Source organism: Ralstonia psammae (genome assembly GCF_958405935.1).
Classification (GTDB): Bacteria; Pseudomonadota; Gammaproteobacteria; order Burkholderiales; family Burkholderiaceae; genus Ralstonia; species Ralstonia psammae.
The window spans coordinates 57,672-113,952 of the sequence record NZ_CATZBU010000007.1 but is presented as its reverse complement, the minus strand read 5'-3'; the positions used below and the strand labels follow the sequence as shown (position 1 = coordinate 113,952).

54 protein-coding genes and 3 tRNA genes (2 of these 57 only partly in view) are annotated in these 56,281 nt (G+C 63.9%); 32 read left to right on the top strand and 25 right to left on the bottom strand.

Annotated features, from left to right (window positions below):
- The 3 genes from puuE to R2N16_RS15795 all read left to right on the top strand — a co-directional run.
- On the top strand, window positions 1–615 hold the 3' portion of the coding sequence (gene puuE / locus R2N16_RS15805; RefSeq protein WP_316666685.1) for an allantoinase PuuE. It extends 348 nt beyond the left edge of the window; 615 of the gene's 963 nt are visible here — the last part of the coding sequence; its start codon lies beyond the left edge, outside the window; its stop codon occupies window positions 613–615.
- Window positions 612–1,136 (top strand): 2-oxo-4-hydroxy-4-carboxy-5-ureidoimidazoline decarboxylase, encoded by a 525-nt coding sequence (gene uraD / locus R2N16_RS15800; RefSeq protein ID WP_316666684.1) that lies wholly within the window; start codon window positions 612–614, stop codon window positions 1,134–1,136. The genes puuE and uraD overlap by 4 nt, the downstream gene beginning before the upstream one ends.
- 151 nt (window positions 1,137–1,287) lie before the next feature.
- A complete protein-coding gene (locus R2N16_RS15795) occupies window positions 1,288–2,358 on the top strand; it encodes a porin (RefSeq protein WP_316666683.1) in 1,071 nt (356 codons plus the stop codon).
- A gap of 96 nt (window positions 2,359–2,454) precedes the next feature.
- Here R2N16_RS15795 and R2N16_RS15790 read toward each other — a convergent pair whose 3' ends face one another.
- Window positions 2,455–4,776, bottom strand: a complete 2,322-nt coding sequence (locus R2N16_RS15790; protein ID WP_316666682.1) for an NADP-dependent malic enzyme — start codon at window positions 4,774–4,776, stop codon at window positions 2,455–2,457.
- Window positions 4,777–5,071: 295 nt separating this feature from the next.
- Window positions 5,072–5,740: a DUF4136 domain-containing protein gene (locus R2N16_RS15785; RefSeq protein WP_316666681.1), complete on the bottom strand. Its 669-nt coding sequence runs from the start codon at window positions 5,738–5,740 to the stop codon at window positions 5,072–5,074.
- A gap of 153 nt (window positions 5,741–5,893) precedes the next feature.
- Between R2N16_RS15785 and pepN the strand changes: the two genes are divergently transcribed.
- From pepN to R2N16_RS15765, 4 genes are all read left to right on the top strand, one after another.
- On the top strand, window positions 5,894–8,596 hold the full coding sequence (gene pepN, locus R2N16_RS15780; protein WP_316666680.1) for an aminopeptidase N: 2,703 nt from the start codon (window positions 5,894–5,896) through the stop codon (window positions 8,594–8,596).
- A gap of 46 nt (window positions 8,597–8,642) precedes the next feature.
- A complete protein-coding gene (locus R2N16_RS15775) occupies window positions 8,643–9,659 on the top strand; it encodes a class 1 fructose-bisphosphatase (RefSeq protein WP_316666679.1) in 1,017 nt (338 codons plus the stop codon).
- Window positions 9,660–9,735: 76 nt separating this feature from the next.
- Window positions 9,736–9,811: transfer RNA gene (locus tag R2N16_RS15770), tRNA-Thr, on the top strand.
- A 582-nt stretch (window positions 9,812–10,393) separates the two neighbouring features.
- Window positions 10,394–12,208: a WD40/YVTN/BNR-like repeat-containing protein gene (locus R2N16_RS15765; RefSeq protein WP_316666678.1), complete on the top strand. Its 1,815-nt coding sequence runs from the start codon at window positions 10,394–10,396 to the stop codon at window positions 12,206–12,208.
- A gap of 58 nt (window positions 12,209–12,266) precedes the next feature.
- Here the strand turns inward: R2N16_RS15765 and lysM are convergent, their stop codons facing one another.
- The gene (gene lysM, locus R2N16_RS15760) at window positions 12,267–12,752 is read right to left on the bottom strand and encodes a peptidoglycan-binding protein LysM (protein WP_009241111.1); all 486 of its coding nucleotides are present in this window, start codon (window positions 12,750–12,752) and stop codon (window positions 12,267–12,269) included.
- Window positions 12,753–13,057: 305 nt separating this feature from the next.
- Here lysM and R2N16_RS15755 point away from each other — a divergent pair, with 305 nt between their 5' ends.
- Window positions 13,058–14,101: an extracellular catalytic domain type 1 short-chain-length polyhydroxyalkanoate depolymerase gene (locus R2N16_RS15755; RefSeq protein ID WP_316666677.1), complete on the top strand. Its 1,044-nt coding sequence runs from the start codon at window positions 13,058–13,060 to the stop codon at window positions 14,099–14,101.
- A 7-nt stretch (window positions 14,102–14,108) separates the two neighbouring features.
- Here the strand turns inward: R2N16_RS15755 and R2N16_RS15750 are convergent, their stop codons facing one another.
- The 3 genes from R2N16_RS15750 to R2N16_RS15740 all read right to left on the bottom strand — a co-directional run bounded on the left by R2N16_RS15750 (window position 14,109) and on the right by R2N16_RS15740 (window position 15,941).
- A complete protein-coding gene (locus R2N16_RS15750) occupies window positions 14,109–14,414 on the bottom strand; it encodes a hypothetical protein (protein WP_316666676.1) in 306 nt (101 codons plus the stop codon).
- 104 nt (window positions 14,415–14,518) lie between these two features.
- A complete protein-coding gene (locus tag R2N16_RS15745; RefSeq protein ID WP_316666675.1) occupies window positions 14,519–14,932 on the bottom strand; it encodes a hypothetical protein in 414 nt (137 codons plus the stop codon).
- A 73-nt stretch (window positions 14,933–15,005) separates the two neighbouring features.
- A complete protein-coding gene (locus R2N16_RS15740) occupies window positions 15,006–15,941 on the bottom strand; it encodes a transcriptional regulator GcvA (RefSeq protein WP_316666674.1) in 936 nt (311 codons plus the stop codon).
- A gap of 156 nt (window positions 15,942–16,097) precedes the next feature.
- On the opposite strand from R2N16_RS15740, the gene R2N16_RS15735 reads away from it, so the two are divergent.
- The gene (locus R2N16_RS15735) at window positions 16,098–16,931 is read left to right on the top strand and encodes an EamA family transporter (RefSeq protein ID WP_316666673.1); all 834 of its coding nucleotides are present in this window, start codon (window positions 16,098–16,100) and stop codon (window positions 16,929–16,931) included.
- A 9-nt stretch (window positions 16,932–16,940) separates the two neighbouring features.
- Here R2N16_RS15735 and greB read toward each other — a convergent pair whose 3' ends face one another.
- Complete coding sequence (greB, locus tag R2N16_RS15730; protein WP_316666672.1) at window positions 16,941–17,504, bottom strand: transcription elongation factor GreB; 564 nt, start codon at window positions 17,502–17,504, stop codon at window positions 16,941–16,943.
- 115 nt (window positions 17,505–17,619) lie between these two features.
- Here greB and R2N16_RS15725 point away from each other — a divergent pair.
- Window positions 17,620–17,696 (top strand) — tRNA-Arg (locus tag R2N16_RS15725).
- Window positions 17,697–17,857: 161 nt separating this feature from the next.
- On the opposite strand, the gene R2N16_RS15720 is transcribed toward R2N16_RS15725, so the two are convergent.
- The gene (locus tag R2N16_RS15720) at window positions 17,858–20,278 is read right to left on the bottom strand and encodes a RelA/SpoT family protein (RefSeq protein ID WP_316666671.1); all 2,421 of its coding nucleotides are present in this window, start codon (window positions 20,276–20,278) and stop codon (window positions 17,858–17,860) included.
- On the opposite strand from R2N16_RS15720, the gene R2N16_RS15715 reads away from it, so the two are divergent.
- Window positions 20,277–20,492, top strand: a complete 216-nt coding sequence (locus R2N16_RS15715; protein ID WP_316666670.1) for a hypothetical protein — start codon at window positions 20,277–20,279, stop codon at window positions 20,490–20,492. The genes R2N16_RS15720 and R2N16_RS15715 overlap by 2 nt on opposite strands.
- 47 nt (window positions 20,493–20,539) lie before the next feature.
- On the opposite strand, the gene rpoZ is transcribed toward R2N16_RS15715, so the two are convergent.
- The 3 genes from rpoZ to R2N16_RS15700 form a co-directional block, all read right to left on the bottom strand.
- Window positions 20,540–20,743 carry a DNA-directed RNA polymerase subunit omega gene (rpoZ, locus tag R2N16_RS15710; RefSeq protein WP_316666669.1) on the bottom strand — a complete coding sequence of 68 codons (204 nt, stop codon included), beginning with the start codon at window positions 20,741–20,743 and terminating at the stop codon, window positions 20,540–20,542.
- 136 nt (window positions 20,744–20,879) lie between these two features.
- On the bottom strand, window positions 20,880–21,545 hold the full coding sequence (gene gmk, locus R2N16_RS15705; RefSeq protein ID WP_316666668.1) for a guanylate kinase: 666 nt from the start codon (window positions 21,543–21,545) through the stop codon (window positions 20,880–20,882).
- A gap of 22 nt (window positions 21,546–21,567) precedes the next feature.
- Window positions 21,568–22,503 carry a YicC/YloC family endoribonuclease gene (locus R2N16_RS15700; RefSeq protein WP_316666667.1) on the bottom strand — a complete coding sequence of 312 codons (936 nt, stop codon included), beginning with the start codon at window positions 22,501–22,503 and terminating at the stop codon, window positions 21,568–21,570.
- Between the two features lie 150 nt (window positions 22,504–22,653).
- Between R2N16_RS15700 and R2N16_RS15695 the strand changes: the two genes are divergently transcribed.
- From R2N16_RS15695 to R2N16_RS15670, 6 genes are all read left to right on the top strand, one after another.
- Entirely contained in the window at window positions 22,654–23,679 is a 1,026-nt protein-coding gene (locus R2N16_RS15695; protein WP_316666666.1) for a serine/threonine protein kinase, read from the top strand.
- Window positions 23,680–23,785: 106 nt separating this feature from the next.
- Window positions 23,786–24,700, top strand: coding sequence for a PP2C family protein-serine/threonine phosphatase (locus tag R2N16_RS15690; RefSeq protein WP_027680973.1), 915 nt, complete (start codon window positions 23,786–23,788; stop codon window positions 24,698–24,700).
- A 94-nt stretch (window positions 24,701–24,794) separates the two neighbouring features.
- On the top strand, window positions 24,795–25,511 hold the full coding sequence (gene rph / locus R2N16_RS15685) for a ribonuclease PH (protein ID WP_316666665.1): 717 nt from the start codon (window positions 24,795–24,797) through the stop codon (window positions 25,509–25,511).
- 11 nt (window positions 25,512–25,522) lie between these two features.
- Window positions 25,523–26,128 (top strand): RdgB/HAM1 family non-canonical purine NTP pyrophosphatase, encoded by a 606-nt coding sequence (gene rdgB / locus R2N16_RS15680; RefSeq protein ID WP_316666664.1) that lies wholly within the window; start codon window positions 25,523–25,525, stop codon window positions 26,126–26,128.
- Window positions 26,129–26,135: 7 nt separating this feature from the next.
- Window positions 26,136–27,404, top strand: a complete 1,269-nt coding sequence (gene hemW, locus R2N16_RS15675) for a radical SAM family heme chaperone HemW (RefSeq protein ID WP_316666663.1) — start codon at window positions 26,136–26,138, stop codon at window positions 27,402–27,404.
- An 85-nt stretch (window positions 27,405–27,489) separates the two neighbouring features.
- A tRNA-Ser gene (locus tag R2N16_RS15670) sits at window positions 27,490–27,579 on the top strand.
- Window positions 27,580–27,698: 119 nt separating this feature from the next.
- Here R2N16_RS15670 and R2N16_RS15665 read toward each other — a convergent pair.
- Window positions 27,699–28,148, bottom strand: coding sequence for a hypothetical protein (locus tag R2N16_RS15665; protein ID WP_316666662.1), 450 nt, complete (start codon window positions 28,146–28,148; stop codon window positions 27,699–27,701).
- 702 nt (window positions 28,149–28,850) lie between these two features.
- On the opposite strand from R2N16_RS15665, the gene R2N16_RS15660 reads away from it, so the two are divergent.
- The 4 genes from R2N16_RS15660 to R2N16_RS15645 all read left to right on the top strand — a co-directional run bounded on the left by R2N16_RS15660 (window position 28,851) and on the right by R2N16_RS15645 (window position 31,804).
- Window positions 28,851–29,435, top strand: a complete 585-nt coding sequence (locus R2N16_RS15660) for a PAS domain S-box protein (RefSeq protein WP_316666661.1) — start codon at window positions 28,851–28,853, stop codon at window positions 29,433–29,435.
- A 362-nt stretch (window positions 29,436–29,797) separates the two neighbouring features.
- Window positions 29,798–30,205, top strand: coding sequence for a hypothetical protein (locus R2N16_RS15655; RefSeq protein WP_316666660.1), 408 nt, complete (start codon window positions 29,798–29,800; stop codon window positions 30,203–30,205).
- Between the two features lie 35 nt (window positions 30,206–30,240).
- The gene (locus R2N16_RS15650) at window positions 30,241–30,873 is read left to right on the top strand and encodes a DUF2968 domain-containing protein (protein WP_316666659.1); all 633 of its coding nucleotides are present in this window, start codon (window positions 30,241–30,243) and stop codon (window positions 30,871–30,873) included.
- Between the two features lie 184 nt (window positions 30,874–31,057).
- Window positions 31,058–31,804 (top strand): ribonuclease E, encoded by a 747-nt coding sequence (locus tag R2N16_RS15645; RefSeq protein ID WP_316666658.1) that lies wholly within the window; start codon window positions 31,058–31,060, stop codon window positions 31,802–31,804.
- 29 nt (window positions 31,805–31,833) lie between these two features.
- Here the strand turns inward: R2N16_RS15645 and pcp are convergent, their stop codons facing one another.
- The 8 genes from pcp to R2N16_RS15605 all read right to left on the bottom strand — a co-directional run bounded on the left by pcp (window position 31,834) and on the right by R2N16_RS15605 (window position 39,541).
- Window positions 31,834–32,481, bottom strand: a complete 648-nt coding sequence (pcp, locus tag R2N16_RS15640; RefSeq protein ID WP_316666657.1) for a pyroglutamyl-peptidase I — start codon at window positions 32,479–32,481, stop codon at window positions 31,834–31,836.
- 78 nt (window positions 32,482–32,559) lie between these two features.
- Complete coding sequence (locus tag R2N16_RS15635) at window positions 32,560–33,585, bottom strand: TRAP transporter substrate-binding protein (protein WP_316666656.1); 1,026 nt, start codon at window positions 33,583–33,585, stop codon at window positions 32,560–32,562.
- Window positions 33,586–33,723: 138 nt separating this feature from the next.
- Complete coding sequence (locus tag R2N16_RS15630; protein WP_316666655.1) at window positions 33,724–34,680, bottom strand: DUF979 domain-containing protein; 957 nt, start codon at window positions 34,678–34,680, stop codon at window positions 33,724–33,726.
- Between the two features lie 3 nt (window positions 34,681–34,683).
- Window positions 34,684–35,409 (bottom strand): DUF969 domain-containing protein, encoded by a 726-nt coding sequence (locus tag R2N16_RS15625; RefSeq protein ID WP_260771741.1) that lies wholly within the window; start codon window positions 35,407–35,409, stop codon window positions 34,684–34,686.
- 181 nt (window positions 35,410–35,590) lie between these two features.
- Window positions 35,591–36,334 (bottom strand): 5-oxoprolinase subunit PxpA, encoded by a 744-nt coding sequence (pxpA, locus tag R2N16_RS15620; protein ID WP_316666654.1) that lies wholly within the window; start codon window positions 36,332–36,334, stop codon window positions 35,591–35,593.
- A gap of 19 nt (window positions 36,335–36,353) precedes the next feature.
- Complete coding sequence (locus R2N16_RS15615; protein ID WP_316666653.1) at window positions 36,354–37,403, bottom strand: 5-oxoprolinase subunit C family protein; 1,050 nt, start codon at window positions 37,401–37,403, stop codon at window positions 36,354–36,356.
- Window positions 37,400–38,047, bottom strand: coding sequence for a 5-oxoprolinase subunit PxpB (gene pxpB, locus R2N16_RS15610; protein WP_316666652.1), 648 nt, complete (start codon window positions 38,045–38,047; stop codon window positions 37,400–37,402). Before pxpB ends, R2N16_RS15615 begins: the two co-directional genes overlap by 4 nt.
- A gap of 279 nt (window positions 38,048–38,326) precedes the next feature.
- Window positions 38,327–39,541 (bottom strand): multidrug effflux MFS transporter, encoded by a 1,215-nt coding sequence (locus R2N16_RS15605; protein WP_316666651.1) that lies wholly within the window; start codon window positions 39,539–39,541, stop codon window positions 38,327–38,329.
- A 487-nt stretch (window positions 39,542–40,028) separates the two neighbouring features.
- On the opposite strand from R2N16_RS15605, the gene R2N16_RS15600 reads away from it, so the two are divergent.
- From R2N16_RS15600 to R2N16_RS15580, 5 genes are all read left to right on the top strand, one after another.
- On the top strand, window positions 40,029–41,543 hold the full coding sequence (locus tag R2N16_RS15600; protein ID WP_316666777.1) for an ABC transporter ATP-binding protein: 1,515 nt from the start codon (window positions 40,029–40,031) through the stop codon (window positions 41,541–41,543).
- On the top strand, window positions 41,536–42,645 hold the full coding sequence (locus R2N16_RS15595; protein WP_316666650.1) for an ABC transporter permease: 1,110 nt from the start codon (window positions 41,536–41,538) through the stop codon (window positions 42,643–42,645). The genes R2N16_RS15600 and R2N16_RS15595 overlap by 8 nt, the downstream gene beginning before the upstream one ends.
- Before the next feature lies 1 nt (window position 42,646).
- The gene (locus R2N16_RS15590; protein ID WP_316666649.1) at window positions 42,647–43,567 is read left to right on the top strand and encodes an ABC transporter permease; all 921 of its coding nucleotides are present in this window, start codon (window positions 42,647–42,649) and stop codon (window positions 43,565–43,567) included.
- A gap of 73 nt (window positions 43,568–43,640) precedes the next feature.
- Window positions 43,641–44,798, top strand: a complete 1,158-nt coding sequence (locus R2N16_RS15585) for a BMP family ABC transporter substrate-binding protein (protein ID WP_316666648.1) — start codon at window positions 43,641–43,643, stop codon at window positions 44,796–44,798.
- 164 nt (window positions 44,799–44,962) lie between these two features.
- A complete protein-coding gene (locus R2N16_RS15580) occupies window positions 44,963–45,259 on the top strand; it encodes a YkvA family protein (RefSeq protein WP_316666647.1) in 297 nt (98 codons plus the stop codon).
- A gap of 9 nt (window positions 45,260–45,268) precedes the next feature.
- Here R2N16_RS15580 and R2N16_RS15575 read toward each other — a convergent pair whose 3' ends face one another.
- Genes R2N16_RS15575 through R2N16_RS15560 form a run of 4 tightly spaced genes read right to left on the bottom strand, consistent with a single transcriptional unit; the run spans window position 45,269 to window position 48,442 of the window.
- On the bottom strand, window positions 45,269–46,249 hold the full coding sequence (locus R2N16_RS15575; protein ID WP_316666646.1) for a quinone oxidoreductase family protein: 981 nt from the start codon (window positions 46,247–46,249) through the stop codon (window positions 45,269–45,271).
- Window positions 46,246–46,677 carry a methylglyoxal synthase gene (locus R2N16_RS15570; protein WP_092969383.1) on the bottom strand — a complete coding sequence of 144 codons (432 nt, stop codon included), beginning with the start codon at window positions 46,675–46,677 and terminating at the stop codon, window positions 46,246–46,248. The genes R2N16_RS15575 and R2N16_RS15570 overlap by 4 nt, the downstream gene beginning before the upstream one ends.
- A gap of 10 nt (window positions 46,678–46,687) precedes the next feature.
- Window positions 46,688–47,479 (bottom strand): SDR family oxidoreductase, encoded by a 792-nt coding sequence (locus R2N16_RS15565; RefSeq protein ID WP_316666645.1) that lies wholly within the window; start codon window positions 47,477–47,479, stop codon window positions 46,688–46,690.
- Window positions 47,480–47,521: 42 nt separating this feature from the next.
- A complete protein-coding gene (locus R2N16_RS15560) occupies window positions 47,522–48,442 on the bottom strand; it encodes a DMT family transporter (RefSeq protein WP_316666644.1) in 921 nt (306 codons plus the stop codon).
- A gap of 183 nt (window positions 48,443–48,625) precedes the next feature.
- Here R2N16_RS15560 and R2N16_RS15555 point away from each other — a divergent pair, with 183 nt between their 5' ends.
- Window positions 48,626–50,104: an NCS1 family nucleobase:cation symporter-1 gene (locus R2N16_RS15555; protein WP_316666643.1), complete on the top strand. Its 1,479-nt coding sequence runs from the start codon at window positions 48,626–48,628 to the stop codon at window positions 50,102–50,104.
- A 65-nt stretch (window positions 50,105–50,169) separates the two neighbouring features.
- Complete coding sequence (gene upp / locus R2N16_RS15550; RefSeq protein WP_316666642.1) at window positions 50,170–50,820, top strand: uracil phosphoribosyltransferase; 651 nt, start codon at window positions 50,170–50,172, stop codon at window positions 50,818–50,820.
- Window positions 50,821–50,890: 70 nt separating this feature from the next.
- On the opposite strand, the gene R2N16_RS15545 is transcribed toward upp, so the two are convergent.
- On the bottom strand, window positions 50,891–52,441 hold the full coding sequence (locus R2N16_RS15545; protein ID WP_316666641.1) for a helicase HerA-like C-terminal domain-containing protein: 1,551 nt from the start codon (window positions 52,439–52,441) through the stop codon (window positions 50,891–50,893).
- 172 nt (window positions 52,442–52,613) lie between these two features.
- Here R2N16_RS15545 and R2N16_RS15540 point away from each other — a divergent pair, with 172 nt between their 5' ends.
- From R2N16_RS15540 to R2N16_RS15525, 4 genes are all read left to right on the top strand, one after another.
- Entirely contained in the window at window positions 52,614–53,339 is a 726-nt protein-coding gene (locus R2N16_RS15540; protein ID WP_316666640.1) for a YebC/PmpR family DNA-binding transcriptional regulator, read from the top strand.
- Window positions 53,340–53,434: 95 nt separating this feature from the next.
- Entirely contained in the window at window positions 53,435–54,703 is a 1,269-nt protein-coding gene (gene purD / locus R2N16_RS15535; protein WP_316666639.1) for a phosphoribosylamine--glycine ligase, read from the top strand.
- Window positions 54,704–54,857: 154 nt separating this feature from the next.
- Entirely contained in the window at window positions 54,858–55,766 is a 909-nt protein-coding gene (hemF, locus tag R2N16_RS15530) for an oxygen-dependent coproporphyrinogen oxidase (protein WP_316666638.1), read from the top strand.
- Window positions 55,763–56,281, top strand: the 5' portion of a protein-coding gene (locus tag R2N16_RS15525; protein ID WP_316666637.1) for a nicotinate-nucleotide adenylyltransferase. 192 nt of this gene lie beyond the right edge of the window; 519 of the gene's 711 nt are visible here — the first part of the coding sequence; its start codon is at window positions 55,763–55,765; its stop codon lies beyond the right edge, outside the window. Before hemF ends, R2N16_RS15525 begins: the two co-directional genes overlap by 4 nt.

The following is a 56,281-nucleotide window of genomic DNA, read 5'->3' as shown; positions in this document are numbered from 1 at the left end:
GTTGACCTGGGCCATGAAATCGCCTGCCACGGCTGGCGCTGGATTCACTATCAGAACATCGATGAAGCCACCGAGCGCGAGCACATGCGCATCGGCGTCGAGATCATCCGCGAGCTGACCGGCAACGCGCCGCTGGGTTGGTACACCGGCCGCGACAGCCCCAACACGCGCCGCCTGGTGGTCGAGCACGGCGGTTTCGCCTACGACGCCGACTACTACGGCGACGACCTCCCCTTCTGGACCGAAGTCGAAACCTCCTCCGGCGAGCGCAAGCCGCACCTGGTGGTGCCGTACACGCTCGACACCAACGACATGCGTTTCGCCAGCCCGCAAGGTTTCAACACGTCCGACCACTTCTACCAGTACCTGAAGGACGCCTTCGACGTGCTGTACGCCGAAGGCGACCCCAACGGCCTCGCGCAGCCGAAGATGCTCTCGATCGGCATGCACTGCCGCCTGCTGGGCCGCCCGGGGCGCTTGCGCGCGCTGCAGCGCTTCCTTGACTACGTGCAATCGCACGACAAAGTGTGGATCTGCCGCCGTATCGACATCGCGCAGCACTGGATCCAGAACCATCCGTATGCAAAGCAACCCGTTTTGAGCACCGCAGCATGAGCCAGACCACCTACACCCTCTCGCAACTCAACGGCATGGACGCACCGCAGTTCGTGCAAGTCCTGGGCGGCATCTACGAGCACTCGCCGTGGGTTGCCGAACAGGCCGCCACGCAGCGCCCGTTCGCCTCGGCCGAGGCGCTCGCGGCTGCCATGCGCAACGCCGTGGATACCGCGGGCATTGAGCCTCAGCTCAAGCTCGTGCGCGCCCACCCGGAGCTGGCCGGCAAGGCCGCCGTGCGCGGTGAACTGACCGCCGAGTCGACGCGCGAACAAAGCGGCGCGGGCCTGAACCAGTGCACGCCGGAAGAGTTTGCACGCCTGCAGGCACTCAACGCCCAGTACAACGAAAAGTTCGGCTTCCCGTTCATCCTGGCAGTGCGTGGCTATGACCGCCACGGAATCATCGAGAACTTCAGCAAGCGCGTTGAGAACGACCGCGATACCGAGCTGCGCACGTCGCTCGAGCAGATTCATCGCATTGCGGGTTTCCGCCTGACCGATTTGGTTTCAGCAAACTGATTTTTCAGGTTCATCAGCAAAAACAACGCTGTGGGCACGGTGTCATGGGGCATGGGACACCGATCGGCATGGAGCCTGACCAGCCGGCCTGTGACTGCATCAAAGAATGCGGCGCAACCCGCAGTGATCTTCAACAACAAAGGAGGTAGCAATGCAGTCGAAATTCAAGCGTGGCGTGACTGCGCTGGCAGTGGCATCGGCACTGGGGGCAGTGTGTGCCGGTGCGCAAGCGCAATCGTCCGTCACGTTGTACGGCCAGGTGGATGCCTGGGCGGGCGCCACCAAGAGCCAGGGCGCATCGGATCGTGCCTGGGGCGTCAACTCGGGCGGTATGTCGACGTCGTACTGGGGCATGAAGGGCAGCGAAGACCTGGGCAACGGCCTGAAGGCGATCTTCACGCTGGAAGCGTTCTTCCGCCCGGACACCGGCAAGTACGGCCGCTTTGACGGTGACACGTTCTTCGCCCGCAATTCCTTCGTGGGCCTGCAATCGAACGCGTGGGGTTCGATCAAGCTCGGCCGCCTGACGCCGCCGTACTTTGTGTCGACGATCCTGTTCAACCCGTTCATCGATTCGTACACGTTCTCGCCGATGGTGTTCCACACGTACCTCGGCAACGGCCTGAGCGGCCCCGGCGGCATCTCGGGTCTGGTTGGCGATTCGGGCTGGAACAACGCGATCATGTACTCGACGCCTGACTTCAACGGTCTGACCGGCAACTTCATCTACGGTGCGGGCGAGCAAGCTGGCCACAATGGCCAGAACAAGTGGGGCGGCAACTTCCTGTACTTCCATGGCAACTTCGCGGCCACGGCAGCCTTCCAGCAAGTGCGCTTCGACGCTGCCCCGGGTGACCTGAACGCACTGGTGGCAGGCTTCTCACGCCAGACGGCCGCACAGCTGGGTGCCACGTACGACTTTGGCGTGGCCAAGGTGTACGGTCAGTACCAGTACATCAAGAACGCCATCAACTCGGGCGATGCGAAGAGCAATGGCGGCCAGCTGGGCGTGTCGGTGCCGGTGGGCCCGGGCAGCATCCTAGCGTCGTATGCCTACACGAAGACCTCGGGCGCTGCAGACGTGAAGCGCAACACCTGGGCGGTCGGCTACGACTACTCGCTGTCCAAGCGCACCGATGTGTACGCTGCGTACATGCGCGACAAGGTGACGAACCTCAGCTCGGCAGACACCTTCGGCGTGGGCATCCGCGCAAAGTTCTAAGCAGTCGGCAGCAAAGAAAAACGGCGCCTGGACTTTCCCCAGGCGCCGTTTTTTTGGGCCACCGACCTTCAGCGGCCCAACGGTCGAATCAACCGATCAACGCGTAGCCGACACATCTGCCACTGCCAGCGCCGTCATATTGACGATGCGGCGCGAGGTGGCCGACGGGTTCAGGATGTGCACCGGCTTGGCCGCGCCCAGCAGGATCGGGCCCACCGTCACGCCCTGTCCACCCGTGATCTTGAGCAGGTTGAACGCGATGTTGGCCGCGTCCAGCGTCGGCATTACCAGCAGGTTGGCGCTACCGGCAAACGCGCTCTTGGGCAGGAAGTGGTGGCGGATGTCTTCCGACAGCGCCGCGTCACCCTGGATCTCGCCTTCCACCTGCAGATCGGGCGCTTCCGCCTTCAACAGATCGTAGGCCGCGCGCATCTTGCGGGCCGACGTGCTTTTCGACGAGCCGAACATCGAGTGCGACAGCATCGCCACCTTCGGCTCCTGACCGAAGCGGCGCACTTCTTCGGCCGCCAGCTTGGTGATGTCGGCCAACTCCTCGGCGGTCGGGTTCTCGTTGACGAACGTATCGGTGATGAACAGCGTGTGCTTCTCCAGCATCAGCCCGTTCATGGCCGCGAACACCTTGGCGTTCGGCGCCAGGCCGATCACGTCGCGCACGTGCTCCAGGTGGGCGTCGAAACGGCCAACCGTACCGCACAGCATCGCATCGGCATCGCCCAGGCGCACCAGCATCGCGCCGATCAGGGTGTTCGAGCGGCGCAACTGAGACTTGGCCATATCCGGCGTCACACCGTTGCGGCCCATCAGCTCGTGGTATGCCGTGTGGTACTGGTGGAAGCGCGGGTCATCTTCCGGATTGATCAGCTCGAAATGCACGCCCGGCTTCAGGCGCAGGCCGGCCTTCTGGATGCGCATCTCGATCACGTGCGGGCGGCCGATCAGGATCGGCTTGGCCAAACCTTCGTCCACCACCGTCTGCACAGCACGCAGCACGCGCTCTTCTTCACCTTCGGCGTAGACAACGCGCTTGGGGTTGGCCTTGGCAGCCGAGAACACCGGGCGCATGGTCAGGCCCGTGTGATAGACGAAGTCGCTCAACTGGGCGCGGTAGGCATCCAGATCCTTGATCGGGCGCGTGGCCACGCCGGACTCTTCCGCGGCCTTGGCAACGGCCGGCGCGATCTTCTCGATCAGGCGCGAATCGAACGGCTTGGGGATGATGTAGTCCGGACCGAAGTTCAGGTCCTGGCCGGCGTAGGCCTGGGCCACGGCATCGTTCGTTTCGGCTTCGGCCAGTTCGGCAATGGCCTTCACGCATGCCAGCTTCATCGCTTCCGTGATCTTGGTGGCGCCGCAATCGAGCGCGCCGCGGAAGATGTACGGGAAGCACAGCACGTTGTTGACCTGGTTCGGGTAGTCCGAACGGCCCGTGGCGATGATGCAGTCCGGGCGCGCGGCCTTGGCGATTTCCGGGCGGATTTCCGGCTCGGGGTTGGCCAGCGCCAGGATGATCGGCTTCGGGGCCATGGTCTTGACCATGTCGGCGGTCAGCACGCCGGCGGCCGAGCAACCCAGGAACACGTCTGCATCGCGCACGATATCGGCCAGCGTACGGGCCGACGTGTCTTGCGCATAGCGCGCCTTGTTCGGCTCCATCTTGGCGTCGCGACCGACGTAGATCACGCCCTTGGAGTCGACCACGTAGACGTTCTCGCGCTTGACGCCCAGGCCCACCATCACGTCCAGGCACGCAATGGCCGCGGCGCCCGCGCCCGACACCGCCACCTTCACGCTGCCGATGTCCTTGCCGACCACCTTCAGGCCATTGAGCAGCGCCGCCGACGAGATGATCGCCGTGCCGTGCTGGTCGTCGTGGAAGACGGGAATGTTCAGGCGGTCACGCAGTTTCTGCTCGATATAGAAGCACTCGGGCGCCTTGATGTCTTCGAGGTTGATCCCGCCCAGCGTCGGCTCCAGCGAGGCAATGATGTCAACCAGCTTGTCCGGATCGCGCTCAGCCAGTTCGATATCGAACACATCGATGCCGGCAAACTTCTTGAACAGGCAGCCCTTGCCCTCCATCACCGGCTTGCTGGCCAGCGGCCCGATGTCGCCCAGGCCCAGCACGGCGGTGCCGTTGGTGATCACGCCGACGAGGTTGCCGCGCGAGGTGTACTCCGCCGCCAGCGACGGGTCTTGCTCGATCGCGGTACACGGATACGCCACGCCCGGCGAATACGCCAGCGACAGGTCGCGCTGGTTGATCAGCGCCTTGGTCGGGCGCACCTCGATCTTGCCGCGCGTCGGAGCGCGGTGGTATTCAAACGCCGCGCGGCGCAGTTCGGCCTCGGCGCCTTGGTCTTGGGAATCCGGCGAGGCGTCGTGAAGCTTGTCGTTCATAGCAATGAATCCTGATGGGGAGTTCCGCGGATGAGGCGCACGTGCGCTCAGGCAGAAACTCCCTGAGACGAAGTGGCGAAAAACAATGGGAACACAGAGAAACCGGGGGTGAGGCCACACGCGTTGCGGAGCACCGTCAGGAGGGTAGCGACGGGGCGGAGGCGGCGCCGGCCAGGGGTGGCGGTCGGCGCAAGACGGGATGAAGTGACAACGCTCAAGCGGAGTACGGCTGGCGGCCTACAGATTAGGTCACGCATTCTAACGTAGACCGACGGTCAAAACCCACCCGGGCGCACTACTTGGGTGCGGGCCCAGATGCGGGTTTCGCGGCCGGTTTCACCGATGGATCAACAGGCAGTTCTACAACGATGGGCTGCGCATTCGGCGCCGGGAAATTGGCAAATGCGCTGCGTACCAGATACGGCATCACGGCCGTCAGCGAGCCATCTCCACCCTGCGTTTGCGCCGTCACCTGATAAACGCGCTTACCCGTGGCTGCCTCGTCAATTTCCACGTGATAGGCATAGAACGGCACCTGTACATTGGTATCCACGTATTGCGGACCCCACGGCCCCCAGGGCCCCCAAGGACCTCGCCACGGGCCCCACGGCCCCGGCCCCCAGTACGGGTCCGGATACACGGGCTGGCGCACCTGCACAAGGCGCGTGGCGGTCGAGTAGTCCAGACGGACCAGATAGCGCGCGCTTGCACGGGGCACGCTGGTAAAGCCGTGGGCGGCCAGCTGGTCTGATGTCCAGGCCTCGTAGGTCTGGCGTTCCAGGTCATTTTGCTGCACTGCGGTGTGCTCGAAGGCATAGGTGCGCGGCGGGTTGTCGGTCCAGCCGGGTTGCCGGAACGCCGTCACCTGGCTGGTGACCGTGCTCGCGCAGCCCGCCAGCAGGCTGGCCGCCAGCAGCGCGCCGGCCATCGGCCAGACGCCCGATGTCTTGATCCATTTCCACATAGAAATCCCCCTCCTCTCAATCAGACAGATGGCCGCGTGCTCCGGAAACAGGCTGCGCGCGGTCTATTACTCAGAGTGACGCCCCGCGCGGAAGATTCCCGCCAAGCGCCTGAGTACAATGGCCTTTTGCGTACCTCTACGAGGATGTTACCGATGTTGCGCACCGATACCGCCGTCACGATTTACCGCAAGGATTACACTGCGCCCGCTTTCCGCATTGACGAAGTGGCCCTGGAGATCGATCTCGTGCCCGAGCGCACCCGCGTCGTCAACCGCATGCGCATGACGCGCACAGATGCCGGTAAGCCCCTCGTGCTGGTGGGCGAAGGGCTGGAGCTGGCCGGCGCAACCGTCGACGGCAGGGCGCTGTCTGGCCTGCAAGCTACCGGCGACACGCTCACCATCGATGCCGTACCGGCCGATGTGGGCGCCAGCTTTACGCTGGAACTCACCACCTACTGCAATCCCGCAGCCAACTCGTCGCTGATGGGCTTGTATGTGTCCAACGGCAACTTCTTCACGCAGTGCGAGGCCGAGGGCTTTCGCAAGATCACCTACTTCCTCGACCGGCCGGACGTGATGACGGTCTACACCGTCACGCTGCGCGCATCGAAGGCGGACTACCCTGTGCTGCTGTCCAACGGCAACCTCTTGTCGGAACGCGACCTGCCGGACGGCCGCCACGAAGCCGTGTGGCACGACCCGTTCAAGAAGCCGTCGTACCTGTTCGCGCTGGTGGCAGGCAAGCTCGAGTGCATTGAAGAGCGCATCCAGTCGGCCTCGGGCAAAGAGAAGCTGCTGCAGGTGTGGGTGGAGGCGCAAGATCTGGGCAAGACCCGCCACGCGATGGATTCGCTCATCCACTCGATCCACTGGGACGAACGCCGCTTCGGCCTGGAGCTGGATCTCGACCGCTTCATGATCGTCGCCGTGGGCGACTTCAACATGGGTGCGATGGAGAACAAGGGGCTGAACATCTTCAACACGAAGTACGTGCTGGCCAATGCGGAGACTGCCACGGACGTGGACTTCGCCAACATCGAATCGGTGGTCGGCCACGAGTATTTCCACAACTGGACGGGCAACCGCGTCACCTGCCGCGACTGGTTCCAATTGAGCCTGAAGGAAGGCCTGACGGTGTTCCGCGATCAGGAGTTCTCCGCGGACATGGCAGCACTTGCCGGCAACGAAGCCGCTGCGGCCAGCGCCCGCGCCGTCAAGCGCATCGAAGACGTGCGCGTGCTGCGCCAGGCGCAGTTTCCAGAAGACGCCGGTCCGATGGCCCACCCGGTGCGGCCCGACAGCTACGAAGAAATCAACAACTTCTACACCGTCACGGTGTACGAGAAAGGCGCGGAAGTCGTGCGCATGTACCAGACCCTGCTAGGCCGCGACGGCTTCCGCAAGGGCATGGACCTCTACTTCCAGCGCCACGATGGCCATGCCGTCACCTGCGACGATTTCCGCGCTGCCATGGCCGATGCCAATGGCCGCGACCTCACGCAATTCGGCCGCTGGTACAGCCAGGCCGGCACGCCGGTCGTGGCCGTAGAGGGCCACCACGATGCCGCCACGCGCACCTATACGCTCACGCTGCGCCAACGCTGCGAGCCGGTCGGCATCGAGACCACCAGCGGCATCCAGAAGCAGCCATTCCACATTCCGTTTGCGATCGGCCTGATCGATAAGCAGGGCCGCGACTTGCCGCTGCGTTTGCGTGGCGAAGCCGCATCGCCCTCGCCCGTGACCACGCGCGTGCTGGACTTCACTGAAGCCAAGCAGACCTTCGTCTTCGAAGATGTGGCCGAAGCGCCGTTGCCATCGCTGCTGCGCAATTTCTCGGCGCCGGTGATCGTCGAATACGGCTATACGACCGAGCAGCTCACGTTCCAGCTCGCGCACGATTCCGACCCGTTCAACCGCTGGGAAGCCGGCCAGCGCTTGGCCACCGACACGCTCTTGCGCATGGTGACGGACATCCAGCACGGCCGCGCACCTGAGGTGAACCCGGCGCTGGTCGAAGCCCTACGTGCCGTAGTCGCAGACACCTCGCTTGATCCGGCCTTCCGCGAACAGATGCTGATCCTGCCGGCCGAAGGCTATCTGGCCGAGCGCATGGACGTGGCCGATCCGGCTGCCATCCACACCGCACGCCGCACACTGCGCCGCACGCTGGCGGAAAAGCTCAACGCGGAGCTGCTGCGTGCCTATCAGGACAACCAGACCGAAGGCGCCTACTCGCCCGATGCGGTGTCTGCAGGCAAGCGCGCACTCAAGAACATCGCCCTCGGCTATCTGGTGGAAACCGAAGCCCCCGAGGCGCTGGCCCTGGCCGAACAGCAATATGGCCGCGCCACCAACATGACCGACCGCATGGGCGGCCTCTCGGCGATGGTCACCAGCTACGCCCCTGGCCGCGAAGCGGCGCTGGCCGATTTCTACACCCGCTTTGCCGACGACGCGCTCGTCATCGACAAGTGGTTCTCGCTGCAGGCCATGCAGCCGGGCGCCGCCGGTAAGCCGACGCTGGCCACCGTGCGCGCGCTGATGGCGCATCCGGCTTTCACGCTGCGCAACCCAAACCGCGCACGTTCGCTCATCTTCAGTTTCTGCTCGGGCAACCCCGCGCAATTCCACGCCGCCGATGGCTCCGGCTATGCCTTCTGGGCCGAGCAGGTGCTCGCGCTCGACGCCATCAACCCGCAGGTCTCTGCCCGCCTGGCACGCGCGCTGGACCGCTGGCGCAAGTACGTGCCCACGCTGCGCGACGCCATGCAGGACGCGCTCAAGCGCGTGGCGGCACATCCGAGCCTCTCGCGCGATGTGCGCGAGATCGTCGGCAAGGCGCTGGCCTGAATGTCACCGCTTGTATCGTAAAATCGCGCCCGTCTCAGGAGAACACATGAAGCGCATCAACCTCACCCGCTACCTGATCGAAGAACAGCGCGAACACAACACCATCCCGGCCGAGCTGCGTCTGCTGCTCGAAGTCGTGGCGCGCGCCTGCAAGGCGATCTCGCACAGCATCAACAAGGGGGCCCTTGCCGGCGTGCTCGGCTCGGCCGGCACCGGCAACGTGCAAGGCGAAACCCAGCAGAAGCTGGACGTGATCGCCAACGAAGTCCTGCTCGAAGCCAACGAATACGGCGGCAACCTGGCGGCCATGGCCTCGGAAGAGATGGAATCGTTCTATGAGATTCCGCACCGCTATCCGAAGGGCGAATACCTGCTGCTGTTCGATCCGCTCGACGGCTCGTCCAACATCGACGTCAACGTGTCGATCGGCACGATCTTCTCGGTGCTGCACATGCCCAAGCCCGGGCAGGCCGTAACCGAGGCCGACTTCATGCAGTCTGGCGCCAAGCAGGTGGCTGCCGGCTACGCCGTGTACGGCCCGCAGACCACGCTGGTGCTGACCGTCGGCAATGGCGTGCACATGTTCACGCTCGACCGCGAAGTCGGCAGCTTCATCCTGTCCAGCCGCGACGTGAAGATTCCCGCCGACACGAAGGAATTCGCCATCAACATGTCGAACATGCGCCACTGGGCCCCGCCCGTGCGCCGCTACATCGACGAGTGCCTGGCCGGCACCGAAGGCCCGCGCGGCAAGGATTTCAACATGCGCTGGATCGCCTCGATGGTGGCGGACGTGCATCGCATCCTCACGCGAGGCGGCATCTTCATGTATCCGTGGGACAAGCGCGAGCCGGGCAAGGCCGGCAAACTGCGCCTGATGTATGAAGCCAACCCGATGGCCTTCCTGGTGGAACAGGCCGGCGGCGCGGCCACCAATGGCGAAGAGCGCATTCTGGATATCCAGCCCGAGAAACTGCACCAGCGTGTGGCAGTCGTCCTGGGGTCAAAGAACGAGGTGGATCGCGTCACGCAATATCACCTCGAAGCCAAAAAAACGGCGTAATCACGCCATGTAAGGCTGTTGTTCCGGCGGTTCTTGCAGAGCGCCAAAAAGTTCTGTTAGAATCGCTGTTTCCGACGCCGCTGTAGCTCAGTCGGTAGAGCAGCGCATTCGTAATGCGAAGGTCACCAGTTCGATTCCGGTCAGCGGCACCAGAATTCAAAAAGCCCAGTCTTCATCGACTGGGCTTTTTGCTTTGGGCGCCCCCCCAAAGCCAGCGGGCACTTACTTGGTTCGCAGCGAAGCAATATCTAGGTCGCGCCTCAGCAGACCCGCCACATTACCGGCAACACCTTAAGACACGAATTTCATCGTGAAACGGAAGCCTCCGAGTACAAAACGGCGCATCAGAAAATACGACATCAATCCACGCCGTTACACAAACGTCACGCTCCACTTGATCGGTGGTGAATATCCGCCATAATTACTCGACCGTAAAAGCGGTTTCTTATTGGGTGAGAAGTTCCGGCAGAATAAGTAGAAAAATTTCACCTGTCAGTGAGACATCGATAATGCTCAAGCACAGACTCGCATGCCTGCCGTTGGCCGCGCTTCTCTCCTCGTGCGGCGGGGGGGACTCCAATCAACCGATTTCCTCCACAGCCCCCCCCGCAATCAGCCCGGTCTCCACCGCGAGTGTCGCGTGGCGCGGAGATGGTCGACCGTGCTTTGATTCCGCTCCAGCCGCAAACCCATGGTGCCAAGTCAGCCCACCGCCTGCGCCATGGCAATTCCGGATGAATACCAACCTGATCGGCTGGGGCATTAGTCCAGAAGGGGTCGTTCGCACGACTGATGGCGGCGCCACGTGGAAACTTGTCGGCGGCTACACACTGACGGCACTGGCAACACCCAATGCAAACACCTTCTGGGGCGTTGGTGCAAATGGGCTCATCGTCAAAACAATTGATGCTGGTCAGACTTGGACCTCGATTAATTTCAATGGCAATCCCGCGCTCAATGACATCGTTGCCCGTGATGCACAGACGGCACTGGCCACCGGCAACAATGGCCTGTTGATTGCAACGACCGATGGCGCAACTTGGAGCGCCCGAACCACCGGCACATCGTTACCACTGGTTTCAATCTCCACCTCCGATTTCAAAACCATTCTCGCCCTTGGCTCCGCTCACGGGACACCACAGAACTTCTCCGTGCTTACGTCAACGGACAGTGGCCTAACTTGGAGCACTCGTACAAAAGCGCAATTTAGTCCCGCGCTTGATGGCGAATTCGGCGCATACCGATTGGCCAGCTATGCGCCGTCCAGCGCCTGGCTTTTAGGGTCGTGGGCTGTTCTGCGAACCAACAACGGCTTCCAATCATACGCATCCAGCGGCATTGCGAATGCCACGAACGGCAATGGCGGCCCGTTCGATTCAGCCGATGCCTCGAGGGCTTGGGTCGCATCAGGTTCGTTCATCCAGTCCACTTCAAACGGGGGGGGCACATGGCAACAGCGCAGCGGTCCCGCAAACCTGAATCCCGCCGCGACCCCGGCTTGGATCAACGCACTCCCGTCAGGCCAACTTTTTGTGTCAGCTTGGTCAGGCGCCGCACCGGGAGCCGAAGCACCGGATATCTGGCTCTCGTCGCAAAATGACGGACAGTCATGGAATACGCTCGCCAAACTGGTCAACGGCAATTATTCCGGCGTTTCCACTGGAACGGGCGACTCAGTGCTTCTCTGCTGCAGTGTTGGCAGTGACAGTGCATCCGTATCCGGCGTTGTTTCATCGACGGACTCAGGGCGAACCTGGCAACAACGACCGGCCCAGTTCTGGGTGGGTACTGCAACCTTCCAGGGGGCATCAATCTGGGCCGGCGATCTGACAGGTGCAATCTACAAACTCAACAGCACCTCAAACGCCTGGGAGCAGCGCAAAGGCGCAATCAACATCCCGCTTAGTACGAGCGCCAATGCCAGCCAACACTTATGGTTTGCCGGAACACAGGGAACCGTCATTCACAGCCCGAACGCTGGTGCGTCATGGGAGCAGCAAAGCACCGGTAGCTCGCTGGATATCGTAGGCATTTACGCAGCCGATGCGTCCCACGTATGGGCATACTCCAGCAGTTATGCAGTTGGCGGCAATGTCTTCTATTCGGCGGATTCTGGACGCACTTGGACGACCTCCAATATCTCGGCTGCCTCCGGGCAAATCACATCTCTGGTCACCCTGGGGCCGACATCGGCTCTGGTGTCCGGTATACAACTGCAGGGACCAAATCAGGTTGAGGGGCTGTTCCTAACGAACGACGGCGGCAGGACTTGGACGTTCCGATCGGCCGCGTCGCTTTTGAACGTGCCCCCCCTGACGGTCCGCGACGTCATCGTTCTCCAGGGCCCGCGCGGAACATTGCTGCTTCGCACCACCGTAGTAGGCGGAGTGGCGCAAGGCCCACAAACGTTTACCTCGAACGATCAGGGGCAGACTTGGAACCTGGCAAGCTCGGTACCCCAAGACCTGCGGCGGGCCACGTTGTCTGCTGACGGCAATGTACTCTGGACTATTGGCGATAGGGGTCGTTCCTACCGCGTCGCGCCGTAAAGAAAAAAAGGCCAAGCAAGATTGCTTAGCCTTTTTTCTTTCTACTTACCGACAGCGATCACGCCGCCGGAATGCGCAGCTTCTGCCCCGGATAAATCTTGTCCGGATTCGACAGCATCGGCTTGTTGGCTTCGAAGATGGCCGGATACTTGTTGGCATCGCCGTAGAACTTCTTGGCGATGGCCGAGAGCGTATCGCCGCGCTCCACGGTGTGCCATTGGGATTCTTCCGACTCGGTGTTGACCGACATCTGGTCATCCACCGACTTGATTCCCTCGACGTTGCCGCAGCACAGGATGATCTTCTCGCGCGTGGCTTGGTCGGGTGCCACGCCAAACACCTTGGCAGCATCGCCTTCCACCTGCACTGACAGCGCCGTGGCACTCAGGCCCTGCTGCGCGATGTAGTCCTGGATCGCCTGGCCCTTGGCATCGTCGGCTGCCTTGGCGGCATCGGCATCTGCGGATGCATCGGCCGGTGCGGCTGCAGCGCTACCGTGAAACAGCTTCTCGCCAGCTTCTTTGATGAAGTCAAAAAAACCCATAACGACCTCCATAAGTACACAACGGGGAACGGGAAAGCAGAAAGGCGCGCCCGCGCCGGGCTCGCCCCGTCGCGGCAGTGTAGCCGCTCACCAACGCTGTCTCCATGACAGTCGCGCCCAAATGCAAACTTTGCGCCCCGCGTAGGCGCCCATGAGGCGTTTCACCCACTTTCAATGCTGCGCTGCAACAAAATCACTGGCACACTGTCTCACCAACATCTAAACCACTTGCGACCCCTCGGAAAGCGCGGGCACCATCGTCCTCATCCGAGTTCCCCCTTGCCGCCGCCATGCACCGCTCTTGGATGAAATCCATCACCCGGCTGGTTGATGCCCTGACCACGCCAGGCTTCAGCCGCCAGTCATGGCCGCCCAAACCGCCTAAACCGGTCAAGCCGCTTACGCCAAGCGCACGCCGCGACACCCCTCGCCGCATGCGCCCGACGCCCACCCAGGGCACCTTCGTCCGCGAACAATTCATCTACGAACCCGAGTCGCCCGCCGTGGTGGCACGCCGGCCGGAATACTGGCTCTACACACCGCCCCCACGCGGCAGCAAGCCTCCCGCATTGATGGTGATGCTGCATGGCTGCAAGCAATCGGCAGAAGTGCTGGCGCATGGCACGCGCATGAACGCACTGGCAGACCGCGAGGGCTTTATCGTGCTGTACCCGGAGCAGCCGCGCCGCGCACATCCCCAATGCTGCTGGCATTGGTATGACCCGGAGCACGTCGGCGCGCGCGAGGCCGACGGCATTGCGCAACTGATCGAACAAACCGTGGCACAAACGGGCGCAGACCCTTCGCGCGTGTATCTGGCAGGATTGTCAGCCGGCGCCGGATTGGCCGGCCTGATGGCATTGCGTCATCCGAATCTGTTCGCCGCGTTGGCGCTGCATTCGGGCCCGGCCTTAGGCGTGGCACGCTCGCCGGCGTCGGCATTGAACCTGATGCGCCGCGGGGCACGCGTCGACGCCGTCGATGCGCTTTCAAGCGTGGTGAACGTGGCCACCTACCCCGGCATGCCGACGATGCTTCTGCACGGCCTGCGCGACGAGGCCGTCAACCCGGCCAACCAGGCACAGTTGGCCGCGCAGTTCCGCGCGCTGAATCATCTGGGCGATGGGGGCAACGTCTCGCGCGAAACCGCGCGCGGCGAGGGCTATGTGCTGCGCAACGACATGCGCGACGGCGAATGCATCGTCAGCCTGTGCCAGCTCACCACCACGGGCCACGCCTGGAGCGGCGGCGACCCGCGCTACGCCTTCCACGCGCCGGGCCCCGATTCAACCTGGCTGTGGTGGCAATTCGCACGCCGGCACATTCGCGACACAGCGCTGGCGGCTTAAGCGCGCGTCAGAGATCGATCGACTGCTGGACGGGGTTGCGCCCGAGCAATTCATCGATCAAGCCATAGCCGCGCGTGAGCCCGGCCTCTTCGGCAGTTTCACGCGTGGGCAGCGGGCGGTCGTCATGCGAATGGGCAACGAGCGTTTCGACGGCCGTCGGGTCCGCACCGGACTCGCAGATGCGCACGACAAAATCCCACTGCGTGGGTCCCTGCCCGCTCTTGCCCGATTTGCGCTCCGCGCGGGGAATGGCCAGTACATAGACGTCAAAGTCTTTGTACAGCTCGGTGCGCCAATTCGATTCCATTGTCATGCTGCCTCCCGGAAGGCGCCCCAGCCTCTCACTCAGCGGTTGCGGCGTCGACAGACTTGCCCGCAAAAAACAGGCCGGTACGTGACCGGCCTGTGATTACAGCATCAGCATTCGCCCTTCTTGGCGTGACCCGGAGGGCAGTGATAGCGGCCGCGATCTCCATCGCGATCATGATCGTGCCAGCGACGATCATCACCGCGATCCCAACCGCCCTCGCGCATCTGCCAGCCACGCGGACCTTGCTCCCAGCGCGGCTCGCGCCAGTGGTAGCCCTCGCGCCCACGCTCACGGTAGCCTCGGCGCCAGACGTAGCGCCCATCACGCCATTGCCAGTAACCCGGCACCCATACGTAGCCCGGCTGCAAGACCGGCACGGGCTCATACTGGGGCGGCGGCGGCGCATAGGCCGGGCCGATCTGCACACCGATCGACACCTGTGCCTGCGCAGGCAAAGCGATCGAACCCGCCACACCGGCAGTAGCCAGGCATGCAGCGAGAATCCATGCGTTCTTCTTCATCTGAGGACCTCCTTTCAAAGCAATCGAGCTTGAGTGCATCGTAGCATCGGGTTTCGCCCCCGCCTCTAGGGTGTTACGCGGCGTTACCCTCGTTACCGGAGGTCCGAAATGTGTTCACGTTTGCGTGACGTTGCGGTCGACCCTCCCCCAGCCATGCGCAAAACGCCTGCACGACTTCGTCGCCCAGATTGCGCGCAGGGCTGTACCAGTAGTAGCTGCGCGCGACCAGCGCCAAATCCGGAAACGGCGCCACAAGACGCCCCTCCTCCAGATCATCCGTGATGAGCGCCGAGGGTCCCATCGCCACACCCAGCCCATCGATGGCGGCTTGAATCGACAGATAGAAATGCTCGAACGTGAGCGCATGCGCGGGCCGCAGGTTCGGCACGCCTGCCAGCACCAGCCAGCTTGGCCACACCGAGGGCAGCGTGTCTGAATGCAGCAGCGTGTGATGCCGCAACTCGGACGGCGTCGATAGCGGCAAGCGCTCGAGCAACGCTGGGCTGCACACCGGAAAGCGGCTCTCGTCCAGAAAGCGCCCCGACTGAAATCCCGCATGAATCTCCGGCCCGCCACGGATGATCACGTCGAAATGATCGGGCAGGTCCGCGATCTCTTCGATGGACGTGGTCAGCCTCACCTCCACGCGCGGATGGCGCATCTGAAACGTGGAGAGCCGCGGAATCAGCCAGCGCATCGTGAACGTCGGGATGCTGTTCACTCGGAGGATGCGCACCGCGTCGCGGTCCCGCAGCGCCTGGCTGGCCGTGCTGATGCGGTCAAGCGCTACGCCAATCTCCGACAGGTAGCGCTGGCCCGCATCGGTCAGTTCCACACGCCGGTTCAATCGGCGAAACAGCGATACACCCAGCCACGCCTCCAGCGCTTGAATCTGCCGGCTGATGGCGCCGTGCGTGACGTTCAGCTCTTCGCCCGCGCGCGTAAAACTCAGATGGCGCGCCGCCGATTCAAAGGCGCGCACGGCATTCAGAGGGGGCAGCTTGCGCATATCGCGTGAGTTTTTTGCACATATCGGGTCAGTATATATCGATTGTTGATCCCAATTTACGCCGCTACGCTATCGTCTTCTTGCTCCCGCTGACGCCGCATCGAGTGAGAAAAATCGACCCGATTCTCACTTTCTCACTTCGCGCACATCGTCATCGTGACTCCCGCCGTCATCGCCCTGGTGCTCTGCGCTGCCCTGCTCCACGCCACATGGAATGCGTTGCTGAAAAGCGGCTCCGACCGCTTGCGCGCCATCACGCTGATGACGCTGGCCTCCGGCGTGGCAGCAATGCCGATGGCGATTGCATTGCCATTGCCCGCGCCGGCCGCGTGGCCGTATGTGGCGCTGTCCGCCGTGCTGCACGTCGGCTACAACGTGTTCCTCGCACGGGCGTATCGGTTCGGTGAATTCGGCCAGGTGTATCCGATTGCGCGCGGCTCATCGCCGCTGCTGGTAACGATGGGCGCCGCGCTGTTCGCCGGCGAGATGCCAGGCGTGATTGCACTCGCGGGCGTGGTGCTGGTGAGCGGCGGCATTCTCAGTTTGGCGCGGGGCCGCAAGGCCGACCTTGGGTCAACGCTGGCGGCGCTCACCACGGGCGTATTCATCGCGTGCTACACGGTGTGCGACGGCATCGGCGCGCGAGCGGCGGGCAATGCAAACGCGTACTCGGCATGGCTGTTCATGCTCGACGGCCTGCCGATGGTGCTGCTCTATCGTGTGTGGAAAGGTCCGTTGAACATCGACCTGCGCAATGCCAATACGCTCAAGACGTTCGGCGGGGGCGTGGTCTCGCTCATCGCATACGGCATCGTCATCTGGGCCGTGACGCTCGCGCCGATGGGGCCGGTGTCGGCCCTGCGCGAAACGTCGGTGGTGTTTGCCGCGCTGCTCGGCCGACTGTTCCTGAAGGAGTCGCTCACAGCGCGGCGCCTGTCGGCCTGCTCGGTGATCGCCTTCGGCGCTTACTGCCTGGGGCACCCGGCGTGAGTGCGACACTCAAGCCGCGCGCGGCGGATATTTGACTTCGAGGATGTCGATCTGTTCGACGCCCGTTGGCGTGCGCAGCGGGACCGTATCGCCCTCGCGTGCCTTGATCAGCGCGCGCGCAATCGGCGAGATCCAGCTCACGTGCCCGATGTCCAGATCGACCTCGTCCATGCCGACAATGGTGACGGTGGTCTCGTCACCACTCTGGTTGGCGTAGGTGACCGTCGCACCAAAGAAGATCTGATCGTTGTCGCCCTGCAAGCTGGCGTCGACCACTTCGGCCTTCTCGATGCGGCGCGTAAGAAAGCGGATGCGACGATCGATCTCGCGCAGGCGCTTCTTGCCGTAAAGGTAGTCGCCGTTTTCTGAGCGATCACCATTGGATGCCGCCCACGACACGATGCCAACCACTTCAGGCCGCTCGGTGTCGATCAGGTGCATCAGCTCGGAGCGCAAGCGCTCATAGCCCGCCGGCGTGATGTAGTTCTTGGAACCTGGCGGCAAGGGCGCAGCGCCCTCGGGCAGATCGTCTTCGTCATCGCCGGAATCTTCCCGGACGAAAGCCTTGTTCATGATGGAAGCCACGGTGGATCAAGGCTCCATTATAGAAAGTTGGCCCGTCTCGAAGAAAAAGTGAAGAAGGGGGTTCACAAGACCGAAAATCTCTGTATAATCTCATTTCTCGGTTGCGGCTGTAGCTCAGTTGGATAGAGTACTTGGCTACGAACCAAGGGGTCGTGGGTTCGAATCCTGCCAGCCGCGCCAACCTAATATGAGAAGGGCTTCCAGAAATGGAAGCCCTTTTCTTTTGCCCCCATCGATTCCGCATGCGACGCAGTGTCAAAGCGCTCTTGTGCTGCGGGCGGGACACAAACAAAAAAGGCGAAGCCGTGGGGGCCTCGCCTTTTTGTTTTTCGCGTGGAGCATCAATCTCCGCCGCGATCTCGCGCAATGCGAATCACATCCGGGTTGCGGCGCAGCGCGCGCATCACATCGGCCAAGTGCACGCGGTCATGCACCTGGATCAGGAACGTCATATACGTCGCTTCCTGATTGCCCTCCTGCTCCATCGATACGTGTGCCACGTTGGCATCGGCCGAAGTCAAATCCGCCGCTACGCGCGCGAGAATGCCCTTCGTATTGCGCACCAGCACCTTGATCGACACGTCGAACGCGCGCGTCGTGTGTTCGGCCCACATGACGTCAATCCAGTGCTCCGGATCCTTACCATGCAGACGCTTGGCCACGCGGCATTCCTGCACGTGGATCTGCAAGCCTTCACCCTTGCCGATATAGCCGACGATCGGGTCGCCAGGAATCGGGCGGCAGCACGACGAGAACACCATCGCCATGCCTTCGTCGCCACTGACGGTGACGGCAGGGGCCTCTTCGCCAGCGAAGGTGTGCACGGCCGCCATCAACGCCTCATCGCCGTCGTGACCACCTTCTTGCAAAAGGATTTCGAGGCGGCGCGCAACCACGGCGGCCACCCGGCGACCGAGCGCGAGATCCGCAAAGACGTCTTCACGCGCCTTGTTGCCCGTCCATTGCACGACGCGCTCCCACACCTGGGCGGACACGGCCTTCATGTCGATGCCGAGCTGACGCAGCGCTTGTTCGAGCAAACGCTCGCCAAGTTGAATCGCCTCATCCAGCTTGGCCGTCTTAAGGAAATGCCGGATCGCTGCGCGCGCCTTGCCCGTGCGTACGAACGTAAGCCACGCCGGGTTCGGTTTCGAGTACGGCGCCGTCACCACCTCGACGATGTCGCCGTTCTTCAACTCCGTGCGCAGCGGCAGCAGCTCGTTGTTGATCTTGACCGCCACACACTGGTTGCCCAGGTCACTGTGCACCGCGTAGGCGAAGTCCAGCGCCGTGGCGCCGCGTGGCAGCGCGCGAATCTCGCCCTTGGGCGTAAACACGTAAACGGCATCCGGGAACAGGTCGATCTTGACGTGCTCCAGAAACTCCTGCGAATCCCCCGTCTGGCTTTGGATGTCGAGCAGCGACTGCAGCCACTGGTGCGCTTGTTGCTGCGCGCGATCGGGCTCGTCGTGGTGCTGCTTGTACATCCAGTGCGCGGCCACGCCGGCTTCCGCAATCTGGTTCATCTCGCGCGTGCGGATCTGGAACTCGACCGGCGTGCCGAACGGGCCCACCAGCGTCGTGTGCAGCGACTGGTAGCCGTTGATCTTGGGGATGGCGATATAGTCCTTGAACTTGCCGGGCATCGGCTTGTACAGGCTGTGCAGCGCACCCATCGTCATGTAGCACTGCATCTGCGTGTCGACCACCACACGGAAGCCATACACATCCAGCACCTGCGAGAACGACAACTGCTTGTCGTGCATCTTGCGGTAGATGCTGTACAGCGTTTTTTCGCGGCCGGTCATTTCGGCCGAGATGCCCGCGTCGGTCAGCGCACGCTGCGCCGTTTCAAGAATGCGGCTCACGACCTCGCGTCGATTGCCGCGCGCAGCCTTCACGGCCTTCTCGAGCGTGGCATACCGGAACGGCGAGCCGATGCGGAAGCTCAGCTCCTGCAGCTCGCGATATGTCGTGTTGAGGCCCAGACGGTGCGCGATCGGCGCGTAAATCTCCATCGTCTCGCCCGCAATGCGGCGGCGCTTCTCCGGCGGCACATGGTCAAGCGTGCGCATGTTGTGCGTACGGTCGGCGAGCTTGACGAGAATCACGCGCACATCGCGCGCCATCGCGAGCAGCATCTTGCGGAAGCTCTCCGCTTGCGCCTGCTCGCGGCTCTGGAATTCGAGCTTGTCCAACTTGGTCAGGCCGTCGACCAGTTCCGCGACTTTGGGGCCGAACTTTTCGGCCAGCTCGCTCTTGGTCACGCCCTGGTCTTCGATCACGTCGTGCAGCAGCGCTGCCATGATCGATTGCACATCCAGCTTCCAGCCCGCGCAGATCTCTGCCACGGCCACGGGATGCGTGATGTACGGCTCGCCGCTCTGGCGGTACTGCCCGAGGTGCGCCTCGTCAGAAAAGTGGAACGCTTCCTTCACCAACTTGAGGTCAGCCGGCTTCAGGTACGACAGCTTTTCGGTCAGCCCCGAAATGGAGACGACCTGTTGGCGCGGCGGTGCAGCCGGCTGCGAGGTCGGGCCAAACAGATGCCGATAGGTCTGCTCCAGCACCGCATCGATGAAGAGCGTATCGGCGCCCTCGGGCTTGGCTGCCGGCTCAGGGGCGTCGGTGCTTGCGCTTTTGGGCGATTTTGGCGGCAGGGCTGCCCGCTCCCCTACCAGGTCGGCACCACGCGGATCAGGCAAGTTCGGCGCGCCCGTACGAGGCGACGCAGGGCCGGAGCCGGAAGCGGAGGACGGCATGGAAACGATGGAAGCAGTGGAAGACCCGGGGGGGACCGTGGAGACGTCCGGCGCAAAACCGGACGACCTCGCGGACGATTCCACCGACGGCACGGTGTGTTCGTGCGTGGCGGAATGTTGGGTCCTGGGCGAAGAAGCGGGCGAGGTAGGCATGCCGGGGTCCAGTGCGTTCGCGGCTTTCACATCCATGAAAGATCGCAAGAACGATCAGTGACCAAGGCAGCGTACCACGCCGGGTAATGCCAAGTAATGCGCGTCAGCTCAGGACGGGACCTTCTTGAGCATCTCGATGCCAATTTGGCCGGATGCGATTTCGCGCAATGCGGTCACGGTCGGCTTGTCCTTGGCATCGACCTTGGGCGTGTGGCCCTGCACCAACTGTCGGGCGCGGTACGTTGCGGCCAATGCCAGTTCGAAGCGATTCGGAATCTGTTTCAAGCAATCTTCGACGGTAATACGCGCCATGAAAACTCCACCTGGTGGCAAATCTTGTTGATCTCGATATTTTAGCAGCAGCGCAGCACTCTCTTCGGACAGCCCTTGTGCGCTGGCGCTACCACACTTTCGCAATCGCGCAGAAAAACGCGATTGCACTGCTTGCTCAGTGAATGCCCAGCTCGACGAACAGCTCGCCGTGGCGCGCCTTCTGGGCACCGAAACGCAGGCGCGTAGCCTGCACCACCGTGCGCAGTTCGGCCAACGCGGTGTCGAACACTTCGTTGATGATCACGTAGTCGGCTTCGGGGGCGTGCGCCATCTCGGAGCCTGCCGCCAGCAGGCGACGCACGATTACGTTGGGCTCGTCCTGACCGCGCTTCTTCAGACGATCCTCCAGCGCCGTGAGCGATGGCGGCAGGATGAAGATCTCGACAGCATTGGAGAACCGGTGGTGCACCTGCTGTGCGCCCTGCCAGTCGATTTCGAGCAGCACGTCGGTGCCGGCGCGCATCTGCTCTTCGATCCACACCCGCGAGGTGGCGTAGTAATTGCCGTGCACCTCAGCCCATTCGAGAAACTCGCCGCGATCACGGCAGGCCTTGAACTCCTCGACGGTCATGAAATTGTATTCGCGGCCGTGCTGCTCGCCCGGACGCGGCTTGCGCGTGGTGGCCGAAACCGACAGGCGGATCGACGCGTCCTGCGCCAGCAGCGCATTCACCAACGTCGACTTACCGGCGCCGGACGGCGCCACGACCATGAACAGGCTGCCTGGAAAATGATTCTCGATGGGCGTATCGACGGCGGAGTGCGCTTGAGAGGATGGCATGTTCTAGTTCTATCGTTTCGAGTTATTCGAGGTTCTGGACCTGCTCGCGCATCTGCTCGATGAGCAGCTTGAGTTCCATCGATGCGTCGGCCAGCTCCTTGGCGGCGGCCTTCGAGCCGAGCGTGTTCGCCTCCCGGTTCAGCTCCTGCATCATGAAGTCCAGGCGCTTGCCGATCTGGCCGCCCTTCTCCAGGATGTGGCGCGTCTCGCGCAGGTGCGCCTGGAGGCGCGAGAGTTCTTCGGCGATGTCGATACGGATGCCATACACGGTGGCTTCCTGGCGGATGCGCTCGGACAGCTCGTCGCGCGTCAGTGCCGGTGTGCCGTCGGGCGCAGCCAGGCCAAACGCCTCGCGCAGGCGTTCGGTGAGCTTGTCCTGATGCTGCTGGATCAGGACAGGCACCATCGGCGTGAGTTTGTCGACGATGGCGAGCATCGCGTCAGCACGGTCGAGCAGCACGGCTTTGAGCGCATCGCCCTCACGACGGCGCGATTCCAGAAGTTGCTTGAGCGCCTCTTTGGCAGCCTCGATCACGGCGTCGCGCAGCGCGTCTTGTGTCAGTTGAGGTTCGGCCAGCACGCCGGGCCAGCGCAGGATTTCGCCCATGCGCAGCGAACCCGATGCCGGCAGGTGGCGCGTGACCGCCTGCTCCAGCTTGGCCAGTTGTTGCAGCAGGTCCACATTAAGCGCTGCGATATCGCTGGCAGCTTCCTGGCGCTGCAGGTTGATCCGGCACTCCAGCTTGCCGCGCGACAGTGCGCTCATCAGCATTTCGCGCAGGGCAGGCTCGAAGGCGCGGCACTCTTCCGGGGCGCGGAACAGCAAATCAAGGAAGCGCGAGTTGACGGTGCGGAACTCGACCGAAACGGTGGCAACGCTCCCGCTGGGCGCGCCATGGGTATCGGTAAAGGCTGCTTGGCGTGTGGCCACGCCGTAGCCGGTCATGCTGTGGATCATGGAATCGTGGTGTGTTGTTCTTGGTCGAATCAGAAAATCCGGCAGCGATATTTAACGCCCGGAATTGGCGGGGAATCCCCCACCTTTTGTCGCTTTACAACGTGTGGACTGGTCAGGGAGAATCCGACAGCCATTTCGCCACACAAACCCATGACAGAGTCAAAAGGCTCAGGACAGCCGCGCAGTGCCCCGTTGCCGGTCGGCACCTTGCTGTCCAATTATCGTATTGTAAAGAAGTTGGCCAGCGGGGGGTTCAGCTTCGTCTATCTTGCTACCGACGAACATGGGACGCCGGTGGCCGTGAAGGAATATCTGCCGTCTTCGCTGGCCCGTCGTGCGCCGGGCGAATTGATTCCTGTCGTGCCCGAAGAAAGCGGGAGTGCATTCCGCCTCGGGCTCAAATACTTCTTTGAAGAAGGCCGGTCGCTGGCCAAGATTTCCCACCCTGCCATCGTGCGCGTGCTCAATTTCTTCCGGGAAAACGGCACCGTCTACATGGTGATGACGTATGAGCAGGGTAAGACGTTGCAGGAGCACATCCTCACCGCGCGTCAGCAAGGCAAGCTGAAGATGCTGCGCGAGCGCTTCATCCGCCAGGTCTTCCATGACCTGATGAGCGGGTTGCGCGAAGTCCACATCCACAAGCTGCTGCACCTGGACATCAAGCCGGGCAACATCTACCTGCGCGAAGACTATTCGCCGATCCTGCTCGACTTTGGCGCTGCGCGGCAGACGTTGACCGCTGAGGCCTCGCGCTTCCAGCCGATGTACACGCCGGGCTTCGCCGCGCCGGAGCTGTACCGCAAGCACAACGAGCTGGGCCCGTGGACGGACATCTACAGCATCGGCGCCACCATCTATGCCTGCATGGCCGGCACGCCGCCGCAGGAAGCCACGCAGCGCGAGAAAGACGACAAGCTGGAAGAAGGCCTGGAGCGCCTGCGCAAGGTCTATACAGCCAGCCTGATCGATCTGGTTGGCTGGTGCCTGAAGATGAAGCCGGAAGAGCGCCCGCAGAGCGTATTCCGCCTGCAAAAGGTGCTGCGTGAAGAAAGCAACGCGCTGACCGAGTTGCAAGCGCTGACCGCCGTCACCCAGGGTGGCCCGGTGCCAGAAGAAAAAGAGGCGTTGACGACGCGTTTCATGAGCCGCCTGTTGCGCCGCCGGGACAGTTGACAGCCAGGTTGCCGCTGATAGGCGGAGTATGATTCCAAAACGGTGCAACACTAGGCAGGACTTGCCGCTGCACCGCATCCCCTCACCGAATACTCATCTAGCCGCAATGCGATTCTCGGTTTATCAAGAAAGCAAAAAAGGCGCTCGACGCGTCAACCAGGACCGCATGGGCTACTGCTTCACGCGCGACGCCATGCTGATGGTGCTGTGCGACGGCCTGGGCGGTCATTCCCTGGGCGAAGTTGCAGCCCAGCAGGCGCTGCAAACCATGGCGCGCCAGTTCCAGCGCCACGCGCGTCCGTCGATCCGCAATCCGCGTGATTTCCTGCACGAGAGCATCATGCTCGCGCACCGCGACATCCACCGCTATGCCGAGACGAACGGGCTGCCGGATGCGCCGCGCACCACCATCGTCTGCGCGCTGGCCCAGCGTGGCTCGCTGCACTGGGCGCACGCCGGCGATTCGCGCATGTATCTCATGCGCAAGGGCGAACTGGTGACGCGCACGCGCGATCACTCCAAGATCGAGAACCTGCTGCAACAAGACCGCGTGCTGCCGATGCAGGTGGCGCACCACCCCGAGCGCAACAAGATCTACAACTGCCTGGGCTCGCCCAATCTGCCGCTGATCGATATCGGCGGGCCAGTCAACCTGGAGCCGGGCGATGTCGCCATGCTGTGCTCCGACGGCCTGTGGGGCAGCGTGCAGGAAGACGAACTGATCGACACCTGCACAAGCTTCTCGGTCACGCAGGCGATTCCTGAACTGATTGCCCGCGCGCTGCGCAATGCCGGCGACACCGCCGACAACACCACCGCCATCTCCATGATGTGGGAGCTGGACGCCGTGACCACCACGCAGGACTCGGTGCAGACCGACACCCTACCGCTGAACGCCTTCACCACGTCTATCCTGGACGCGCCGCAGAGCGAATCGGGGCTGATGTCGGAAGAGGAAATCGAGCGTTCCATCGCTGAAATCCGCGCCGCCATTGACAAGACCAGCAATCTGACGCGCTAAGCACCGTCGCGCAGTCCTCCTCCGGCCCGCCCTGCCGAGCGCAGCGCGGGCCGGTATCATGTCGGGCTATCCGTTTTCTTCAGCGAGACCCCACATGCGACCCAGCGGCCGCCAGCCCGACCAACTCCGCCCTGTCACCCTCACCCGCAACTTCACGCGCCACGCCGAAGGCTCGGTGCTGGTGTGCTTCGGCGACACGCAAGTGCTCTGCACGGCCAGCGTGCTACCCAAGGTGCCGCCGCACAAGAAAGGCAGCGGCGAGGGCTGGGTGACGGCCGAATACGGCATGCTGCCGCGCTCGACGCACACGCGATCCGACCGCGAGGCCGCGCGCGGCAAGCAGACCGGCCGCACGCAGGAAATCCAGCGGCTGATCGGCCGTGCGATGCGCTCGGTGTTCGATCTGCGCGCGCTGGGCGAGCACACGCTGCATCTCGACTGCGACGTGCTGCAAGCCGACGGCGGCACGCGCACGGCCAGCATTACCGGCGCGTTCGTCGCAGCATATGACGCTGTCTCCAGCATGCGTGAAAAGGGCCAGTTGGTCGGCAACCCGATCCGCGATTTCGTGGCCGCCGTATCGGTAGGCGTGGTCGACGGCGTACCGGTGCTCGATCTGGACTACCCCGAAGACTCCGCCTGCGACACCGACATGAACGTCGTCATGACCGGCAGCGGCGGCTTCGTGGAAGTGCAAGGCACGGCGGAAGGCACACCGTTCTCGCGCGCTGAAATGGATGCGCTGCTTGGCTTGGCCGACCAGGGCATCCGCACGCTGATCGGCCTGCAAAAGCAGGCGCTGGGCCTGTGATCGACACGGCCATGCGCAAGATCGTTCTCGCATCAAACAACGCCGGCAAGCTGGCCGAGTTCAACGCGCTGCTGGGCACCCTGGGGTTCGACGTGACGCCGCAAGGCGCGCTCGGCATTCCCGAGGCGGAAGAGCCCTATGCGACGTTCGTTGAAAACGCGCTCACCAAGGCGCGCCACGCGAGCCGTGCGTCCGGCCTGCCTGCGCTGGCAGACGACTCCGGTATCTGCGTACATGCGTTGGGCGGCGCGCCCGGCGTGTATTCCGCGCGCTATGCGCAACTAGTGGGTGAGCCGAAATCGGACGCCGCCAACAACGCCCGCCTCGTCCGCGAACTGGCGGGCAAGGCCGATCGCGGCGCACACTATGTTTGCGTGCTCGTCTACGTGCGCCATACGGACGATCCGCAGCCGATCATTGCCGAAGGCAACTGGTTTGGCGAGGTGATCGACACTCCGCGCGGCGATGGCGGCTTCGGCTACGACCCGCACTTCCTGCTGCCCGCCCTCGGCAAGACCGCCGCCGAGCTGACCAAGGCCGAGAAGAACAGCGTGAGCCATCGTGCACAAGCCCTCGCGCAGCTCGTCGAACGGCTGCGCACCTTTGAAAACGCCTGAAGTTCCGATGATCCCGATTCACCTCGCCGGCGCAGCCAAGGCGCCTTCCGCGACCGCCGCTGAGACGGGTGACAAAGTCACCTCCGTTTTCCTGCAGCCGGGCAAGATCAGCCTGCCGGCTTCGCCGCCGCTGTCCTTGTACGTGCACGTGCCGTGGTGCGTACGCAAGTGTCCGTACTGCGATTTCAACTCGCATGCGGAGCCGGAACAGGGCATCCCGGAAGAGCGTTTTCTCGCTGCCGTGCGGCAAGACCTGGAAGCCGCGCTGCCGATGGTGTGGGGCCGGCATGTGCACACGATCTTCATCGGTGGCGGCACGCCCAGCCTGTTGTCGGCGCAAGGGCTGGACCGGTTGCTGTCGGACATCCGTATGCTGTTGCCGGTCGACGCCGATGCCGAGATCACCATGGAAGCCAACCCGGGCACCTTCGAGGCCGAACGCTTCCGCAGCTACCGCGCCAGCGGCGTGAACCGCCTGTCGATCGGCATCCAGAGCTTCAACGACGCGCATCTGCAGGCGCTGGGCCGCATCCACAGCGCCGCTGAAGCACGCGCCGCCATCGACATCGCCCGCGCGCATTTCGACAACATCAACCTGGACCTGATGTTCGCGCTGCCCGGCCAGACGCTCGCCGAGTGCGAGGCCGACGTGGAAGCGGCACTGTCGTTCGATACGAACCACGTCTCGCTGTACCACCTGACGCTGGAACCGAACACGTACTTCGCCAAGTACCCCCCCGCGCTGCCGGATGACGACGCGGCGTTTGCGATGCAGGACTGGATTCACGCGCGGCTTGCGGCGGCGGGCTACGAGCACTACGAGGTGTCGGCCTACGCCAAGGCGGGCAAGCGCTGCAAGCACAACCTGAACTACTGGCAATTCGGCGATTACCTCGGCATCGGCCCGGGCGCGCACGGCAAGCTGAGCTTTCCGCACCGGGTCATCCGCGAGATGCGGCACAAGCATCCGGACACGTATCTGCGCCATGCCGAGACAGCCGGCGGTGCGGCGGTCATGCAGGAGCAGCGCGAAGTCGACGCCGCCGACCTGCCGTTCGAGTTCATGCTCAATGCGCTGCGCCTGACCGAGGGTTTTCCGGTCACGCTGTTCCAGGAACGCACGGGGCTGCCGCTGCGTTCGATCGAGCGCGAACTCGACGCCGCCGAGCAGCGCGGCTTGCTGACGCGCGACCATGTCGCCATCCGCCCGACCGAGCTGGGCCAGCGATTCCTTAACGATTTGCAGGAATTGTTCTTGGCGGACAACGAAAACTGACGGTACCCGGTGCCAAGTTGCGCCAGGTACCGTTACAATGGCGCCCTTGCTCGCAACGAGCAGCGCAGCAGCGCAGCAGCACAAAGGAAGCGTGGCCGAGTGGTTTAAGGCAGCAGTCTTGAAAACTGCCGATGGGGTGACCCATCCGTGAGTTCGAATCTCACCGCTTCCGCCAGCCCTTGTTCCAAGGCGTTCCAGATTTTTCCAGCACTCCCCCGCAGCGTCGAATAACAACGCCGCTCTCTGGGTATTTCCCTTTTTGCCGGTTCCGGCTCTTCAACAACGCATTCTTTGCTAGTGACGCGCCATTGGCCAAAGCGCATCGGGATCTTCTTCGAGGGCCTTGGCAATGGCCAGACGAACACGCCTCGCTCCGGCGCCCGCGATGGAAGAAGACAGCAATTGCGGGGTGACGCCCTCCAAGCCCAGCTTGTCTGAGAGTTCGCGCAAGGTGGCTTTGCCGAAACGCTCGTTAAGAAGGCGTTTTACGAGAGGTATGGCGCGGGGAAATTCACGAGGATTGGGCGTGTGCCCTCCTACGGGACTTCTTCTCTTGCGCTCTTTCGGCTCTATCGAGAACTCAACTGTTTGAGGCTGAGAACCCTCAGCCAATGACCGTCCTAAATTTGCCAGAGCTTCAGCTGCGTTTCGCCCTGTGCTGGAGCACATCGTGTCCGGCGCGACCAACACCGCAAAATAACGTCCGCGATCCTGGTACAGCCTTACCTTGCCAATCAAATCCATAATATTTGGGCGCTAAATCAAAACCGGCTTATTGATTATTCTTTTCTCGAATGGAATAACCTGACCGCCTCTGCTGCGCGTCGCTACCAAAGCCAAGGACGCAAGCGCTGCCCCAAGCCCCCCCGGGCTTGGGGTCGGTCGAGCGCATGAAGACACTCCCCGTTCTTCAAAAAAAAGTGCGGCTCGTTCTTATGTTGTTCCCTCACCAAGGATCTTATTGGTGAGTGCTTGCGCATCAACGCCGAAGCAATGTCGCCGGAACGCCGACTCGAAAAGACTGGGGGAGAATCCGCTCACCCCCGTGTCAACGCGTCGGGTTTGGCCTACGACGGCCGGACGACTTGCTGTTTTCCCCGTTGCCCGCCCTGCATCGATCCCTTGGGACCATGCGGGCGCTGAACATTCTTATTAGGCATGATGCCGACGCACCATATTGTCGGGAACGATAGCAGACGCTATTCTGGCTGGCACCCTGCTAATTAGAGGGTATGAACCTTCCAGCAGACGCCGTTCATGCCGGCTGCTTTTTGGTGCAGCGGGCTCGGATCAACAATTCCTCGGGCGCGGCGAGTGCTGGCAGCGTTGTCAAGATCACAGCCGTGTGCAACCGTTTGTCGCGGTCTGGGATTGCGACCCAGCTCGGTAATGCACATCAGCGCCTTGCCATCGGTTCTTTTGTATTGCAACCAAACGCGGCAGACCATGGAAGTCCTCAATGATGTGAGCGCGATCGCTTTGGCCAATAGTCTTCCGGATGGTGTCTTTCTGGTCGACGAGCGTGGGCGGATCCGTCACGCCAATGCAGCGTGGGAAGACATCCTTGGTTATCGGCCACTCGAACTGGTCGGCCAATGCATGCTTGAACTCGTAGCGCCGGACGACCGCGACAGAACGCAACGGGAAGCGGGTCGCGTTCAGGCAGGTGCAAAGCGCACGGGATTCGAGAACCGCTATCGGCACCAACTTGGCACTGATGTCCATCTGTCATGGTCGGCACAGTGGAACGTAGAGCATCGACTGCGCATTGGCGTGGCGCGTAACGTCACTGCAGCGAGGACGCTGGCAGAGCGCAGCCCCTTGGCGCAACTGCAAGCGCGTCTGGCGCCTCACGAATCCAGGGTATTGCAACTGTTGTTGACTGAGGCCGCAGAAAAGCAGATTGCGGAACAGCTTGGCCTTGCTATTTCAACCACGCACTCCTACATCACGAACGTCTATCGCAAGTTCGGTGTGCGTGGCCGCGCTGGCCTGATGAGCCTGTGGCTCAAAGAGATGCAGAATCGCTGACACCCGCCCTGTCCATCGACGTGCCTTGTTGAGAGAGCGCTGACGCGCCATCCGATCGGTATCACGGCATCTCAGCTTCACGACCAGGCACAAATAGCACGCGACCCCTGCGCTACACTCCCGCCCGTCACGCACACAACGTGACTCGGATTGGCGTCCGAGAATGTTGTAGGCGGGCAACCGCCGGCTGGCGGTTTTTTTTGCGCCCGTACATCAAGTGCCTCCCATGGTCGGGCCTTGGTGGTGGAGCGCTCGCGCTCGCCGGTTGCCTACGACGCCGGTACGCCAACTCTACCTTGTGCCCGGCCACCCCGATTGGCGTCGGGGAGCGGGTATATCAGCCCGTCGTAGGAGGCATCGACATGCGTCATGGCCTCGCTCGTCCCGAGCAATCACAATCCCCCTCCCCAGAAACCAGTTGCCGGCTCCCGCACGGGATTGAATCGCTTCGGCAGCAACGCGCCCATCTTCTACGAGCGCTGGCAGCGGCCGAAGCATCAGTAAGAACACTCCCTGCCGGTTCGCTGCAACAGGCCAAGGCGCGGGCACGGGTTACGCGCCTGCAGAACGAATTGAGACGCTTGAAAGCTGCGCTAGGCATGGCAAAGCCGCGTCAGAACCTGGGCGACTTCCTGATCGAGATGTTCCGCGAACGCGTCTCGCACAACGAGTGGCAATGCATCGTCACCGAGGCGCGACGCCACCACGATTTAAAAGCGGCGGAACGTCAAATCGGACCGCTTGGCGCGGGGCCTGGAGCACAAAGCTGATATAGTCGCGTCGGCTCCGATTTCTGAACTTTGCGATGTCTCTCGTACTCCGCCGAACCGTCCTCACGTTCGCTGCTGCAGCCTCGGTTGCAGGCGCCGGCCTCGTCCACGCGCAACCCAGCGCGCCACAAGCGCCGACGGTGTCCACGGCTGCATCGGGCGGCACCGTCGCTGAACTGCAGCAGTTGCTCGCGCAGAAGCGCCTGGCTGAACTGCGCACCACCTACAACGGCGATTACGGCACCAGCCTGCTGCTGGTCAACGAAGACACCACCGCCTACGTCGCCCTGTCGTATCGCAAAGAACTGTGGCGTGTGTACAAGTTTGCGTCGGTCGCTCCGGCCGAAGGCGCATACGAAACGCTGGCCAGCCAGACCCGTACGTGGGCCGAAGATGACCTGCGCCGCGCCGTCACGGCCGGCCAGAAGGCGCAACTGGAACGCGAAGCCCAGGCGGCCGAGCAGCGCGCCGCATCGCTCAGTCAGGAAGTGCGCATCATGCAGGCGCAGCGCCAGAAGATGCTGACCGAGCAGCAGACCATGCGCCAGGAAACGAAGGCGCTGGACATCGAGCGCCGCGCGTATCAGACCCAGGTCGAATCGCTGCAGCAGCAGATCCGTCTGCTGGAGAAACAGCTCAACGATCCGCACTGGTCGCCGGCACCGTAAAGTTCTTCGACAGTCACCTTCCTGGCCTGGCGCAGAAGCGGCGGGCCAGCGACCGCTTGGCTTTCGATGCTGCCTGCATCGACTTAAGAGCAATCTGATCGACCACCGTCCATCTACTGCTTAGCATGGTGCCTGCTTGCGCAGCCGGCTAGGACATCCGCTGCGGCCAACAGCGGAGACGGACGTGGAATCCCCTAACTTCATCATCGACGGACACCTGAGCCTACCGGGTCTGGTGCGTATGCCGCCGCCCTACGGGCCACCGGACGACGGTGCACAGCGAAGCACCGCCGCACAGGCCAGCGCGTCCGCCGATCCTGCCGCCAAAACATGCGGTGAGGCCGGTACCGCGCCCCGAGGGCAATGGCGCCACCCCGTGACCGCGCTGTCGATAGGCACGGCCTGCACATTGGCCGCCGCGCTGCTTGGCTGGCAGACTGGGCAGCATCGGCAGCCGGCCGTAGAGTTTGATCAGCCCCCTGTGGCCGTCATCGCCCAGCCGACCGCCCTACCCGTTCCACGCGATGACGTTCCGGCCGCGCCAGCCGCGTCAGTGGAAACCCACGAAGCCGCAGAATCCGCAGAATCCGCAAAATCCGCAGCCATGACCGCAGCCGCAACGGCGGTTGCGCGGGCGCCCGACATGGCGTTTGACGAAACGGAAGTGCCGGCGCCGGTCATCGCTGCTGCATCGCCGGCTATGACGCGATTGCCGGTGAAACCGATGCGGCCGCGAGCGCTTGTCCGGGCCGTCGAGCCCGCGCGGACGCCTCCCGAGTTGGAACGCGCGCCCACACTGCACGACGATGCATCTGCGGACATCGAAACCAAACTCGCAACGGCCTACATCGCGCCGATCGCCTCAGACTATGCAGCACCGGGCACGCCGGTACGCATCGAACTGCAACGGCATGCGCGCCTGACGGATTGACCAGCGCGCACGGTGCCCGCCGCGCTGGCTCAGTGCAACTGCCCGCCCGTTTCGCGCACGTCATGCAGGGTGCGCAGCGTAGTTTCGATGGCGATGCGCAGGCCGGTGACGATGGTGTCGAGCGCCATGCTCGGTTGCCCCGGGTGTTTAGCTGCCTGCGACGGCAGATACGGGATGTGGATGAAGCCGCCGCGCGTGGGCAGCTTGTGGCGGGCGATGGCATGCATCAGCCCATAGAAGACGTGGTTGCAGACGAAGGTGCCTGCCGTCTGCGAGACCGCCGCAGGAATGCCGCCCGCACGCAGTTCGCGCACGATGGCCTTGATCGGCAACGTTGAAAAGTACGCGGCCGGCCCGTCACTCGCGATGGCGATATCGATGGGCTGCTTACCGGCGTTGTCAGCAATGCGCGCGTCATCGATATTGATGGCGATGCGCTCAATGGCCATCTCGGCGCGGCCCCCAGCCTGCCCCACGGCGATCACCACGTCCGGCTGCAGCGTCTGCAGCAACTTGCCGAGCACTTTGTTGGATTCGCCGAAGATGGTCGGCAACTGGCGCGCGACGATCTCGGCACCGGCGATTCCCTGGCCATCGAGGGTGCGCACGGCTTCCCACGACGGATTGAGGGGTTCGTTCTCGAACCGATCGAAACCGGTGACGAGGATGGTAGGCATGATGTTCTCCTGCTTGCTGCGTCAGACTAAAACGATGATAAACGTCCGTCGAACATCATGCCCAAGCGCATTGCGGCGTCAATTTGCCTTGCTGCGCTTGTTCTCAAAGTTCAACAGGATGTCGACTTCTTCCGTGCCAGCAGTGTGCAGCCATTCGCGCGTCAGACGTTCGCCCAGGCGGCGCATGTCGCCCTGCAGGGTCACGTCGGGGTTGAGCACGCGCACGCCGGTCTTAGCGAGTTCGGCCTCATCGCGCTCATAGGTCTGGCGGCTCGAGTCCCAACCGCGCGTCTCGTAATCCTTGGCGAGCTTGAGCACGGTCTGCTGCATCGCGGGCGGGAGCTTGGCAAAGCGCGCCTCGTTGATGAACACGGCGTTCTTCGGGATCCACGCGTTGACTTTGTAGTAGTAGGTCATGCGCTGGCCAGCCTTCGTCTCCAGACCGGTGGACGGCGAGGTGACCATGGTGTCGATACGTCCGCCGGCAATCGCGGCGGTCAGGTCAGCGGCTTCCACCTGTACGGCCTGCGCACCGTACAGCTCCGCAATGCGCTTTTGCGCCGCGTTATAGGTGCGCAAACGATGGCCTTTCAGGTCGGACAAACGGGCGATCGGTGTTTCGGAATACAGGTTCTGCGGCGGCCAGGGCACGGCGTACAGCAGGCGCAATCCGTTGGCCTTCATCAGCGCTTCGATGTGGCTGCGGGAGGCATCCCAAAGCAGGCGCGCATCGCTGTAGCCCGACACCACGAAGGGAATCGAATCCACGCCGAAGAGCGGATCGCGCTGGGCCAGCGTCGAGAGCATCACTTCGCCCGCTTCGGCCTTGCCGTCCTTGACGCCGTCAAAGATGGCGACCGGCTTGAGCAGCGTGCCGTTCGGATAGACATCAAGCTTGAGCCCGCCGTTGGTGGCGCTGCTGACGGCGCTGGCGAAGGCCTGCAGGTTTTGCGTATGGAAATTGAGGGCCGGGTACGGCGTGGCCACTCGGAGCGTTTCCGCGCTGGCTTGCGCGGCGGAAATCAGCGACAGCGCACTGGCTGCGAGAACACAAAAAAAGCGGCGCCCCGACATGGAACGGCCGCTCGTCATCTGGCTGCTCATGAATCCCCCCGGAGAAGAGCACGATGCGAGGTCTACGACCGCGTGCCCTTGTCTCCCGGGCAGCGATCGCGCTGGGTGGCGTCCGCCGGCTAAGAACCGCCCGCGTGACGCGCACCGCACGCGACGCATTAAACACGATTAATGCAGCATCAGGAAGTACAGGAGCACGATATTGGTTGCAAGCAACAGTAGCGCGGTGGGGACTTGCGCTTTGATCACAGCGTTCTTATCGGAAAGCTCCAGAAGCGCCGCCGGCACGATATTGAAGTTCGCCGCCATCGGGGTCATCAGCGTGCCGCAGTAGCCCGAGAACATGCCGATGGCCGCCATCACCGCAGGGTTGGCATGGAACACGCCCACCAGGATCGGCACCCCCACCCCGCCCGTCATGACCGGGAAGGCCGCAAAGCCGTTGCCCATGATGACGGTGAACAGCGCCATGCCCACGCAGTAGACGACGACCGCGACGAGGCGATAGTCCATGTTGATGTAGGCGGTGGTCAGGTGCGCCACAGCCTTGCCCACACCGGCATCGGCGAAGACGAGACCGAGCATGGCCAGCATCTGCGGCAGCACCAGCGCCCAGCCGAGCGACTCCGTCAGCCGACGCGATTCACGCATGGCTTGCACCGGCGTGTCGCGCGTCAACCAGCACGCCAGCGCGAGCGAGATGATGCAGCCCAGGCCCAGCGAGACGAAGGTCTGGTTCTTCGGGTCCAGCAGCAGGTCGCCGCCGATCCTGATGTCCTTCAGGAACACGCTGCCGATGACGGTGACCAGCGGAATGGTCAGCGCCGGAATAAACAGGCGGTTGCCCAGGCGCTTGGCGGATGCGCGGCGCTCTTCTGCCGGCAGTTCGCCGTGCTTGCCCAGCGTCACGCCGCCCGTGCCGGCCAGCAGTGCCATCACCACGGCGCCCACCCCCACCACAATCGGCGGGATCTTGTCGCCAACGAGGAAGATGACAGCGAAGATCGCCCAGAACAGGCCCGTGGTCCAGCGACGCGGGTGGTCCTTGTCGGCAAAGGTCATCAGCGCGGTGATCGTCAGGATGATCCCGGCCAGCCAGTACAGATAATTGATCGACAGAATCATGGCTTACCCCTGCTTGGCTGCTGCCGCGTTGGTGTTACCGGCGGCACCCATCTCACGGGCAAGCCAGCCGTCCAGGCGCTTGAGGCGCACCGAGTGGATCAGGAACGCGCAAACCGCAGTCGGGATGCCCCACACAGCGATGTGCAGCGGTTCCACGTCGATGCCCGAGCCGAGCAGGAACGTGTGCATCAGCGCGATGGCGCCGAAGGCCACGAAGATGTCTTCGCCGAAGAACAGGCCGACGTTGTCTGTCGCGGCGCAGAACGCCAGCAGGCGTTCACGCACCGGAGCAGGCAGCTTGCCGAAACGATTCTCAGCAGCGCCTTCGGCCATCGGAGCCAGCAGCGGACGCACCATCTGCGGATGGCCGCCCAGGCTCGTCAGGCCCGCCGCCGCCGTCAGCTCGCGCACGGCGAGGTAGACGATCAGCAGGCGGCCGACCGTGGCCGATTGAATGCGCGAAATCCAGTTCTGCGCGTGTTCACGCAGGCCGTGGCGCTCAAGCAAGCCCACCACCGCGAGCGGCAACAGGATGATCAGCGGCAACGTCCGCGTCTTGATGATGCCCGTCCCGATCGCCGTCAGGATTTGGTCGATGGACATCGATGCCGCAAAGCCGGTGGCGATGGCGGCCACAGCCACCACCAGCATCGGATTGAATCGCAGGATGAACCCCGCGATGATGACGACCACCCCGATCAGCGGCCATAGATTCACTGCCGTACCCATGTGGTGCTTCCCCCCCAAGTGACGAACCCGCGCATGCCCCCGCTGCCCGGTCCAAGCTTGGCCTTGCGATGCTCGCCGTACCCGTGTACGGCTGCGCCTCTCTGGCCAACCTCGGACCGCTCGCTACGGAGCCTGAACAGGTTCAAAAAAGGCCCCGTTGGAAGGACGGGGCCATCGTGGCTCAGGCGCCGGCGCGAACAGCGATCCCTTCGCTGCCAAGCCGTTCCCGAATGCGTCGCGCGAACGCCAGCGCATGCGCGCCATCGCCGTGCAGACAAACCGTTTCCGCGCGGATCGGAACCCACGTGCCGTCGATGGCCTTCACGCGCTGTTCGCGCACCATCGTCAGCGTCTGGTCCAGCGCGGCATCTTCGCTGTCGATCAGGGCACCCGGCGTGCCGCGTTTGACGAGCGAGCCGTCGGCGTTATATCCGCGATCGGCAAACACCTCTTCCTTGGCCTGCAGCCCAAGCTCGCGCGCGGCCTTGACCAGCTCGCCACCGGCGAGGCCAAACACCACGAGCGACGGATCGAAATCGCGGATGGCACGCACGATGGCCACGGCCAGCGGCCGGTCACGCGAGGCCTGGTTGTACAGCGCGCCGTGCGCCTTCACGTGGGCCAGCTTGCCGCCCTGCGCACGCACGATGGCGGACAGCCCGCCGATCTGGAACAACACGCCCGAGTAGATTTCTTCCGGCGGCAAGTGCATTTCAGTGCGGCCGAAGTTTTCGCGATCGGGAAAGCTCGGATGCGCGCCGATCGACACGCCCTGGCGCAGCGCCCACGCGGTGGTCTGGCGCATCGTGTTGACGTCGCCCGCATGCCATCCGCAGGCGATGTTGGCGGAACTCACTAGCGCAAGGAGCGCCTCGTCGGTATCGCAGCCTTCGCCGAGGTCGGCGTTCAGATCAATTGCAGTCATGGTGTTGTCTTCCGATGCATCAGGCGTTCAGTCGCGTCTTGGCCGTGCGGTGCGCGCTCGACAGAATTCCCTGGCGCTGCCAGTCCAGCGCAGTTTCGATTTGCTGCAGATACCGTGCCACGTCGGCACGGGCGGCTTCGGCCTCTTCCAGCGTCACACGCTCGAAGCGCACGCGTGTGCCGAGCGGAATCTGCGCCAGGCGCCATTGGTCGGCCAGGATGACCGAGCCGATCTTCGGGTAGCCGCCGGTGGTTTGCGCATCGGCCATCAGCACAATGGGCTGGCCCGACGGGGGCACCTGAATCACGCCCGGCACCACGCCGTGCGAAAGCAGATCGCCACTGCGCTGCTTCTTGCGCTTGAGTTCCGGCCCCTGCAGGCGAAAGCCCATGCGGTTGCTGTTGGGCGTGAGCGTCCAGTCCGATTCCCAGAACGCGGCTTGCGCATCGGCCACGAAATCGTCGTATTCGGGACCCGGCAGCACGCGCATGACGGGCGTGTCCTTCTGCGCACGGTCGAACGTCCAGCGCGCGGCCTTCACGGCAACGGCACCGCCGCTGATATCGGGTGCGTAGGTTGTATCGGCAGCCAGCACCGACAGCCTGTCGCCGTCCTTCAGCGGGCGCCCTTCGAAGCCGCCAAAGCCGGCTTTCAGATCGGTGCTGCGCGAGCCCATCATCTCCGGCACATCGACGCCGCCGGCCACGCAGAGATACGCACGCACACCGCCCTGCGCCACCCGCAAGGTCAGCGTCTGACCGCGCTGCACCGGAATGGCGCGCCACGCATGCACCGGCGCGCCGTCGAGCGTGGCGCGGCAATCAGCGCCCGTCAGCGCGATCAAGCCGTTGGCCTGGAAGCGCAGCGTGGCATTACCGAGCGTGAACTCAATACCGGCCGCATCGCTACGGTTGCCGACCAGGCGGTTGCCCACATACAGCGACAGCGGATCCAGTGCACCCGACGTACACACGCCAAAGCGGCGGTAGCCCGTGCGGCCCAGGTCTTGCACAGACGCCAGCACGCCGGCACGCACGATCTCGATCATGGGTTGGGGTTTCGGATTCATGCGCGCACCTTCGAGGCAACAAAGCGGATGCGATCTCCGGGCGCCAACAGCGTGGGGGGATTGCGCTGCGGCATGAAGAGCGCCGCGTCAGTGCGGCCAAGCAGTTGCCAGCCACCTGGGGATGCGGCGGGGTAGATACCGGTCTGCTCGCCGCCGATGCCCACTGAGCCGGCTGGCACCGCCATGCGCGGCTCCGCGCGGCGCGGCGTGGCGAGCGACTTGTCGAGCCCGCCCATATAGGCGAAGCCAGGCTGGAAGCCCAGGAAATAGACGATGTATTCGGGCGCGGTGTGACGGCGCACCACTTCGGCCGTGCTCAGGCCGGTGTGTTTGGCGACTTCGCACAGGTCGGGGCCTTCGTCACCGCCATAGGCGACTTCGATGTCGACGAGCTTGCCGTCGGCCACCAGCGCCTGGCTTTCCTCCCAGGCTTCGCGCAGTTGGGTGGCCAATCGCTGCGCATCGGCCATCGGGCCGAACACGAGCGTGAGGTTGTTCATGCCGGGCACCACATCGACCACGCCCGCCCAATTGGACGCGCGCGAGGCCATGGCCCAGATGCGCTGCTGGCAATTCAGGGTGGCCGGTGGCGGCACTTCGCACAACAGCGCCAGTTCGCCCAGCCGGTGAATCGTGCACTGCAACTTAACCCCCGTCTCGTGTGCGCCGTTGGCGGGAAGATCCCGGCAAAACGATGCGCGATTGAAAACGAAAGCGATACGTTAATAAAATGTCGATAAATTCTGTATAAGAAGTAACCCTTAGTCACCCTAGGATCAGGCCGCGGCTGAACGCGGTCCGGCTGCACTCATCATAGGTGGCGGACACGATCAGCGTGACAGGCATGTTATGCCAAAGTCATATGAAAGGATGAAGACGCCTCTAGAACAAGAGGCGTCGATGAAGGCTGGGGAGCGCGCGGATCAGGCGCTGGGTTCTTCGCGCGTGATGCGCAGGCCCAGGACGAGCGCAGCGACGGCGCACACGGCCATCATGCCCAGCAGCGGCAGCGCGGTCTGGCCGATGGCGGCGACCACCGTACCGGTCACCATACCGAGGCCGAATTGCATGGCGCCCATGAGCGCCGAGCCCGTACCCGCACGCGCTCCCTGCCCGGCCATTGCCAGCGCCCCGGTGTTGGGCGAGATGCAGCCGATCGATGCGATGTAACAGAACAGCGCTGCAAGCACGAGCGGCAGCGGCGTAAAACCGGCCGCGGCAGCCGCAGCAGCCAGCACGCTGGTGATGGCCGGCACCCACAGCGCCCGCCGCAGCACGCGCGCCGGCGAATACTTGCGCACCAGCCGCACGTTCACGCGCGAGGCCGCAATCATCCCCGCCGCGTTGCTGCCGAACACCCACGCGTAATGCGACGGCGTCAGTCCATAACCATCGATCAGCACGAACGACGACACGGTGATGTACGCAAACATGCCAGACAGAAACACCGCGCCGCACCACATATAGGCGGCGTAGTGGCGATCGCGCAGCAGCTCCCAGTAGTCGCGCAGCACGTGGCTGACTGCCAGCTTGCGCGCCTGCTCGGGCGCCAACGACTCGCGCATCAGGTAGTGCACCGCCACCAGCGACAACACGCCAAACGCCGTCAACAAGGCAAAGATGACCCGCCACGTTGCGAACTGCAGCACCGCGCCGCCAATCATCGGTGCGAGGATGGGCGCCACACCCATCACCAGCATCAGCGTGGAATAGGCCTGCGCAGCGCCGGCCGGGTCCATGCGATCACGCACGGCAGCGCGTGCGATAACCATGCCCGCGCACCCGCCAAACCCCTGCACGCCGCGCAGTACGGCCAGCATCGCGGCGTCCTTGGCGAAAGCGCAACCGATGGATGCCGCCACGTACATCGCCAAGCCGATATAGAGCGGCGGCTTGCGGCCAAACCGATCGCTGGCCGGGCCGTAGATGAGCTGGCCGATCGCCAGGCTGATCAGGAACACGGTCAGCGTGAGCCCTGCCGCGGCCGATGATGTATTCAGATCGCGCGCAATAGTGGGCAGGCTCGGCAGATACATGTCGACAGACAGCGGGCCGATGGCCGTGAGTGCGCCAAGCAGCAGGAGCCAGCCGGGAATCGGGCCGGGCATGCGGGATCGTGCAGGAGCGGGAGCAGTCATGAAGGGAGAACGGGACGCGGCGGCAGACGTAAGCCCCCGCGCCGAAGCAAACCGAGAACTGTAGCGCAAAGCGGCGAGCCACGCGCGCGCACTGGTCAGGTGCAAGACGGCCTGCGCGCCCCACCCAAGGGCTGTGCGTGCCACCTGCATACGTCGGCATGACAAGCTGGCCCCCGCAATAGGCCACGATCAGGCCGGCACGGGATTTGCACTCTGACACCCCTCGTATGAGACAGTCGCAAGCCGGCCGAAATCGCCGTTTGGCGCGGTGCCGAACGATATAATTCCCGGTTGATGGCAAGCATCACCCCACCGTGATGATTGCTGCGATGCGTCGGCGCGAATCTGCGTCGGCACTGCCTGCTGTGAAGTGTCGTCAACACCCAAAATGAGACCGCCTCCGCTGCGTACCCGCACGGTGAGCGGCACGGAAACCACGAGCCAACCTGTTGTGACACAACTCCCACCGCGCCTGTCTCTGACAGGCATGACCAAGCGCTACCCGAGCGTGGTCGCCAACGACGGCGTGAGCCTGACCGTCGCGCCGGGCGAGATCCATGCCGTGCTGGGCGAAAACGGCGCCGGCAAGTCGACGCTGATGAAGATCATCTTTGGCGCCGTGCAGCCCGACGCCGGCGAGATGCTGCTCGACGGCCAGCGCGTCGAGATTGCCAATCCGCACCAGGCGCGCGCACTGGGCATCGCCATGGTGTTCCAGCACTTCTCGCTGTTCGACACGCTCACGGTAGCCGAGAACATCCTGCTCGGCCTACCCGCTGGCACTGACCTGGGCGACGTTGCCGAACAGGTGCGCACCACCGGCGAAAAGTACGGCCTGCCGCTGGAGCCGCATCGCCATGTGCATACGCTTTCCGTGGGCGAGCGCCAGCGCGTGGAAATCGTGCGCGCGCTGCTCACCAAGCCGCGCCTGCTGATTCTTGACGAGCCGACCTCGGTGTTGACGCCGCAAGCCGTCGAGAAGCTCTTCGTCACGCTGCGCAAGTTGGCAGCAGAAGGCACCAGCATTCTCTACATCAGCCATAAGCTCGACGAGATCCAGGCGCTGTGCCACACCGCCACGGTGATGCGCATGGGCAAGGTTACGGGCGTGTGCGACCCGCGCCAGGAAACGGCCGCGTCGCTCTCGCGCATGATGATTGGCGGCGAGCCTCCGCGTGAATTGCGCCCGCAGACCACGCCGGGCGAGGTGCGCATGGAAGTGGCCGGCCTGTCGCTGCCCAAGGCACACGCCTTTGCGACGGAGCTGCGCGACATCGCCCTGCAATTGCGCAGCGGCGAGATCGTCGGCATTGCGGGCGTGTCAGGCAACGGGCAGCAGGAACTGCTGGCGGCCCTGTCCGGCGAAGACACCCGCGCCCCGGCGCAGACCATCAGCATCGGCAACGAGCCGGTCGCCAAGCTGGACCCGCGTGCGCGCCGCAAGCGCGGGCTGTCGTTCGTGCCGGAAGAGCGCCTGGGGCGCGGCGCCGTGCCATCGCTGTCGCTGGCCGCCAACACGCTGTTGACGCACCAGCGTGCGCCGCAGGTGCGTGGCGGGCTGATCGACAAGAAAGCGGCCGCCAAGCTGGCCACCGGCATCATCAGCCGATTTGGCGTGAAGGCCGGCGGCCCGGATGCGCTGGCCAAAAGCCTGTCGGGCGGCAACCTGCAGAAATTCATCGTCGGCCGCGAAATCGAATGCGCGCCGCGCGTGCTCATCGTCGCGCAACCCACCTGGGGCGTGGACGTGGGCGCGGCGGCGCAGATCCACAACGAAATCCTCGCGCTCAAGGCCGGGGGCTGCGCCATCCTGATCGTGTCGGAAGAACTCGACGAACTCTTCGCGCTGTGCGATCGCCTGCACGTGATCGCAAACGGGCGCCTCTCCCCGTCCACCCCCACACATGCCACCGACCGCGAACAGATCGGCCTCTGGATGAGCGGCATGTGGGACAAAGCCCCCGCTTCGGCGGCGGCAACCTCGGAGGTGGCCCATGGCTGACGTCATGCATGGCAGCCGCCTGGCGCTGCCGATCTCGCTGGAGCTGCGCGCGATTCCGTCGCGCACCATGGCCTACGCCTCGCCGTTGATCGCGCTGGTGCTGACGATGGTGTTCGGCCTGCTGCTGTTTGCGCTGCTGGGCAAGGACCCGGTAGCGGGCCTGCGCGTGTTCCTTGTCGAGCCGCTGGTCAGCAAACGCGCGATGGGTGAAGTGCTGCTCAAGACCGTGCCGCTGGTGCTGTGCGCGCTGGGCTTGTCAGTGTGCTACCGCGCCAACGTGTGGAATATCGGCGCAGAGGGGCAGCTCATCGTGGGCGGCATCTTTGCGGCGGCCACGATCATTTACTTCGACACGCCGACGCCCGCCATCCCCGGCGGCTTTGCGTTGGTGCTGGCCGTCGTCGCCGGCCTGATCGGCGGCGCGCTGTGGGCCGCAATCACTGCGCTGCTGCGCGATCGCTTTCATGCCAACGAGATCCTCGTCTCGCTCATGCTCACGTACATCGCGCAGTTGCTGCTGCTGTACGTCGTCAACGGGCCGTTGAAGGACCCGAATGGCATGAACTTCCCGCAGTCGATCGTGTTCGACAGTGCATTCGTGCTGCCAACGCTCGTGGCAGGCACGCGTCTGCATGTCGGCTTTCTGTTCATGCTGGTGATGACGGCGGCAATGACACTGTTCGTCTTCCGCAGCTTTGCGGGCTATCGCCTGCAGGTCGGCGGCCTCGCGCCACAGGCGGCACGCTATGCGGGCTTCTCGTCGCGTGCGGCGCTGTGGACGGCGTTGCTGGTGTCCGGCGGCCTGGCGGGCATTGCCGGCGCCTTTGAGGTCGCGGGCCCGATCGGGCAACTGCTGCCGTCCATTTCGCCTGGCTACGGCTTTGCCGCCATCGTGGTGGCGTTCGTCGGGCGCCTGAATCCGGTGGGCACCGTGCTGGGCGCGATCGTGATGTCGCTGTTCTATATCGGCGGAGAACTTGCGCAATCGCGCCTGGGGCTGCCGTCGGCCATTACCGGAGTGTTCCAGGGCATGCTGCTGTTCTTCCTGCTGGCCTGTGACACGCTCATCGACTACCGCCTGCGCTGGCGCGCGCACCACTGATATGGAAAGTCTCGCTCCCCTGATCGCCGCGTCGATCAACGCAGGTACCCCGCTGTTGCTGGCCGCCCTGGGCCTCTTGATGAACGAGCGCTCCGGCGTGCTCAACCTCGGCGCCGAAGGAATGATGCTGGTGGCCGCCGTGGTCGGCTTCATGGTCGGCTACCAGACGCAGATTCCGCTGCTGGGTTTTGCTGCTGGCGCGATCGCCGGCATGGTGATGGCGGCCCTCTTCGCCTGGCTGGCGCTGGTGCTCGTCACCAACCAAGTCGCCACGGGCCTCGCCTTGTCGATCTTCGGCACCGGGCTGTCTGCCTTCATGGGGCAGCGCTTTGTCGGCATGTCGCTGCCGGCGCAGGCGCACGGCATCCCTGGGTTGGAATCGATTCCGTTTGTGGGCCCCGCCTTCTTCGCGCACCACTGGATGGTCTATTTCAGCCTGCTGCTGTGCGGCGCGATTGCGTGGTTCCTGTTCAAGACACGCGCCGGCCTCACACTGCGTGCGGTCGGTGAATCGCCGGAGTCGGCTCACGCGCTGGGCTACCCGGTACGCACCATCCGCTTTGGTGCGCTGCTGTTTGGCGGTGCGTGCTGTGGGCTGGCGGGTGCGTACCTGTCGCTGGTCTACACGCCGATGTGGGTCGAAAACATGGTGGCCGGCCGCGGCTGGATTGCCCTCGCGCTGACGACCTTTGCCACCTGGCGCCCGCTGCGCATCCTGTTCGGTGCGTTGCTGTTCGGTGGCGTGACGATCCTGCAATTCCACCTGCAGGGCATGGGCGTATCGGTGCCGTCGCAGATTCTGTCGATGGCGCCGTTTGCGGCCACCATCGTCGTGCTGGCCATCATCTCGCGCAATCCGGATTGGATCCGCCTGAACATGCCCGCGTCGCTCGGCAAGCCGTTCCGCCCGGGGGCAGCCTAAACTGCGGCCTAAGCCTTCTGCATTCCCGTTTTTGCTTCAATACAGTCAACGAACCACACAACAGGAGAAATCGATGAACGTTACCCGCAGGATCACGCTGGCCGCCCTGGCCGCCGGCGCTGCCCTGACCCTCTGGGGTTGCGGCAAGTCCAACGACACCGCGGCCGGCAACGCCGCGCCGGCTGCATCGTCGGCTCCCGCCGCTGCCGCACCGGCGCCGGCCAATGAGCCGCTGAAGATCGCGTTCGTCTACGTCGGCCCCGTGGGCGACGCGGGCTGGACTCACGCCCACGACGACGGCCGCAAGGAAGTCGAAGCCAAGTTCGGCGATAAGGTGAAGACCAGCTTCGTCGAAAGCGTGCCCGAAAGCGCTGCGGATGCTGAGCGCGTGTTCCGCGACCTGGCCACGCAAGGCAACAAGGTCATCTTCGGCACGAGCTTTGGTTTCATGGAATCGATGCTCAAGGTCGCCAAGGAATTCCCGGACGTGAAGTTCGAACACGCCACCGGCTTCAAGACCGCTGACAACCTCGGCCAGTACGACGTGCGCACGTATGAGGGCGCGTACCTGGCGGGCGTGGTGGCCGGCAAGATGAGCAAGTCGGGCAAGCTGGGCGTGGTGGGTTCGGTGCCCATCCCTGAGGTGATCCGCAACATCGATTCGTTCACCCTCGGCGCGCGCAGCGTCAACCCGAAGGCCACCACCCGCGTGGTGTGGGTCAACAAGTGGTTCGATCCGGGCAAGGAACGCGAAGCTGCGACGACGCTCATCGGCCAAGGTGTCGACGTGCTGATGCAGAACACCGACTCCGCCGCCGTGGTGCAGACCGCGCAAGAGAAAGGCGTCTATGCGATCGGCTGGGACAGCGACATGACCAAGTTTGGCGAGAAGGCCCACCTGGCTGCCTCGATCAACAAATGGGGCGTGTACTACACCAAGGTCATCGGCGACGTGCTTGAGAACAAGTGGAAGCCGGAAACCGTGTGGTGGGGCCTGAAGGAAGGTGCAATCGATCTGGGCGCGTACAACGCCGTGGTGCCGGAAGACGTGAAGGCACTGGTCGACACCCGCAAGAAGGGCATCATCGACGGCTCGGCACCGATCTGGAAGGGGCCGCTGAAGGACAACACCGGCAAGGAAGTCCTGCCCGCCGACAAGGTCGCCGACGACGGCTTCCTGCACGGCATCAAGTTCTACGTCGAAGGCGTGGAAGGCAAGATCCCGGGTTAAGTTTTACCCGTTGCAGCAAAAAGCCGGCACCTCGCCAGAGGGCCGGCTTTTTTCATGGACGACGGGGCCACATCTTGAAAACCGGGCCGTTTCCCCAAGCTGATACGATGATCCGCCGGTCTAAGGTTCTCATGTGACGCCGGCTTTTCATCAAGGAGCCCACGATGTTCGGACGACTCTTCCGCCTGTGGAGCGTGGTGCGCAACGACGTGCGCCTGCTGTGGTTTGCCCTGCGCCATCCGGACAAGCCGTGGTGGCTCATCCCGGCTGCACTGCTGCTGGTGGGGTATGTGGTCTCGCCGGTCGACCTGATTCCGGATGTCATCCCGGTGATCGGCTGGGTGGATGACATTGTGCTGGTCCCGTTCGCGCTGCACATGTTGCTGCGCGCCTTGCCCGACCGTGTGCGCGAAGATGTGCGCTTTGCCGCCGCCCGGCGGGTGAAGCCCACCGGGCGCTAACTTCCCGTCTTATGGCAAGAGGATCGTCGACCCGGTCGTCTTGCGTCCTTCCAGATCGCGGTGCGCCTGCGCCGCGTTTAGCAGTTCGTAGCGCTGGTGAATTTCGATCTTCACCTTGCCGCTGCTCACCACATCAAACAACTCTGCCGCCATCGGCTCCAGCAGCTCGCGCCGCGCCGTGTAGGTCATCAGCGTCGGCCGCGTGATCTTGAGCGAGCCTTTTGCGCTCAGCACACTAAGATCAAACGGCGGCACCGGGCCCGATGCGTTGCCGTAGGTGACCATCATCCCGCGCGGCGCAAGGCAATCCAGCGAACCGGTGAAGGTGTCCTTGCCAATGCCGTCGTAGACCGCCGGCACGCCCTTGCCGCCGGTGATTTCGCGCACGCGCTCGGTAAAGTTCTCACGCGTATAGACGATGGTGTGATCGCAACCGTGCGCACGGGCCAGTTCGGCCTTGGCATCACTGCCAACGGTGCCGATCACCGTGGCGCCCAGCGCCTTGAGCCACTGGCACGCGATCAAACCCACACCCCCAGCGGCGGCGTGAAACAACACCGTATCGCCCGGCTGCACGCGATAGCTGTCGCGGATGAGGTACTGCGCGGTCATGCCCTGCAGCATCATCGCTGCGCCGGTTTCAAAGTCGATCGCATCCGGCAAGCGCACCAGAATGTCGGCCGGCATGGTGCGCACCGCCGCGTAGGCACCGGTCGGGCGGCCGGCATAGGCCACGCGGTCGCCCGGCTTGACGTGCGTCACGCCCTGGCCCACGGCTTCCACCACACCCGACGCTTCCATGCCGATACCGCCCGGCAGCGGCTGCGGATACAGCCCCGTGCGGAAGTACACGTCGATGTAGTTCAGACCGATGGCATGCTGCTTGACCGTCGCCTCGCCGGGGCCGGGCGCGGGCACTTCGACATCGACGAGCCTCATCACTTCTGGGCCGCCGGTCTCAAAGATGCGAATGGCTTTCGCTTGTGTCATGCGTGGATCTCCTTCGGGTCAGGCGCCACCCGTTGCAGGGCAGACATCACCAGATCGGCGGTTGCCAGGTTGGTGGCGCAAGGAATGTTGTGGACGTCGCAGGCACGGACCAGCGCGTTGATGTCGGGTTCGTGCGGCTGCGGCGTCATCGGGTCGCGCAGGAAGATAACGGCGTCGACGCGGCCTTCGGCCAACTGCGCGCCGATCTGGAGGTCGCCGCCCCACGGGCCGGACAGCATGCGCTGCACGGTCAGGCCGACTTCCTTTTCCAGCCGGCCGCCGGTGGTGCCGGTCGCCAGCAGGTCGCATTGCGACAGGAAGGCCTGGTGCGTTTGTGCAAAAGCGACCATGTCGTCTTTTTTGTGGTCGTGCGCGATCAGGGCGACGCGGCGTTTGCGGGCTGCGCTTTCGGGCGTAAGGGTGGTCATGGTGATTGGTTTAGAAGGTGCCAGGGAAGCTGCCGCCATCCAGCAGGATGTTTTGCGCATTCAGGTAGCCAGCGTGCTGGCTGCACAGAAAGGCACACACGGCGCCAAATTCGGCCGGTTGGCCGAAGCGTCGCGCCGGATTGCCCTGCCGCTTGCGGTCGAAATTCTCTTCTGCGCTGATGCCGGCGGCTTTGGCGCCCGCTTCCAGCGTCTTGGTCAGGCGGTCGGTCTCGAACTGGCCGGGCAGCAGATTGTTGACGGTCACGCCATGCTTGGCGACTTCACGCGCCAGGCCGGCCACGAAGCCGGTCAGGCCGGAGCGCGCGCCGTTGGACAAGCCCAGCACGTCGATCGGGGCCTTTACCGCACCGCTGGTGATATTGACGATGCGGCCCCAACGGCGCTCGATCATCTTGTCGACGGTGGCCTTGATGAGGTCGATGGGCGTGAGCATATTGGCGTTGAGCGCGGCATTCCACGCATCGCGGTCCCAATCGCGGAAGTTGCCCGGCGGCGGGCCGCCCGCGTTGTTGACGAGAATGTCGGGCGAGCCGCCCAGGCGCTCGCACGCGAGCAGCGCTTCGGCGCGGCCTTCCGGCGTGGTGATGTCGGTGGCCACGGCCTCCACGTGCACGCCGTGCGCCGTGCGAATGCGCTCGGCGGCTGCCGACAACGCTTCGGCCCCGCGCGCGACGATCACCACGTCCACGCCCTCGGCGGCCAGCGCGTCGGCGCACGCAAAGCCCAATCCCTTGCTTGCGCCGCACACCAGTGCACGCTTGCCTTTCAGCCCCAAGTCCATCCTGTCTGACTCCTCGTGATTGTTATTTCGATTGGCTGCCAGTCAGCCGCGACGGCGTGACAGCAGCGCCATACCGGCCAGCACCAGCGCACTGCCGGCGATCTGCCACACCGTGATCGGCTCGCCCAGCAGCCACCAGCCCAGCAAAAGCGTCGACACCGGCCCGATCATGCCGGCCTGCGACGCCACCGGCGCACCCACGCGCGCCACCGCCATCATCGTCATCGTGACCGGCGCCACCGTGCAGAACACCGAGTTGATGGCCGACAGCCCATACACCTGCCAGGGCAACACCAGTGCCGACATCGGCCGCAGCACCAGAAACTGGACGATGCAGGCCGCGGTCGACACGCACATCGCATAGGCAACCAGCCGCATCGAACCCACACGCTTGACCAGCTCACCGCTGGCCAGCAGATAGATACCGTAGCTGATGGCGCTGGCGAGCACCAACCCGCCGCCCAGCCACACGTTATGACCGCCCAGGTTCAGGTCGTGCGCGAACACCAGCACGATGCCGGCATAGGCCAGCGCCAGTGACACCCACTGCAAGCCGGTAATGCGCCGCTTGAATACTGTGGACGTGATCAACAGCACGAACGACGGCGTCAGAAACAGAATCAGCCGCTCCAGCCCTGCCGTGATGTATTGCAGGCCGAGAAAGTCGAGAAAGCTGGAGAGGTAATAGCCGATCAGCCCCAAGCCGACGATGCGCCAGCGGTCTGCGCGGGCCAGGGGCTGCGCACGGCGCGACTGCCACCACCCCATTGCCATGAACAGCGGTGCGGCCAGCAGCATGCGCAGGGTGATGACCATGACGGCATCCACCTGATAGCGGTACATCAGCTTGGCGACGATGGCCTTGGCAGAAAACAGCACGGCGCCCATAGAGGCAAGCAGCAGGCCGCCGGTGTCGGTGGTTCTTGCGGGGGGAGTGGAAGACGCAGAAGACGCGGTGGTCACAGCGGAGCGCGAGCGGGGTGCGGGCGGTGATGGAGGGCGTCGTCGATTGTATTGGAATTCAACAAAACGTTCCGGCGCGGGGTGCCTTGCACGTGGCACAGGTTTCGCTTGGGCACGCCTCGACCGCCGTACAATCGCGCCTGCATTCCGAACATCTACAACGACAACGGATTCCACATCGACATGAGCCAAACCACCTCTTCCGTGTTCTCCGCGGAGGCGGCCGGGGCACCCGACCCGACCCTCTGGAACGAAGACCTCAACCCCACCCCGCCCGCCGCCCGCACCTGGACGGCCACCAACTACGCCGCGCTGTGGGTGTCGATGGTGGTATCGGTGCCGGCCTACATGCTGGCCTCGGGCCTGATGAGCGAGGGCATGAACTGGTGGCAGGCGGTGCTGACGGTGTTCCTGGGCAACCTGATCGTGCTCGTGCCGATGGTGCTGGTGGGCCACGCGGGTACCAAGTACGGCATCCCTTTTCCTGTGTTGGTGCGGGCGTCGTTCGGTGTACGCGGCGCGCAGTTGCCGGCCATCCTGCGGGCCATCGTGGCATGCGGCTGGTTCGGCATCCAGACGTGGCTGGGCAGCCAGGCGATCTACACGATCCTCAACGTCGTCACCGACAACATGCTGGTGGGCAGCAACATTCCGGGGCTCGGCATCAACCCGGGCCAGGGCTTCTGCTTCCTGCTGTTCTGGGCGCTGCACATCTGGCTGATCACCAAGGGGCTCGAATCGATCAAGCGCTTCCAGGCGCTGGCCACCCCGCTGCTGATCCTGGCAGCACTCGGCCTGGTCTGGTGGGCGTATATCAATGCGGGCGGCTTTGGACCGATGCTGTCGGCGCCGTCGGCGTTTTCGGCGGGCGGCAAGCGCGCCGGCGAGTTTTGGGGCTTCTTCTGGCCATCGCTCACCGCGATGGTCGGCTACTGGGCCACGCTGGCGCTGAACATTCCCGACTTCACCCGCTTCGCGCGCAGCCAGCGGGATCAGCTCGTCGGGCAAGCGATCGGCCTGCCGCTGCCGATGGGGCTGCTGGCCCTGGTGGCCGTGCTCGTTACGTCGTCCACGGTGGTCATCTACGGCCAGGCTATCTGGGACCCGGTCACGCTGGCCGGCAAGATGACCGGCCCATCGGTCATCGTCGCGCTGCTGGCGCTCATCACCGCCACGCTGATGACGAACATCGCCGCCAACGTGGTCTCGCCGGCGTATGACTTCTCGAACCTGGCGCCGCACCGCATCTCGTTCCGCATCGGCGGCTACATCACGGCGGGCATCGGCCTGGCGATGATGCCGTGGAAGATCCTGGAAACGACCAAGGGCTACATCTTCACGTGGCTGGTCGGTTACGGCGCGCTGCTGGGGCCGGTAGCCGGCATCATGATGGTCGACTACTTCCTGGTGCGACGCACCGTGCTCAAGACCGGCGAGCTGTTCCGGGTGGACGGCCCCTACGGTTACGGCAACGGCTGGAACGGCCGTGCCATCGTCGCGCTCGTCATCGGCGTGCTGCCCAATCTGCCGGGCTTCTTCAAACAGGCCGGGTTCGTCGCCAGCGTGCCGGGCGTGTTCGAGGCGCTGTACACCTACGCATGGTTCGTGGGCCTCGCGATTTCGGCCGTGGTGTATGTGATCCTGATGCGCGGGCGTCGTTGAGCGCTTCCAAAATCGACACGGGGCGCGCCGGTACAATGCGCCCCATCTGAGAATCCCTTGCCGCCATGAAACAAGATCCGCGCTTTCCGAACCTGTTCATCCTCAATCACCCGCTGATCCAGCACAAGCTCACGCACATGCGCGACAAGGACACGTCCACGCGCACGTTCCGCGAGCTGCTGCGCGAGATCACACTGCTGATGGGCTACGAAATCACGCGCAACCTGCCTCTGACCAGCCGCCACATCGACACGCCCATGGGCCCGATGGAAGCGCCCGTCATTGCCGGCCGCAAGCTGGCCGTGGTGCCGGTGCTGCGCGCGGGCGTGGGCATGAGCGACGGGCTGGTGGAACTGATTCCGTCGGCGCGCATCGGCCACATCGGTGTGTACCGTGATGAGCAGCACCGTCCGGTGGAGTACCTGGTGCGCCTGCCCGACCTGGAGGACCGCACCTTCATCCTGTGCGATCCGATGGTCGCCACCGGCTACTCGGCCGTACACGCTGTCGACGTGATGAAGAAGCGCGGCGTGCCCGACGCGAACATCCTCTTCCTGGCACTCGTGGCCGCACCGGAAGGCGTAGAAGTGTTCCAGCAGGCGCATCCGGACGTGAAGCTGTTCGTGGCCTCGCTCGATTCGCACCTGGACGAAAACGCCTACATCATCCCGGGCCTGGGCGATGCGGGCGACCGCCTGTTTGGCACCAAGAACTGATTGCGCCACGTGTTGAGCACATGAAAACAGCCGGCATTGCCGGCTGTTTTCTTTGGTGCATCGGACGCGCTCAGCGCTTCTTCGATCCGCCCAGAATGCTGCCCAGCACGCCGCGCACGATTTCGCGCCCGACGGTTGAACCGATGGTGCGCATCGTCGACTTGGCCAACGTTTCGACGATCGAATCGCCACGGCCGCTGCGGCCCGTCCCCTTGGTCAGGATCGAACCGACATCGCCAAGCCAGCCGCCGCTCTCCTGTTGCGCTGGCACGGGGGCTGAACCGGTCGACGCCCCGAAATCCGTGCCGATGGAACCCGGTGCCGGCGCAGATGCCGCCCCACCCTTCGCCACACGGCCGGACAGGATCTCGTACGCCGATTCGCGGTCGATTGCCGTGTCATAGCGGCCGGCCACCAGGGAATTGGTGATCAACTCGCGGCGCTCGTCGTCCGAGATCGGCCCAATGCGCGATGCGGGCGGGACGACAAACGCACGCTGCGTGATCTCCGGGCGGCCGCCTTCGTCCAGCATGGAGATCAGCGCCTCGCCCACGGCCAGTTCGCCAATGGCCTCTTCGATGCTGAATTCCGGATTCGCGCGCATTGTGGTGGCCGCTGCCTTCACGGCCTTCTGATCGCGCGGCGTGAAGGCCCGCAGCGCGTGCTGCACGCGGTTGCCAAGCTGGCCGAGCACCGTGTCGGGCACATCGGCGGGGTTCTGCGTGACGAAGTACACGCCCACGCCCTTGGAGCGGATCAGCCGCACCACCTGCTCCACCTTCTGCAGCAGCGACGGCGGCGCGTCGTTGAACAGCAGGTGCGCCTCGTCAAAAAAGAAGGCGAGCTTGGGCTTATCCACGTCGCCCACCTCCGGCAGATGCTCGAACAACTCAGAGAGCATCCACAGGAGGAACGTCGCGTACAACTTGGGCGCGTTGAGCAACTTGTCGGCCGCGAGGATGTTGATCACACCCTGGCCGCGCACGGTCTGCATCAGATCGTTGATGTCGAGCATCGGCTCGCCGAAGAACTGGTCGGCGCCCTGCTCTTCCAGCGCGATCAGGTTGCGCTGGATGGCCCCGATGCTGGCCGACGAGATGTTCCCGTACTTGTTCGTGTAGTCCGACGAATGCTCGCCAACGTGCTGCAACATTGCGCGCAGATCTTTCGTGTCGAGCAGGGCGAGCCCCGAGTCGTCCGCAATCTTGAAGACAAGATTCAGCACGCCGGTCTGGATGTCGTTCAGCTCCAGCATGCGCGAGAGCATCAGCGGGCCCATGTCGGACACGGTGGCGCGCACGGGATGGCCACGCTCGCCGTACACATCCCACAGCGTCACAGGGCAGCCGGCCCATTGCGGCTCTTCCAAGCCCCGTTCCTGCAGGCGGGCCTTGAGCTTGTCGTTGGACTGGCCGGCTTGCGAAATGCCGGTCAGATCACCTTTCACGTCAGCCAGGAACACCGGCACGCCAATCTTCGACAGGCCCTGCGCGATTGTTTGCAGGGTGACGGTCTTGCCGGTGCCGGTGGCGCCGGTAATCAAGCCATGCCGGTTGGCGAGCTGGGGCAGCAGCACCAACTCCGCTTTGGCGTTCTTGGCAATCAGAATGGGATCGGTCATGGCGTTTGGACGAGGATCAATCGGGGGGATAACACGCCAGCGAGTCGACCGGATGGACGGGGCGGCGGGCGTGTGCAGCATGCTAAAATCTGCGACCGATTATAGAGCGTGCAGGTGGCGTCAAACCGCCATCTGGGCGCCAGATTCCACTGCATTCCGCTCGGAGAGTTTCATGGCCGGTCATTCCAAATGGGCCAATATCAAGCATAAGAAAGCCGCTGCCGACGCCAAGCGCGGCAAAGTTTGGACGCGCCTGATCAAGGAAATCACCGTGGCGGCCCGTCTGGGCGGCGGCGATGCCGACTCCAACCCGCGCCTGCGCCTGGCCATGGACAAGGCCACCGACGCGAACATGCCCAAGGACAACATCAACCGCGCCATCCAGCGCGGCGTGGGTGGCCTGGAAGGCGCGAACTACGAAGAAATTCGCTACGAAGGCTACGGCATCAACGGCGCAGCCATCATCGTCGACTGCCTGACCGACAACCGCACGCGCACCGTGGCCGAAGTCCGTCACGGGTTCGACAAGTACGGCGGCAACATGGGCACGCAGGGCTCGGTGGCCTTCCTGTTCGACCACGTCGGCCAGTTCGTCTACGCGCCGGGCACGCCGGAAGACAAGCTGATGGACGCCGCGCTCGAAGCCGGCGCCGACGATGTCGTCACCCATGAGGACGGCTCGCTCGAAGTCATCTGCCCGCCCAACGATTTCGCCAAGGTCAAGTCCGCGCTGGAAGCCGCCGGCTTCAAGGCGGAACTGGCCGAAGTCATCATGAAGCCGCAGACCGAAGTCGAGTTCACCGGCGAAGACGCGGTCAAGATGCAGAAGCTGCTCGACGTCCTGGAAAACCTGGACGACGTGCAGGAAGTCTTCACCAACGCGGTCATCGGGGAGTAAGCCTCGGACACGCGCATAACGGCGATCGACCTCACGATCGCCGTTTTTGTTTTCCAGATTTCGAATCGGATTTAGCAATTTCAGGTAGGTACAGCATGAAAGTGATGGTGGTCGGTTCGGGCGGTCGAGAGCACGCCCTGGCATGGAAGCTGGCACGCTCGCCCAAGGTACAGGTGGTGTACGTGGCCCCCGGCAACGGCGGTACGGCGCTCGACAAACGCCTGCAGAACCTCCCGATCACGGATCCGGAAGTGCTGGCCGCCTTTGCAGAGCGCGAAGGTATCCACTTCACGGTGGTCGGACCGGAAGCGCCGCTGGCCGCAGGCATCGTCGACCTGTTCCGCGCCAAGGGGCTGCGCATCTTCGGGCCGACCAAGGCCGCCGCACAGCTCGAATCGTCGAAGGATTTCGCCAAAGCGTTCATGCATCGCCACGGCATTCCGACCGCCAAGTACCAGACTTTCGGCGATGCTGCGCAAGCACATGCGTACGTTGACCAGGAAGGCGCCCCGATCGTCATCAAGGCCGATGGCCTGGCCGCCGGCAAGGGCGTGGTCGTGGCGATGACCCTGGAAGAAGCGCACAGCGCCATCGACATGATGCTGGCTGACAACCGCCTCGGGGACGCCGGTGCGCGCGTGGTGATCGAAGAATTCCTGGCTGGCGAGGAAGCCAGCTTCATCGTCGTGTGCGACGGCAAGAACGTCGTGGCGCTGGCCACCAGCCAGGACCACAAGCGCCTGCTCGACGGTGACGCCGGCCCCAACACGGGCGGCATGGGCGCCTACTCGCCCGCGCCCGTCGTCACGCCCACGCTGCACGCCCGAGCGCTGCGCGAGATCATCATGCCGACCATCCGCGGCATGGAGAAGGACGGTATCCCCTACACTGGTTTTCTATATGCCGGCCTGATGATCGACGCCGAAGGCAACCCCAAGACGCTCGAATTCAACTGCCGCATGGGCGATCCGGAAACGCAACCGATCATGGCGCGCATGAAGACCGACCTGTACGACGTGCTCGACCGCGCCATCGACGGCAAGCTCGACGGCATGGAGCTGGACTGGGACCGCCGCACCGCGCTGGGCGTGGTGATGGCCGCCCACAACTACCCGGATACGCCGCGCAAGGGTGACGTCATCACCGGCATTCCGAAGGAAACCGAAGACAGCGTCACCTTCCACGCCGGCACCACGCTCAAGGACGGCGTGCTGACCACCAACGGCGGCCGGGTGCTGTGCGTAGTCGGCCTGGCCGATACCGTCAAGGCGGCCCAGCGTGCGGCGTACAACGCAATCGAACAGATCCACTTTGACGGCGCACAGTACCGTACCGATATCGGACATCGCGCCATCCGCCATTGAGCGATCGCCGGGCCGCGCCGATGCCCCACCATGGGGCAGGCGCGGCATCCGTCACCCCGGGTGATCCCCGACGTGCCCCGGCGGCCCGCCCGCTACAATGGTGACAACTGTATGACTCGGCCGACTCGATCTACGAGCGGCCCCTCCTGATCGCATGGATATCCAAGCCGTCCGCGCCTACCTGCTGGACCTGCAGGACCGCATCACCACTGCCGCCAGCACGCTGGACGGCGGCACGTTCGTCACCGACGCGTGGGAAAAGCCGCCCACCGAGCGCCTGCGCGGCAGCGGTCGCACCCGCATCCTGGAAGGCGGCGCGCTGCTCGAGCGCGGCGGCGTCGGCTTTTCGCACGTGAAGGGCGACACCCTGCCTCCGTCGGCGACCGCCAACCGGCCCGAATTGGCGGGGCGCGGTTTCGAGGCGATGGGCGTGTCTCTGGTCTTTCATCCGCGCAATCCCTACGTGCCGACAGTGCATATGAATGTGCGCTGCTTCGTCGCCGTGCGCCCCGATGCCGAGCCCGTCTGGTGGTTCGGCGGCGGCATGGACCTCACGCCCTACTACGGCTTCACCGAAGACGCCTCGCACTTCCACCGCACCTGCCAGGGCGCCCTGGCCCCCTACGGCGATGAGTTGTACCCGCGCTTCAAGCAATGGTGCGACGATTATTTCTATCTGAAGCACCGCAAGGAAGCGCGCGGCATCGGCGGCATCTTCTTCGACGATTTTGCGGAGCTGGGCTTCGAGCGCAGCTTCGAGATGATGCGCTCCGTGGGCGATGCCTTCCTCCCCGCCTGGCTGCCCATCGCCGAACAACGCCACGCCACGCCCTACGGTGAACGTGAACGCGCCTTCCAAGCCTATCGCCGCGGCCGCTATGTCGAGTTCAACCTGGTATTCGACCGCGGCACGCTGTTCGGCCTGCAAAGCGGCGGGCGCACGGAATCGATCTTGATGTCGATGCCGCCGGCGGCCAACTGGCGCTACGACTGGCAGCCGGAAGCGGGGTCACCGGAAGCCGCGCTGTACACCGATTTCCTGCCGGCGCGCGATTGGGTATGACGCTTCCCTCGTTCGTGCGCCCCGATCTCGATCGCCCCTACCGCCTTGGCTTGCTGGGCGGCACGTTCGATCCGCCGCACGTCGGCCACATCGCCCTGGCCGAGCTGTGCATCGCCCGCCTCGACCTCGATGAGCTGCTGTGGATTCCGACCGGCGTGTCTTGGCAGAAAGCCGCCGACATCACCCCTGCCCCGCTGCGCTTTGCCATGACCGAGCTGGCTGCCAGAGCGGTGCGCGGTGGCCGCGCGCGTGTCCATGTGAGCGGCATGGAAGTCGACCGCCACGGCCCCAGCTACACCATCGACACCGTGCGCGAATTGCGCGGCGTCTACGGTGCGGATACCTCCATGGCGTGGCTCATGGGCGCCGATCAGCTCGTCGGCCTGGATACCTGGCACGGCTGGCAGGACCTGTTCGAATACGTCCACTTGTGCGTCGCCACGCGCCCCGGTTTCGACCTTCAGGCACTGCATGTGCCGGTGCAACGCGAACTCGATGTGCGCCGGGGCGACACG

Bases quoted from the DNA above. Each gene is read 5' to 3' on its own strand.
- R2N16_RS15590 (WP_316666649.1), top strand. From the start codon at position 42,647: ATGGAAAGTCTCGCTCCCCTGATCGCCGCGTCGATCAACGCAGGTACC.
- greB (WP_316666672.1), bottom strand. From the start codon at position 17,504: ATGAACAAGGCTTTCGTCCGGGAAGATTCCGGCGATGACGAAGACGAT.
- R2N16_RS15720 (WP_316666671.1), bottom strand. From the start codon at position 20,278: ATGCCGTCCTCCGCTTCCGGCTCCGGCCCTGCGTCGCCTCGTACGGGC.
- pcp (WP_316666657.1), bottom strand. From the start codon at position 32,481: ATGCCTACCATCCTCGTCACCGGTTTCGATCGGTTCGAGAACGAACCC.
- R2N16_RS15575 (WP_316666646.1), bottom strand. From the start codon at position 46,249: ATGACACAAGCGAAAGCCATTCGCATCTTTGAGACCGGCGGCCCAGAA.
- R2N16_RS15565 (WP_316666645.1), bottom strand. From the start codon at position 47,479: ATGGACTTGGGGCTGAAAGGCAAGCGTGCACTGGTGTGCGGCGCAAGC.
- R2N16_RS15595 (WP_316666650.1), top strand. From the start codon at position 41,536: ATGGCTGACGTCATGCATGGCAGCCGCCTGGCGCTGCCGATCTCGCTG.
- rpoZ (WP_316666669.1), bottom strand. From the start codon at position 20,743: ATGGCGCGTATTACCGTCGAAGATTGCTTGAAACAGATTCCGAATCGC.
- R2N16_RS15555 (WP_316666643.1), top strand. From the start codon at position 48,626: ATGAGCCAAACCACCTCTTCCGTGTTCTCCGCGGAGGCGGCCGGGGCA.
- pxpA (WP_316666654.1), bottom strand. From the start codon at position 36,334: ATGACTGCAATTGATCTGAACGCCGACCTCGGCGAAGGCTGCGATACC.
- R2N16_RS15540 (WP_316666640.1), top strand. From the start codon at position 52,614: ATGGCCGGTCATTCCAAATGGGCCAATATCAAGCATAAGAAAGCCGCT.
- R2N16_RS15785 (WP_316666681.1), bottom strand. From the start codon at position 5,740: ATGTGGAAATGGATCAAGACATCGGGCGTCTGGCCGATGGCCGGCGCG.
- R2N16_RS15665 (WP_316666662.1), bottom strand. From the start codon at position 28,148: ATGGATTTGATTGGCAAGGTAAGGCTGTACCAGGATCGCGGACGTTAT.
- hemW (WP_316666663.1), top strand. From the start codon at position 26,136: ATGATCCCGATTCACCTCGCCGGCGCAGCCAAGGCGCCTTCCGCGACC.
- rph (WP_316666665.1), top strand. From the start codon at position 24,795: ATGCGACCCAGCGGCCGCCAGCCCGACCAACTCCGCCCTGTCACCCTC.
- hemF (WP_316666638.1), top strand. From the start codon at position 54,858: ATGGATATCCAAGCCGTCCGCGCCTACCTGCTGGACCTGCAGGACCGC.
- R2N16_RS15690 (WP_027680973.1), top strand. From the start codon at position 23,786: ATGCGATTCTCGGTTTATCAAGAAAGCAAAAAAGGCGCTCGACGCGTC.
- R2N16_RS15570 (WP_092969383.1), bottom strand. From the start codon at position 46,677: ATGACCACCCTTACGCCCGAAAGCGCAGCCCGCAAACGCCGCGTCGCC.
- R2N16_RS15580 (WP_316666647.1), top strand. From the start codon at position 44,963: ATGTTCGGACGACTCTTCCGCCTGTGGAGCGTGGTGCGCAACGACGTG.
- R2N16_RS15635 (WP_316666656.1), bottom strand. From the start codon at position 33,585: ATGAGCAGCCAGATGACGAGCGGCCGTTCCATGTCGGGGCGCCGCTTT.
- purD (WP_316666639.1), top strand. From the start codon at position 53,435: ATGAAAGTGATGGTGGTCGGTTCGGGCGGTCGAGAGCACGCCCTGGCA.
- R2N16_RS15795 (WP_316666683.1), top strand. From the start codon at position 1,288: ATGCAGTCGAAATTCAAGCGTGGCGTGACTGCGCTGGCAGTGGCATCG.
- R2N16_RS15695 (WP_316666666.1), top strand. From the start codon at position 22,654: ATGACAGAGTCAAAAGGCTCAGGACAGCCGCGCAGTGCCCCGTTGCCG.
- rdgB (WP_316666664.1), top strand. From the start codon at position 25,523: ATGCGCAAGATCGTTCTCGCATCAAACAACGCCGGCAAGCTGGCCGAG.
- R2N16_RS15740 (WP_316666674.1), bottom strand. From the start codon at position 15,941: ATGCGCAAGCTGCCCCCTCTGAATGCCGTGCGCGCCTTTGAATCGGCG.
- R2N16_RS15585 (WP_316666648.1), top strand. From the start codon at position 43,641: ATGAACGTTACCCGCAGGATCACGCTGGCCGCCCTGGCCGCCGGCGCT.
- R2N16_RS15650 (WP_316666659.1), top strand. From the start codon at position 30,241: ATGTCTCTCGTACTCCGCCGAACCGTCCTCACGTTCGCTGCTGCAGCC.
- R2N16_RS15750 (WP_316666676.1), bottom strand. From the start codon at position 14,414: ATGACAATGGAATCGAATTGGCGCACCGAGCTGTACAAAGACTTTGAC.
- R2N16_RS15655 (WP_316666660.1), top strand. From the start codon at position 29,798: ATGCGTCATGGCCTCGCTCGTCCCGAGCAATCACAATCCCCCTCCCCA.
- R2N16_RS15775 (WP_316666679.1), top strand. From the start codon at position 8,643: ATGAAGCGCATCAACCTCACCCGCTACCTGATCGAAGAACAGCGCGAA.
- R2N16_RS15545 (WP_316666641.1), bottom strand. From the start codon at position 52,441: ATGACCGATCCCATTCTGATTGCCAAGAACGCCAAAGCGGAGTTGGTG.
- R2N16_RS15630 (WP_316666655.1), bottom strand. From the start codon at position 34,680: ATGATTCTGTCGATCAATTATCTGTACTGGCTGGCCGGGATCATCCTG.
- R2N16_RS15715 (WP_316666670.1), top strand. From the start codon at position 20,277: ATGGAAACGATGGAAGCAGTGGAAGACCCGGGGGGGACCGTGGAGACG.
- R2N16_RS15745 (WP_316666675.1), bottom strand. From the start codon at position 14,932: ATGAAGAAGAACGCATGGATTCTCGCTGCATGCCTGGCTACTGCCGGT.
- R2N16_RS15700 (WP_316666667.1), bottom strand. From the start codon at position 22,503: ATGATCCACAGCATGACCGGCTACGGCGTGGCCACACGCCAAGCAGCC.
- R2N16_RS15615 (WP_316666653.1), bottom strand. From the start codon at position 37,403: ATGAATCCGAAACCCCAACCCATGATCGAGATCGTGCGTGCCGGCGTG.
- R2N16_RS15605 (WP_316666651.1), bottom strand. From the start codon at position 39,541: ATGACTGCTCCCGCTCCTGCACGATCCCGCATGCCCGGCCCGATTCCC.
- R2N16_RS15755 (WP_316666677.1), top strand. From the start codon at position 13,058: ATGAAATCCATCACCCGGCTGGTTGATGCCCTGACCACGCCAGGCTTC.
- upp (WP_316666642.1), top strand. From the start codon at position 50,170: ATGAAACAAGATCCGCGCTTTCCGAACCTGTTCATCCTCAATCACCCG.
- R2N16_RS15625 (WP_260771741.1), bottom strand. From the start codon at position 35,409: ATGGGTACGGCAGTGAATCTATGGCCGCTGATCGGGGTGGTCGTCATC.
- uraD (WP_316666684.1), top strand. From the start codon at position 612: ATGAGCCAGACCACCTACACCCTCTCGCAACTCAACGGCATGGACGCA.
- pepN (WP_316666680.1), top strand. From the start codon at position 5,894: ATGTTGCGCACCGATACCGCCGTCACGATTTACCGCAAGGATTACACT.
- R2N16_RS15600 (WP_316666777.1), top strand. From the start codon at position 40,029: ATGACCAAGCGCTACCCGAGCGTGGTCGCCAACGACGGCGTGAGCCTG.
- R2N16_RS15765 (WP_316666678.1), top strand. From the start codon at position 10,394: ATGAATACCAACCTGATCGGCTGGGGCATTAGTCCAGAAGGGGTCGTT.
- lysM (WP_009241111.1), bottom strand. From the start codon at position 12,752: ATGGGTTTTTTTGACTTCATCAAAGAAGCTGGCGAGAAGCTGTTTCAC.
- R2N16_RS15660 (WP_316666661.1), top strand. From the start codon at position 28,851: ATGGAAGTCCTCAATGATGTGAGCGCGATCGCTTTGGCCAATAGTCTT.
- R2N16_RS15790 (WP_316666682.1), bottom strand. From the start codon at position 4,776: ATGAACGACAAGCTTCACGACGCCTCGCCGGATTCCCAAGACCAAGGC.
- gmk (WP_316666668.1), bottom strand. From the start codon at position 21,545: ATGCCATCCTCTCAAGCGCACTCCGCCGTCGATACGCCCATCGAGAAT.